The following is a 54,106-nucleotide window of genomic DNA, read 5'->3' as shown; positions in this document are numbered from 1 at the left end:
CTCGGCGAACACTACCAACGGCTGGTAGTACTCGGTGAGGTGCTGCCGGATCAGTTCGCACTGCGCAGCGGTGGGCGGGATCATGTCGTCGGGGTGCTTGGCCGGGGCCGCGCCCACCTCGATGTCGAGGGTGGGGTTGACCGTGATGCGTCGGTCGCGGAGTGCGGCCACCATCATGTGGCGCAGCAGCTCCAACACCTTCTTCTGGGTGGCGTGGCCCTTGACCTCGTTCGTGATCCAGTCCTGCACCTGGATCCACGTGATGGTGTTCAGCTTCCGCTTGCCCCACTTCGGCTGAACGTGGACTGTCCAGGCCGACAGCTTCCGGTTCCTCGTCGTCACCGACTTGACCTTGACCGTCGGCCACCAGACGTCCCACCACTCGTCGATGGTGATGGCCCCACGCTTCGGGTCCTGGTATGTGCCTTCGCGGACCTGCGTGCGCACCTTGTCGAGGTGCGCCACGGCTTCCTTCTGTGTGGGGAACACCGGCCCGCACTGCTTCCCGTCCGGGTCCCGGTACCGGGCCTGCCACGACCCGATGCAGTCCCGCCGGCTCTTCCGGGCCCCATGCTTCTCCTCGGGGTACTTCTCCTTGCACAACGGGCAGCCGCAGCCCTTCTCTCGCAGCTGCCGGGGGTTGTTCAACGCTCTACGCGCCATGGCGGATCACCTGGCCACTCCTCCGCTGGGTAGGTACGCGGGGAAGCAGGTAGATCGCCTCCCCACACCAGCAGATTGCACCGGATTCCGGCTGCTCGATGGCGAGTTCTTCGAGGACTGCCCGAAGGGCGAACAGAGTGACCGGGTGGGGAAGGGCGTCGGGAAGGGTGACCACGTTGCCGGCCGCGTCGTATGGCCGGAGTCCGGCTACCGGGTCGAAGTGCTCGTAGCGGACGCGAATGCACATGGGTCCCCCCAAGAGGCAGGCGACGATTGGACGTCGGCCTCGGGGGAGGGCGCGGCCGAGCTTCGACCGTACTCCCTCTTAGGTGAATATGCGACCACTCTACGTGCCGTAAGTCACCCAACTCTCACTGGGAGTGTTGGAGTCCATTTGGGTTAGACCCGTGAAGGCGACAGACGGTTGTACGGGGCTCGAGACTTCCCGGCTACTGCTTGTTGGCCTCGTTGAGGGCGCTCATCTCGATGAGCTTGGCGCGCTGCTGCTCCTCGGTGAGGCCGCGAAAGAGGCTGACGAGACGCTTCTCAGCCTCGTCGTCGAGCGGGCCCGGGGCCTCGCGGCGCGCGGCCGCGAAAATCTCGGCTTCGGTGAACTTGGGGAACTCGCGCGCCAGGCCCCGGAGCTTGTCAGGGTTGGGGCCGCGCTTGCCGCCGCGCTTGCCGAGGGTCCAGCTGTTGACGGTGGCGGGGGCAACGCCGATACGGCGCGCGATCTCCGATTCCGAGACGTTGTAGGTGTCTCGGATTCGCTTGATCAGCTGCGCCAGGTTCTCGTCGCGCTCCGCAGGGGTTTCCACAGAGGTAACCATGCCCGTGGATCTTCTACTTTTGCAAGTAAAAGTAGAAGCATGGCGGATTCGCACAGCAGCGCGTGACCTCCCCGTCGCGCGCCGTTGCGCATGTCATATGCCGACACATTAGAACAGTCATTCGATCTGCGCCACCGCGCCACGAAACTCACTGACACTCACGCCAACACGCTTGACCTCACTGACACTGACACAGTAGAAATGTGTCAACGGCAGCGGGAAACCCGCAGCCGGCCCACCGACCAGCGCGAGGCGTACATGACCCACCTGCTCCGCAAAGACCACGGCAGGCCAATCCGCAGAGCAATGGAGCTCCGCGGACTGACCGGGGAGAAGCTCGCGAAGGCCACGAAGAAGGCCGACGCGACGGGGCGAGGGATCAGCTTGGCGACGGTCTCGAAGATCACCGGACGCGGCGAGACGGCGGCCGAACACTGCCGACTCCGCACCGCGTGGCTCATTGCCACCGTGGTGCGCGAACCGCTCCAGGACCTCTTCGACATGCCCTCAGTTTCAACTGACACAGTGGAAAGGTCTAGCCCCCATGGCGACTCAGACCCTCGCTGAGCGCACGGAGATCCTCCGTCCCGCCGGTATCAGCCCCCTCCTCACCACGGCACAGCTCATGGCCCTCTACGGGGTCAGCAACTGGACCGTCAACGAGTGGGTGAAGAACGGCTGCCCGCTGGAGCCCACCGCGTTCCGCGGCCGGCGCTTCGACCGGGACCGGGTCCGCGCCTGGATGGCCGAGCAGGACACCGCGCTCGCCGCCTCTGCCTGACCCAAGAAGAACGGGGCCGCCCGGACCGGGCCTGGTCCGTACGCGACCCCTCCGGAATCCCTCAACACCCCAAGGAATCGAGGAACCCGTGAGCATCACCCTACCTACCAACTTCCCTACCGGAGACCGGCGCACGGTCGCCGTGGTCTTCGCCACGGCCCGGCCGACGACCGTCCCCACGGTTCTCCTCGGCGCGGCGCGGATCCTTCAGGCGAACGGCCTGTGGCAGGGCGACTACGTCCCGGACAGCTGCGACCGCGAGATGTGCGTGCCGCACTTCCTGCGCCCGATGAGCATCGTGGCGGCGATCCGCTGCTCGGCGACGGGTGACCCGCATGCGTCGTCGCAGCTGGCGGACATGGCGGTCGGCTTCGTGGCCTTGTCGCTGGACGGCGGCCCGTACTACGGCGACGTGTTCTCGCTGGAGTCGCACGTCGACGCGTGGGGTGATGAGCCCGGCCGGTCGGCGGATGCGGCGGTCGCGCTGCTGGAGATGCTGGCGACGGCTCCGGAGTGTGCGGCATGACGCATTCGCCTACGCCGACGGAGCTGTTGGCGCTGAAGACCGCGAATGCGGCGCTGTTGGAGAGCAACGACTCGTTCTGCGACATGGTCGCGACGGTGGTGTTCGCGCTGGGTTCGGCGCAGCTGCTCCAGTCCCCGGAGACCGCCGCCGAGCTGGCCGCGCTGCGGGCCCGGGTGGCCGAGCTGGAGGCGGAGCGCCACACCACGAACGAGGCGCTGTCCGACGCGGCCGAGGCGCTGCGGGCGAGCCGTGACTCACTGTTCGAGCTGCCGCTGTTCCTCGCCGAGTTCGACAGCGTCGAGCCGGAGCTGCACCTCACCCCCGACGCTGCCCGCGCGGTGTGCGACGACATCGCCAAGGCCGTTGCCGACGGCCAGTCGTGGGACTGGTTGCGGAACGAGGACGGCGTGTGGGTGCAGTTCTGGACGCACGAGGACGATGACCGGCCGACGGGCTTCACCGGCGGTCAGGTGACCGAGCTCCGCGTACAGCGGCCCAGTCCCACGCGCGGCGAACTCGCCAAGCAGCGGCACCTCGTGGACCCGCTCGACCACGTCCTCGAAGCCCTCGCCCCCCGCACCACCGCCACCATCGAGACCGCCGGGAGCACCCTGTGAGCAACGAGAACGAGTCGACCAACCCCCCGCTCTCCTTCCGCTCCCGCGCCGACTGGCTCTCCGGGTTTCTCCGCGCCGACCGGATCCGCCTCGACACCCTCGTGCAGCTCGTTGCCGGATGGGGCGACGACGACACCCGCGACGCAGTGATCGCCGCGCTCGACGAGCTGGCCCACGTGGTGCAGTCCCCGCGGTCCGAGGGCGTCCTCGACGCGGCCGCCGAGGCCGTCGAGGACGTGGCCCGCATGGACTACGCGCAGGTCCCGATCGACAAGAACGCCGCGCTGCGCCTGTCGGCCGAGCTGGCGACGGTGACCGAGCACCTGACCCGGTTCGGGCCCGCCCGCAAGGCCACGGTCCCGACGCAGCAGGACCGGAGGGCGTCGTGACTCCCGAGCAGGAGAGCCGCCGCGAGTGGCTCCTGGCCCAGATCCGCAAGACCAGCGGCTCGTGGACGACGCTCCGCGCCGAGTCGACGCTGCGCCGCTCGCCGTGGCCGACGTCCGGCCGGAACACCGCGCGGAAGGACCTGCGGGCGCTGGCCGCCCGGGGCGAGCTGACCGTGTGGAACGACGCCACGACCGGCCGCCGCACCTACACGTCCAACACCGCCATGAGGAGGGCCGCATGACAACGACCGCGCAGGCTGGGGCCGCTCAGGCCCCGGCCGCCGGCCGCCGGGTCACCCCCACCGGCCGCCTCATCCTCTCCGCCGACGCCGACCGAGCCGACTGGCTCACCGCCCGCCGCTCCGGCATCGGCTCCAGCGACGTCCCCGCGATCCTCGGCCTCATCAATGAGAACCCCCCGCTGAAGGTCTACTTCGACAAGCTCGGCCACGACGTCGACGACGCCGGCGAGGCCGCCTACTGGGGCAACGTCAACGAGGAGCCCGTCGCACGCCGCTGGGCCATGCAGAACCGCAGCGTCATCCGCCGCGTCGGTCTCGTCTCCCACGTCAACCACCCGCACTGGATGACAACCCTCGACCGTCGAGTCACCGAGTGCCCGCTCTCCGCCGACGAGCAGGCGCCCTGCGCCCTGGAGGTCAAAACCCGCTCGGCGTTCAAGTCGACGCAGTGGCACGCCGGAGCCCCGGACGACGTCCTGGCGCAAATGCTGTGGCAGATCGCCGTCAACGGCTACGAGCACATGCATTACGCCGTCCTGATCGGCGGCAACGAGTACCACCAGGGCACCATCCGGCGGGACGCCTACACCGACGTGATGGCCGACATCACCACGGCCATGGACCGCTTCTGGGCCGAACACGTCAAGGCGCAGGTTCCTCCGCCGCCCGTCGGCGACGGCGAGGCTCTCACCCGGCTGTTCCGGCGTCTGCACCCCACCCGCACCGGAACCGTCGACATCGACCGCCAAGCCGACGCCCTCGACGCGCTCCTCGACTACGGCCAGCACCAGCGCACCGAGTCTGCCGCGCGCAAGGCCAAGGCCGCCGCCAAGGCCCGCATGATCGCCGCCCTCGACAGCGCCCAGGCCGCACTCATCGGCGGCGAGCGCGCCTACTCCCTGGAGCCGTCGAACGCTGCACCGCGCGTCGACCTCGAACTCCTTGCCGAACGGTGGCCCGACGCCTACGCGGCGTGCGTGACCCCTAACCCGACCGAACGCATCGACATCGCACCGAAGTACAAGGGGGGCATCTGATGGGCCTGCGCGAGAACGCGGCCGCGGCCGCCGGCCGGACCCTGGCCGCTGACGAGCAGCACGAGTACGAGCAGGACCCGGAGCAGGAGACGTACGTCGACCTGATGGCCGGGTACGAGCCGGGCGACGGCGACCCGGAGATGGTGCCGGTCCACCTGGCGTGGCTGCGTGTCCGCAAGGAGATCCGCGCCATCGCCAAGGGCGAGCAGTACAACGCTGCGGGCACCCGCTACAACTTCCGCGGCGTCGACACGGTCGTCAACACCTTCGGGCCCGTAACGCTGAAGCACGGCATCAACGTCTTCCCCGTCGAGGTGGACGCGACGTACCGCGACACCACGACGTCCAAGGGCAACAAGATGCGTGAGTGCACCGTCACGGTGTCGTGGATGGTGCTGGGCCCGAAGGGCGATGCCCTGCCCATGCTGTTGAAGTCGCAGGGCGAAGCGCTCGACTCGGCCGATAAGGGAACCGCGAAGGCGCAGTCCGTGGCGCTGCGGGTGTTGCTTCTGTCGGCCGGCCTGACGCCGACGCACGACAAGGACCCGGACGCCTCGCACGTGGAGCGCGGCAACGAGGCCCCGGCCCGGTCGGCGGAGTCGTACCGCGACGAGATCCTCGACAAGAAGACCTCACAGGGCCGTCTTCAGCAGATCGGCTACGAGCTGAGCAACCTCCAGATGATGAACCGGCAGGTGCAGAACGAGACCGGTGAGATGGAGACGCTCGGCAGCCTCGGCCGCCGGATTCACGCCGAGCGCTCGGGCGGTGGCCAGTGAGCTGGCACCTGGGCCGCATGTGCGGCTTCGACCTGGAGACCACCGGCGTCGACGCAGAGAACGACCGCATCGTCACCGCCTGCGTCGTCCAGTGCGGCGGCGGACAGCCCACCGTCTCCGCGAACTGGCTCGCCGACCCCGGGATCGAGATCCCCGACGAGGCCGCCAAGGTCCACGGCATCACCACCGACGTCGCCCGCGCGAAGGGCCGCCCGGCTTCCGAGGTCGTCGCCGAACTCCTCGCCGCACTCGGCCAGGTCGTCGCGAGCGGTGTTCCGGTCGTCGCGATGAACGCCCGCTTCGACTTCACCATGCTCGACCGCGAGGCCGCCCGCTACGGCCTCGCCCCGCTGCCCGCCGGACCGGTGGTCGATCCGTTCGTCATCGACAAGGCCATCGACAGGTGCCGCAAGGGCAAGCGGCGCCTGACCGACCTGTGCGCGCACTACGAGGTACCGATCGGCGAGGCCCACACCGCCGACGCCGACGCGATCGCCGCGTGCCGCGTCGCCTGGCGGCAGGGCGCCCGTACCCCGCGCCTGGCCGCCATGTCCCTCACCGAGCTTCACACCGCGCAGGTCGGATGGGCGGCCGAGCAGGCCGCCAGCCTCCAGAAATACCTGCGCAAGAGCGACCCGGCCGCCTACTGCCCGCCCGAGTGGCCCCTCATCCCGCACCACCAGAACGGAGCCGTCCTGTGACGCTCATCGAGACCCCTGCGGCCGAGCTGACCACCCGCTCGGCCGCGGGTATCCACCGGCCCCTTGTCATTGGCCTCGACCTGTCCCTCACCTCCACCGGCATTGCCGGGGTCGACTGGGCCGAAGGACTCCGCAGCCGCCAGAACGGGCACGTGCGTCTGTCGTGGCTGCGGATGGAGATCCTCGACCGCGTCAGGAACGCGGACCTGGTCGTGGTCGAGGGGCCGGCCTACGGGCGCGGCGCCCAGGCCGGACACCACGAGCTCGCGGGGCTGTGGTGGCTCGTGACCCACGATCTGTGGCGCCGCGAACTGCCGTACGCCGTCTGCCCGCCGCAGCAGCGCGCGATCTACGCCACCGGCCGCGGCAACGCGGGCAAGGGCGAGGTCCGCGACGGGGTCCGCCGGCACTTCGGTGTCGAGTGCGACGGGGTGTCCCGGTACGACAAGGCCGACGCCGTGTCGATGGCCGCGCTCGGCGCGCACTGGCTCGGCTACCCAGTCACCGAGCTGCCGCCGACCCACACGCGCGCCCTTGAGGGCGTCCAGTGGCCCGAGCAGATTCCGGCGGTGGCCCGATGAAGATCCGCCAGGACGTCGCCGACATGCTCCGCGCCGGTCACTCCGACCGCGCCATTGCCCGGCAGCTGAACACCGATGCCAAGCGCGTGTCCGCCGCCCGCGCATCACTCGGCCTGCCCACGGTCCGGCCCGGCAAGAACGCCTCCGCGTCACTGGAGGAAGCCTTCCGCTCGCACTCCATCGAGCTCAGCAACGGCCACGTGAAGTGGACTGGGCACATCACGGCAGGACGCGGCACCTTCCGCTGGAACGGCCGCCACTGGACCGCACGCAGAGCCGCGTTCGAGATCCAGCACGGCCGGCCCCCCGAGGGCAACACGGTCATGGTGTGTGACCTGCCGGGGTGTGTCGCGCCCGCCCATGTCCGCGAGATCGGTGGAGCCGCGCAGGTCAAGGACCCGAACCGGCCGACCACGCCCGCCACGGACGAGGACATCGCCCGCATGCTCCTCAACGGCTGCTCTCAGAGCAAGGTCATGCGTGCCCTCCCTGTCAGTGGCAGGCGGGTCCGCGTGATCCGGGAAGGGCTCGGCCTCGAGCGGCACAAGCCGGGCCAGCCGGCCGAACCGCTCGAGGAGACGTTCAAGTGGCGCGCCACGCCCACGGCAGACGGGCATCTGGTGTGGCCCACCGCCGACCTTCACATCAGGACCGTCGACGGCGCATCCATCAGCGCCGCACGGTATGCCTTCCGCCAGAAGTACGGGCGCGCCCCGGTCGGCAAGGTTCTGCCCGGCTGCGGCACGACGCGGTGCGTCCACCCCGACCACGTCGAGGACCGGCCGATGCGCGAGGCCCTCGCCACCCAGCTCGCTTCGATCTTCGGGGGTGTGCGATGAGCGAGACCCGAGGGACCAGCCTGCCCTTCATCCCCAACTGGCGTTCGTTCGCCGTCTGCCGGGACATCGACCCCGACTTGATGTTCCCCGCAACCGGTGACATCAGCGGCATCGAGGCAGCCAAGCGGATCTGTCACCAGTGCCCGGTCGTCACCAGCTGCCTCAACGCAACCCTGGCCGCCGAGCACGGGCTCGGCAAGGACAGCCGACACGGCGTCGCCGGCGGCCTGTCCTCGTCGCAGCGGTACGCCCTGTACTCCCGGCGCCGCAAGGCCGCCGCGTGAGCACCCAGCCCGGCCCGCCGCTCCTGGACTGGCGGGACTCCTCCCACTGGCACCACACACCGAAGCCGTGCCGCTACTGCGGCAAGCCCGCCTACACCCGCGACTCGAAGCGCAGCCCCGCGCACAAGACGTGCGCCGAGGAAGCACTCGCCCAGCAGGCCGCAGACGCGGCCGACGCCTACCGGAAGGACACCCTGTAATGCCGAAGCTCAGCCCCCACCAGGCCCCCGAGGTCAAGCTCGACAGCGCCGCCGCGTCCGTCGAGGCCAGCCTCACCACCGAGCAGCGCCGCGGCCTGTTCGAGAAGCCCGGGACCACCGTCGTCGCGATCGTGGAGCTGACGTCCAAGTCGTACACCGGCCACGCCGACGGCGAGGAGAAGGAGCCCCAGGTCAAGGTCCGCGTCACCGGCTGCGAGGTCGCCCGGTCCGACGGCGAGGCCGCCACGCTCCTGGAGGCCAAGCGCGCGATGTGGAGGGCCCGCCGCATGGACGGAACCCTCGACGAGGTCGGGCCAGGACCGCGTGACCCCGAGCAGGTCATCGGCGACGCGTTCGCCGAGTACCCCTCCGAGGAGGAGTACCGGGCGCACGAGCGGGCCCGCGAGCAGCGGCGCCGCGACGAATACGTCCGCTGACGCAGCCCACCCCGCAACCAGTACGGGGCGGGCCGACTCCCCCGCCCCGTACACCGCACCACGACCACGGAGAGCCCCAGTTGAGCACTGACGAGCAGGCCGCCCGCGCCAGCGGCAGCGTGCCTAACGCCTACGGCAACGCCCTGGCGTGGCGCTGGTCCCGTGAGATGCCCACGGCCCTTCGCCGCGGCTTCCTCACCCTGCTCTACGCCCTCCGTGCCATGGCCAACGCCAGCGGCGAGATCCGGTTCCCCGACGGTCCGATCCGTATCCAGGACATCGCGAAAGCCGCAGGCGCCAGCGAGAAGGACGCCCGCCGCTACCTCAACGCCGCAATCGCCGCCGGGGTGGTCTTCGTGAAGGGCGAGCAGCGCCGAGGAAAGCCCACTCTGTACGTCCTCATGAACGACCCGTCGCCCGACTGGGGAGCCGCCGAGTCGTCGCTCAAGAGCAGCCGCCGGCCTGCCGGCAAGACCCCGGCCCCGTGGCAGGAGCCTGCCGAAAGTTCGGGTCCCCGCGACCCGAACCAGTTCGGGGGACCGCGACCCGAACTTGAGGGCTCGGAGCCGGGAGAAGTTCGGGTCCCCGCGACCCGTATGGGTTCGGGCCCCCGCGACCCGATTGGTTCGGGTCCCCGCGACCCGAACAACCCAGGTAGTACCCAAGAGTCTTCCCATGACGGGGCTGGGGTGGTCTTCAAACCTCAGGTAGTTGGCGCGTCCGGAACCCAACAGATCGACGGCGACCAAGAACAAGACCACGACCACACCCCGCCACTCGGCTTCCTCCGCTGCACGCGCTGCCACGAGCGCCTCGTCCCCGACCCCCGTCGTCCCGGACGCACCACCCACACCCACTGCACCGCGAGGACCGCCTCATGACCTCCCTGGAGCTCCTCTCCCCCGCTGCCCCGTACCTCGCCAACTGGCAGGAACGAGCAGCGTGCGCCGGCGCGGACACGAACCTGTGGTTCGGCCAGCCCCACCAGATCCGCTCCGCCATCGCCGCCTGCTCCAGGTGCCCCGTCCGCGCCGAATGCCTCCACGACGCCCTCGCCTACGAGACCCCTGGCGCAGCCCGCTACGGCATCCGCGGCGGCCTCAACGGCAACGAGCGCAACCAGCTCCCGGACCTCCCCAGCTCCGCAACCGAAGCCGTCGCTGCCCTCCGCGAACTCCTCAACGAAAGGACCCCCGAACCCATGACCACCACACCCGCCCTGCACCCGGCACCCACCGCCGCCGACGCTCCGGTCAAGGCCGGCGCCGACGTCCGCCTGCGGGCCGTCCCCGCAGACACCACGCCACTGCCCGTCGGCAAGCTCCTCACGTGGGGCGACCAGCACACCGACCCCGCAGTCCAAGACCAGGCCGCCCGCGCCCGCGCCGCTCTCTCAGGCCTCCGCAAGCGCCACGCCGCCGACCAGGAACTCACCGCGCTCACCACCGAGCGCGAGCAGCTCGAGCAGCGCCTCGCCGAACTCGCCGCCCGGGAATCCGAACTGGCGCCGTCGAAGGCGAAGAGGAAGCGCACCGCGTACGTCCGCAACTACGACACCCGCACCGTCCGCGCCTGGGCCGACGCCAACGGCATCGAGTGCGCCCGCATCGGCCAGATCCCCAAGCGCGTGCTGGAGGCCTGGCGAGCCGCCAACCCCGCGTCGTGATGGACGCCCGCTGATCCGGTTCCACCACCACACACACAGGAGACCCACCGCCATGACCTTCACCCTTGGCCAGCGAGTCCGCACCACCGTCAACGCCCCCGCCGGATGGGAAGGCGCGTTCTCAGCCCCCGTCGGCACCCTCGGCACGATCGAGAGCGGCCCGGACCAGTTCGGCTCCTACGGCGTGCTCCTCGACGGGGACCCGGCGCAGATGCCCGCGGCCTACCACGCCAACGAGCTGACCGCCTCGTAGCCGTCTGCCGGCCCGCCCCACCCGAACCCGAAGGAGCACCACATGGCCCACCTCTGGGAGATCGACCACCCGTACTACTGCCAGGAAGGCAACTACTTCAGGAACGGGCAGCACACCCTGTTCGCCTCCTGGGCCGAGTTCACCGAGACCCTCTTCCACACCGGCGACCGCGACCAGAACCTCCTCATCCGCTGGGACTGGAAGTCCTACCGCCGCGAGCCGGACCCGTTGCTCCGCGACGACATCGCCGAGGACGAGCTGCTGCTGTTCTTCGTGCTCCAGCGCAAGGCCTGGCTCTGCTCCGTCGGCATCCGCGTCCGGGACGAGGACGAGCCAGCCGTCCGCGAGTTCCTGGCTGAGTGCGCGGTGTCGATGCGTGACACCTGGGAGCCGTTCCTTGACGCGCTCCAGCCGACCCCCTGAGCACGCGACCGCCCGCCCCGAGGCAAGCGGGGCGGGCGTCACCCCCGACCCTACCGACAGGAGCAGCACCATGACCTTCGAGTACCGCGACCACGACGGCGACTTCGTCGAGGTCTCCGTCCCCGTCGACCTCCCGTTCATCGCAATCCGCACCGGAGACAGGGGCTGCTACATCGACCCCGACCGTGTCGAGGAGGTGGTCGCCGGGATCAGGGACGCCGCCCGCCAGGCCGCCAGACAGAAGCTCCCGACGATGGCCTACGGCGACGGCAAGGGCCGCGTCTACTGCCAGAGCTGCGCCCCCACGGTCGGCGCGGACGTACCCCTCACCGTCGACCAGGTGGACCACTGGGAGCTGTGCCCGTCCTGCGGGCGGCCCGTCGTCGACGTGGCCCGCCAGGCCGCCGGACAACCCGCCGCCGCTGTGCCCACCCTCGCCACGCCGTGCGACAACTGCGACCACGCGCTGAACTGGCACGGGAACTCCGCCGCGTGCATCTTCGCCTTCTGCGGCTGCGGCCGGTTCCGAGCGCCGGAGGACCCCGCCGTCGGGGGGCAGGACGCCACACCGCCGGCCGAGTCCCGCGTCACCGTGTACGGGATCGACATCAACGAATGGGACCGCATCCACGAGCAGCTGCGCCGCATCGAGGACGCCGTGACACCGCTCACCGCCGCCGAGCGCCAGTTCCTCACCTTCGCCCTGGAGCTCGCCTCCGACCAGATGGCCAACCGCGGCGACGAGTTCGAGGACGAGGACCACGCCGCGCTCGCCCGCCTCCGCCGCATGGCCGACGAGGCCACCCCGTGAGCGCCCACACCCGCGTCGAGCCCAGCCTCACCCCGCTGCGGGCCATCCTCGCCAGCAAGCGCCATCAGCGCACCGCACGCAAGTGGCCATGGGCGTGGTGGTGCTGCACCTGCGACGACGCATATGGGGCGGGCCGTACCGAGCAGGCGGCCCGTCAGCAGGCCGAGGCACACGAGCAGGCCGCCCACGGCGAGGCCACCCCGTGAGCGGCTGGGCATGGGCCGCCCTCCAAGGCCTCGGCTGGTGGTGCGCCGCCAGCTTCACCCTGTGCGCTCTCCTCGCCGTCATCGGCTGGACCCGCAACACCCTCCGCGAGCGCGCCCGATGATCGCCGTCCTCGCGTTCGTCGCCCTCACCGTCATCACCGCCGGCCTCCCCTGCGGCCACTGGTCCCACCACCCCAGGAGCACCCGATGAGCGAACCCCGCCTGTTCCACCTTCAGCGCCACACCGACGTGTCCGGCGTCTCCGGCACCGGCCGCGTAGCCGACGGCGTCATCTGGCCCGACGGAGCCACCACCGTCCGCTGGCGCGGCGAACGCCCCTCCACCGTCCACTGGGACCACATCGGCCATGCCAAGGCCGTACACGGCCACGGAGGCGCCACCGAGATCGTCCTCGACGACAGCCCCCGCGACCGACTCGCCCGCATCGCCGAGGCGCACCGCAAGGGCGTCGACTCCAACGGGGGCTCGTGGGGCGGCTGCACCGAGTGCGGCCACAACTGGCCCTGCCCCACCTACACCTGGGCCACCACGGACCGCGACCCGCTTGCCACCTGGGACCCGGCCGACGACGAGGACGGAGACGCCCGATGACCGACCCCACACCTGCCGAGCCCGCCCGGCGGCACACCGTCGACACCCTGACCGACCCGGAACTGACCCGGCTGTACAGCGAGCTGGAGGCCGCCAAGTACGACGCCGAGATGCGGCAGCACCGCGAAGTGCGCCACCGCGCCCGCGCCGAGCGGGCCGAGGCCGCCCTCGAACGCGTCCGCAAGGCACTCCACGCCATCAGCATCGACATCGGCCGCCACCGAGGCACCAGCGACCCCGAGATGCTCGCCTACCGCCTCGGGCTCATCGACGCCGACCGGCAACTCCGCGCCGCCCTCGACGAGCAGCAGGAGCAGCAGACGTGAACGCACGCATCACCGTCATGGAGTGCAGCAACGACAGTCGCCTCGACCTGCTCATGTTCGGGCGCTGGTACTGGCAGGCCAGCGTCCCAGGCCGGGGCTCAGCGCGGGGCAACGCCCGCACCGAGGAACGCGCCCGCACAAAGGCCGAGGCCGCCGCCCGGAAGCTATCCGCCAAGCCCACCACCAAGTTCGAGCAGTACAACCTCCCGCTCGACACCTGACCCAGAACGACGGAGGGGCGTGCCACAGACCTCCCCAGGCCAGCACGCCCCACACGGTGCGATCACCGTACCGCCCGCACGCACACCACGGAGCGCACCATGACCGCCACCACCCTCCGCACCATCGCCCAACTCTGGCCCGCACTCAACGACGCCCTCGCCGCACCCACCCAGCACTCCTGGCCCCCCGTCGAACTCCGCGGCTACCTCGACGCCCTGGAGCAGTACGACATCGCCGAGGCCGCCGCCCTCCGCGCCCTGGAGCGCTCCCCTGATCAGCTCGGCACCCGGCCCGTACCGATCAACCTGCGCGTGCACGACACCATGCGCGCCGTCGAAGCCGCGCTCCTCGACACCGCCGACCGCATCGCCTGGTCCGTCCAGCGCACCCCCATGCAGCCCCCGCCGCCGGCCCGCGCCGCGTACGCCCGCTCCCGAGCCGACCGGGTGTACTGGGAGGACCGCGCACGCCGCGCCGAGGCTGCCCGGAAGGACGCGGCCGACGGGCGCCGCTGGCGTCACAACACCGGCCGCACAGCCATCCGGGCCGCTGTGTGGCTGGCCGGACGTGTAGAGGGCGCCAGGGGCCCGTTCAGGCCGCTCTCCGAGCCCGAGCAGCACCACGTCGCCCGCGTCGCCGAGGGGGCACTCGCGCGCATCGAGGCCACGCTCGACCTCGCCGACGGCTGCCGCGAGCTCACGAGCAGCCACCCCTGCCCGTGCGGCGGGACGATCGAGGTGTACGGCGGAGCCGGCGCGCAGCCGGTAGCGCGGTGCAAGAGCTGCGGGGCGATCTGGTCGGAGGCCGGGGTGGTCGCGGCCTGACCCGGACAGCACGAAGGCCCCCGCCGGATACACCCGGACGGGGGCCTCACGCGTGCACGGCTACGGGCGCCACGCCTCGTCATAGTCGGGATGGTCGGCGTACGGCAGCGCAAGGAAGTCCAGCGCTGCGCCGAGGGCGACATGGACGCCGGCGAAATAGTTGGCCGGCTCCTCGTTGTAGTCGCGTTTGCGAGCCTCGGCGAAGGCCGTGACGATCTGCCGCTTGGCGTCGACCTCGGCGAGGACACGAGCCGGATCATGGCGGGCGATGTGCTCGGCAACGCCCGCCCAGTTCGCGGAGGCGCACTCCTCCGCGCGGTCGCCCTCGGTGGCCACGATGACGCCGGTTTCGCCGATCTGGCGGAAACTATCGCCTGCTCTGCGGGCGGTCTGCTCGTCCTCGTCGAGGCGGGCCGTCAGGAACTCCACCAGATCCACGCTCACTCCTCGCTCTTCCTCGGCCGGTGCGTCCCCGACCCGCTATAGCCCCTGAGGATGTCCTGCACCGTGCTCGGCGACGTCCCCACCCGCGCCGCGATTTGCCGCACCGACACCTCAGCCTCTCGTAGCTCCAGCACCAGAGCCCGGCGCTCCTTTACCCACTCCCGGTTCCGCTTCACCTGCGCGGCCATGGTCAGGCTCATCGCCCGGACGCGCTCCTCCCGGTCTGCGATGCGCTCCACGGCGTCCAGGGCATCCGCCACCTGCCGCACCTCCTCCTCGCTCACAGCCGCACCTCTCCACTCGGGCGGGCTACTTGCCAAGAGTGTATGGGTCCCATACGCTCCATGGAAGTAGCCCAGCTACAACGCAAGTTGGCCCCGGCCGGAGTCGCCACTCCATATGGCCGGGGCCTGCCCACCCTGATCACGACAGGAGCAGGCACATGGAGCGTACCCACGCCACACAGCAGGACGAAGCCCTCCGACGCGTCCGGAACGACTGCCCGATCCGCGACGCCCTCCGCACCATGGCCCACGGCCTCAAGAACGAACGCCCCGTCGCCGAGTTCACCCCGGCCGACCGCCTCACCCTCGCCCGCGAGCACGCCGACGGCGACCACGACCGCGAGCACGCCCTGCTCATGCGGATGCCCCACATCACCTGGGGCGCCACCCGCGGCGAGTACGGCCTCATCCTCGACCGCGCCTCCTGGGGTGCCTGATGGACGAGACCACCACCAGCGAGCAGACCCGCGTCACCGAGCTGCACAAGCAGGCCGACGAGGACTACGCCCGCGCGCAGGACGCCCGCGCCTGGCAGACCCACCGCGACGACGCGAACGTCCGCGACGACCTCAGGAGCGCCGCCTGATGCGCATCCCCATCCCCACGCCGCTCCTTGTGCCCGCGGTTGCCCTCTCCGGCGCGAGCCTGGCGTGGACCACCTGGAGCCTCGTCGACCTCCTCGGCGCCGGCCACATCGGCGTTACCGTCGCCGCCGGCGCGGACATCATCTGGGCGTCAGTGATCCTTGCCGAAGCCCGCGGCCTCACCATCCGCGTGAAGAAGGTCAACATCGTTCCGGCGATCGGCTGGGCCGCCCTGATCCTCGTGGGCGCGCTCCTCGCCTGGCACGGCATCGAGCGCAACTCCCGCGCTATGGCCGTCGCCGGCCCGTTCCTGCCTCTCGGCGCGAAGGTCGTATGGCTGCTCGCCATTGCGGACATGCGCGACCCCGCCGCACTCAGGGACGTCGATCGGGCGCAGCTGGCCGACGAGGAGCGCGCCATGCGGGTCGATGAGGCCCGGCACCGGCACGAGCTGCGGCGCCGCGAGATGGCCGCCGAACGCCTCCTCGCCGACGTGTCCGTGGACTTCGAGATCGAGCTTGCCCGACAGGAGAAGGGCCGCGAGCTCGCCCGGCGAGCACCGATCGCGATCGCCCCGATCACGCCCGAGCAGCCCCCGATCACGCTCCCGAGCACCACCGAGCAGCCCACCGCTTCGGGGCGCCCCGAACAGCCCCCGACCAGCCCGATCACGGATCGCGAGCAGCCGAGCATCGCCGACCTCGCCCGCGAACACGTCGCGATCCACCCGACCAACCCCGCAGCCACGAACGCGATCTGCGCGCTCCGCCCCGACGCCGACAGGCCGTCCGTTGGCGCCGCTGTTCGCCGTGCTCGCCGCGAACTCGACGGAGGAACCTACCGATGACCCCCACTCTCGGAGCCGTCCTCATCGGCTTCGCGTTCCTCGTGTGGGAACTGAGCGTCTGGTTCCCCGGCATCAAGGCCCTCCAAGGCAACGCCGTCGCCCAGCTCGGCACCCTGCTCCCCTTCCTCCTCTGCTGGTGCATCGGCGCCCTCACCGTCATGGTCGTCGGCGGCGTCGTCGGATGGGTCGGAGACACCGCCCTCTGGGGCCTCAACACCTTCGGCGACGGCCTCCTCGTCTACGGCGTCGGCGCCACCACCGGCACCGCCCCCGGATCCGCCGCAGCACCCCTCACCCAAGGCGGCCTGTTCATCACCGCTCTCGTCATCGCCGGGTTCCTCGCCCGCCGCAAGCGCGGCGCCACCGGTTCCAAGTGGCGCGGCTGGGGCGCCGGAATCGGCCTCGGCCTGTCCGCCGGCATCGCCCGGTACGCCGCCGTCCCCCTCGCCTCCGGCGTGAACCTGGCCGGCGCATGGCTCACCGGGATCATCACGTGACCGCCGTCGACGCCGCGCCCGAGGCGGAGGAGCAGCCGAGCAAGCTCGCTGGCGGCTGCGTCCTCGCCGTGGGGGTCGCCCTGGCCGCAGGAGCCGTCTACGCGGTGCCCGAGCTCGGCTACACCGTGGCGGGGCTCGGCGCAGCAGCTGGCTGCCGGCGCGCCCGTACGTGGCTCCGCGGGCGTCGGAAGGACACCGCCGACGAGGTGGACGAGGAGCAGCCGGTCGACATCGTGGCCGTGCTCCAGGAGCTCGGCGAGGACGGCGATCACGTGCTCCTGACCCGCCTCCGCGAGGCGGCCGGTGTGGCCGACACGAAGGCGGTCCGCGCGCTCCTCGACGACGCTGACGTCCCCGTCCGCGCAGGCGTGCGCACCCCGGGTGGGAACGGGCCAGGCGTCCACCAGGACGACATCCCCCGCGAGAGCCCGACCCCTTCCGGCGGTTGTTTGTGCAGGTCAGACGCCAACGCCAACGCCAACAACGCGCCCGAGCAGGACCCCGAGAAGGGGTTCCGTGTAGAGGCCATCGGCCAGGGCGGGGCTCTCGTCCACGACCCCGCCGACGCCCACCGACACCACGCCATCGCCAAGAGCTGAGGAGCACCCCATGGACTACTGCCCCAAGTGTGGATGGTGGACCAAGCCCCACTGTGGACACCCCTGAGAGAGGATGACCCTATGGACGACCTGATCGCGTTTCTCCGCGCCCGCCTCGGCAAAGACGAGCAGACCGCACGCGCGCACCGGCAGGCATCGGCCCACTGGTACTACGACCACATGGCTCACGAGGTCCGCGACGAGGACAACGCTGGCACCGTGGCATTCACTCAGGACCGAGACGGCCAGCACATCGCCCGTCACGATCCCGCGCGGGTGCTGGCCGAGGTCGACGCCAAGCGGCGGATCCTGGAGCGGCATGCGCAGTGCGGCTCCGGAATCGGGCGCTGCGACGACGGCGGGCACGTGTCCGAGGGAGAAGCCTGCGCCGAGCAGATCGACCTCGCCGCCCCCTACGCCGACCACCCCGACTACAAGGACAAGTGGCGGCCCTGACTGCCACACTGGAGCCTCACGCCGGGTAGCGCCCGGCCCGCCGGGTAGGCCCGGCACCGGCCCCGCCACGCTCCCCCGTTGTGGCGGGGCTCTTTCGTGTCCCGATCCGGCAGATCCCCCTCCATATCCCCCGCACGCACGGTACGTTCACGCCACCTCCACACCAGGACCACCAGCGAGGGGACCGCCGTGAACAACCAGCCGCCGCCCGGCCAGCAGCCCTACCCGCCCCAACACCCCGGCCAGACCCCCGCCTGGGGACATCCGCAGCAGCCCGGACAGCCCTACGGCCCCTACGGACCCCCGCCCCCGAAGAAGGGCATGAACCCGTGGGCCATCGTCGGCATCACTGTTGGCGGCCTGTTCGCGTTCCTGATCATCGTCGGTCTCCTCGTCGGCGACCCTGAGACCTCCAGCGACGACAAGGCTGGCGGCAAGACCACGCCCACCGCTGAGGCGCCCGCTGCGCAGCCGAGCAAGGCCGCCCCGGCAAGGAAGACTCAGGCCCCTGCCGAAGAGCCGGCGGATGAGGCGCCAGTGACGGTGTCCGCGAAGAAGGCCAAGTTCACGCCGAGCGTTCTGCACGACGGCGGGGACTACACGAGCGTCTCCGTGACGCTCACCAACAACAGCGACAAGCAGATCAGCACCAACCCGCTGTACTTCACGATTACCGACACCGAGGGCGTGAAGCATCACGCCGAGCTCGCGGCCGACGACAATCAGATGGACCTGATGAAGCTCGCGAAGGGCGAGAAGGCCACCGGCATCATCACGGGGAAGGGAAAGTTCACCCCGGCCTACGTGACGTACTCCGAGGGCCTGTTCGGCGAAGGCGTGCGTGGCGACGTGTCCTGACCGGTTCTGCACCTAGTTGCAAAACCAAGGGGCCGTGCCCCATCATGGGGGCGTCTCCGGGGTGCCCGGAAACAGCAGACGCAGGCCCCACCCACCCGGTGGGGCCTTTCGCATGCCCGGAGGTGACCCGTGGGAGGCAACCAGCACAGCCACCCCGTCACCGACCAGACCCGCGACGACGTACGCCGCCTCCACGCACAAGGGCTTGGCCGCAACGAGATCGCCCGCCAACTGAAGCGCGGCCCACGCACCATCAGCGTCCTCGCCGCCGAAATGGGCCTCTCCTTCGACCGCACCGCCACCGAAGAAGCCACCCGCGCCCGCATGGCCGACCTCGCCGAGAAGCGCAGCATCCTCGCCGACGCCCTCGTCGACGACGCACTCCGCCTCTCCGAGCAGCTCTGGCAGCCGGCCGTCGTGTTCAACATCGGCGGCAAGGACAACGAATACACCGAGCAGGCGGTCCCAGAGCCCCCGGCCCTCGACAAGAGGGCCCTCATGGCTGCGGCAACCGCCGCAGCCGCACAGTCGCTCCGCCTCGTCCCGCCGACGGCCGACAGCGGAGTCGAGGACGCCGTCTCGGTGGTCGGGAAGCTCGGCGCAGGGCTGGCCGAGATCGCGGCGCGGATCAGGGCGGAGGAAGCCAGCGGCGAGGAGGCGGAAGGTGGATCTCCTTGACGCCCTGCCCCTCTCCCGCAAGCAGATCCTCAGCATCGTCGACTCCCAGGCCCGCCTCAACGGCTGGGAAGGGTCGGTCCGGTCCGGGAAGACAATCGCGTCCCTGCTCCGCTGGCTGATCTACGTCGCGTCCGCACCCCGCGGCGGCGAACTCGTCATGGTCGGCCGCACCCGGGACTCGATCTTCCGAAACGCGTTCCTGCCGCTGATGAACCCCGAAATCTTCGGCGAGCTCGCCCAGCAGGTGAAGTACACCAACGGCGCAGCCACCGCCCGCATCATGGGCCGGATCGTCCACGTCCTCGGCGCCAACGACGCCCAGGCCGAACCCAAGATCCGAGGCATGACCTGCGCCGGCGCCTACGTGGACGAGGCGACGACGCTGCCGAAGACGTTCTTCGACCAGCTGGACGCCCGTTGCTCGGTGGACGGTGCGAAGATTTTCTTCACGACCAACCCGGACAACCCCGGGCACTGGCTGCGCAAGCAGTACCTCCTCCGCGCGGACGAGGTCGACCTACGGTCTTTCCACTTCGTCCTCGACGACAACCCGTCGCTGACGGAGCACTACAAGAACCACCTCAAGTCGACCCACCAAGGGGTGTTTTACCGGCGCAACGTGCTCGGGCACTGGGTGCAGGCCGAAGGCGCGATCTACGAAGCGTTCGACCCGCAGCGGCACGTCGTCAAGACGCTGCCCACGATCGTCCGCTGGCTGTGCGACGCGGTCGACTACGGCACCACGAACCCCTTCGCCGACCTCCTGATCGGGCTCGGCGCCGACATGAACCTGTACGTCGCCTCCGAGTACCGGTGGGACTCCCGCAAGGAGAAGCGGAAGAAGACCGACGTCGAGTACAGCCAGGCCCGCCGCCGCTGGCTCGCGAGCGTCCCCCACCCGGGCACGAACGTCGTCGGGGTCCAGCCCGAGTGGACAATCGTCGACCCGTCCGCGGCCAGCTTCATCGAGCAGCTGCACCGCGACGGTGTCTCCGGCGTCACGCAGGCCGACAACGCCGTCCTCGACGGCATCCGCACCGTCGGCGCCCTGCTGGCCTCCAACCGACTGTTTGTCCACGAGTCCGCGGCCGGCCTGATCGAGGAACTCCCGGGCTACTCGTGGGACGACGCGAAGTCCGAGAAGGGCGAGGACGCCCCGATCAAGCTCGAAGACCACTCCTGCGACGCCCTCAGGTACGGGGTGCGGACGACAGAGGCCCTGTGGCGGCCGCACATCCCGACCCTGATGGAGGTGGCCGCGTAATGCCCCTGCCCGCGAGCGGCACGACATGGCCGCCCACCGACCCGATCGTCCAGTCCGACCTCGCCGACTGGGACGCCTGGTACTCCGCCGAACCCGACCGCCTAGAGCAGCGCTACGAAGGTCGCGGCACATACGGCAACCCCAACCGCCCCGCCCAGTACGCCGGCGGCATCCGAGGCCGCGTCGCCCGCTGGTTCTGGGGCAACCCGGTCCCGGCCGGCGAGAAGCGCGACAAACTCCACATCCCGTTGGCTGGCGACATCGCCCGCACCTCCTCCGGGCTGCTGTTCTCGGAGCCGCCGAAGCTCATCAGCGACCATGAGGGCACCCAGGCCCGGCTCGACAAGCTCGTCGAAAAGGGCCTACACCCGACGCTGCTGGAGTGCGGCGAGCTGTGCGCGGCCCTTGGCGGCGCCTACTACCGCGTCGTCTGGGACGAGGACGTCTCCGACCGGCCGTGGATCGATACCGTCGCAGCCGACCGGGCGGTCCCCGAGTTCCGCTACGGCAAGCTCGTTGCGGTGACGTTCTGGACCGTCCTCGCGGACCCCGACGACCCGACCGGCCGCCGCGTGTTCCGGCACCTAGAGAAGCACGAGCGCGGCCGGATCTACCACGGCCTCTACGAGGGCACGGCCACGTCGCTCGGCGCGGCCCGGCCGCTTCACGACCACCCGGCCACAGCCCCACTCGCGGGCGAGGTGGACGACCAGGGCGGCCTCGATACCGGCGCGCCTGACCACCTCACCGCCTCCTACATGCCCAACGTGCGCCCCGCGCGCGGCTGGCGCCACATCCCCAGCGCCGCGTACTGGGGGCAGTCCGACTTCCAGGGCATCGAGGGCATCCTCGACGCCCTCGACGAAGCCTGGTCCAGCTGGATGCGGGACATCCAGAACGGCAAGGGCCGCATCGTCGTCGCTGACGCCCTGCTCCAGTCCGCCGGCCCGGGGAAGGGCGCGTACTGGGAGGAGGAGAAGCGGGTCTTCACGGGCCTGAACATGCTTCCGCGCGCTGGCGAATCGAACCCGATCGATGTGGTGCAGTTCGCGATCCGGGTGAAGGAGCACGCCGACACTTGCGCCGCGCTCATCGAGCAGGCCGCCCAGCAGGCCGGCTACTCCGCTGCCACGTTTGGCGAGGTCGACGGCACCGCGGTCACGGCGACAGAGATCCGTGCCCGGCAGCGGCGCACGCTCATGACCCGGTCGCGGAAGGCGCTGTACGCCGACCCCGCGCTGTCGTCCATCGTCGCGGCGCTCCTCGCGGTTGAGGCCGGGCCCCGGTTCGGCGTCCAGGGCCTCGACGTCAGCGAGCCGCCGAAGGTGGAGTTCGAGGACTCCATCAGCGAGAGCGCGGGTGAGCTCGCGGCAACCGCCGAGCTGCTGCGCCGGGCAGAAGCGGCCTCGACGAACACCCTGGTGCGGATGATGCATCCGGACTGGGACGACAAGCAGGTGGCGGCGGAGGTAGGCGCGATCCTCGGCGAGTCCGGGCGCGCCGTTTCCGACCCGACCGAGACCGGAGCCGAGGGCGAGGGGGTGCCGCATGCCGGTGTCCCCAGCCATGGCGGAGGACCTCGCCCGTGAGGTAGGGCTGCTCTACCAGGACGCCGAGGGCGCGCTGCTGGAGCTGCTCGCGAAGGCGCTGGAGGCCGATATCGAGTCGCCGCGGTGGGCCGAGCTGAAGCTCGCGTCCATCGGGAACCTCCGCACCGCCGTGGAGGCCGTCGCCGACGCCCTCCAGCAGGACACCGACGGGGCCGTACGGCGTGCCCTGGTCACCGCCTACAACCGTGGCCGGCAGGCTGCTGTGGCTGAGCTGGGGGCGTTGGACATCGGGCGCGAGCTCGCCGCCCGCGACACCGTCCCGAACGCGCCCGCAATCGACCGGCTCGCCGCCTCCATGGCCGAAGACACCCGGCCGCTGTACCAGCGGATCACGCGGGCCGTCGTCGACACCTACCGGCGGATCATCGGGCGCGCAGCCGGCACCCAGCTGCTCACCGGCATGACCCGCCGCCAAGCCTCGCAGCGCGCCCTCGATGAGTTCGCCAACCGGGGCGTCACTGGGTTCGTCGACTCCGCTGGCCGTAGCTGGAGCTTGCCCGCCTACGCTGAGATGGCGGTGCGATCAGTGACGGCTCGGGCGGCGATCGAGGGGCACGTCGACGTGCTGGCGCAGCTGGGCATGGGCTTGGTGATCGTGTCCGATGCTCCCCTTGAGTGCCCGCTTTGCCGCCCATGGGAGGGCGAGGTTCTTGCGCTCAACGGGCCGCCCGGACCCCGCACCGTGATGGAGCGCAACCCTGCGACCGGTCAGCCAGTCGCCGTGCATGTCGTGGGTACCTTGCTGGAGGCCCGTGCGGCTGGTCTCTATCACCCGAACTGCCGTCATTCTCTCGGTGCGTACATCCCCGGTGTCACGACGCGCCCGCCGCACCATGCGACGCCCGGCACTACATACGAGGACACGCAGCGGCAGCGCGAGATCGAGCGGCACATCCGCCACTGGAAGCGCCGCCAGGCCGCAGCGATGGACGAGCAAGCGCGGCGCCGAGCTGGCACGTTCGTCCGCAAGTGGCAGGCCGAGATGCGCGCCCACGTGGCCGCCCATGACGCCATGCGACGCAAGCCTGCGCGCGAGCAGATCAGCTCCGCGCGCTGAACACCCGCCCCACGGCCGCACGGCCACGGGCACACCCGAAACGGGAGAACACCATGCCCCACCCTTTCCAGCACCCGCACGCCACGCACCCCGCAGGGACCGTGCTCGGCTATCGCCGCAACGGCCAGCCGATCTACGTCATCGCGGGTGGCAGCAGCGAGGGCGCCGCCGGATCCGCATCCGGACAGCCCCCCGCCGGTAACCCGGACACGTCCGGACAGCCCCCGGCCCCGCCCGCTCCGCCCGCCGGAGACCAGGGTGGACAGCCCTCCGGAACCCCGGGAGAGGAGACGGACTGGAAGGCGCGCGCCCGCGAGTGGGAGCGCCGCGCGAAGGACAACAAGACCGCGGCCGACGAACTTGCCGCGCTGAAGGCCTCGCAGATGAGCGAGCAGGAGAAGGCCGTTGCCGCGGCGGAGAAGCAGGGCCGCACGGCTGCTGCCGCCGAGTACGGCGCCAAGCTCGCTGCCGCCCAGTTCGAGACCGCCGTCGCCCGAGCAGGCATCGACCTCGGCGAGGCCGCCGACCTCATCGACACCACCCGGTTCGTCGACAAGGACGGCCAGGTCGACACCGACGGCATCAAGGCTGCGGTGAAGAAGCTCGCCAGGCTCGCCCCGCGCGGGCCCGGCCGCTCCGGCGGCGACATGGGCGGCTCCGGCGGCTCCGGAGACCAGCCCTCCATCGACAAGCAGATCGCCGAAGCCCAAGCCGCAGGCAAGTGGTCAACGGTGATCGCCCTCAAGCGGGCCAAGGCCCGCGGATCCTCATGACCTAAGGAGCAACCATGGCCGGCATCACCGGAATGGGCACCACGTTCAACCTCCCCAACTACGCGGGCGAGCTGTTCGCCCTCACTCCGGCGGACACCCCGCTTCTGTCTGCGATCGGCGGCCTGACCGGCGGCGGCATGACCTCCGGCGTGGAGTTCGAGTGGGAGACGTACGACCTGCGCGACCCGGGCCAGAACACCCAGGTCGAGGGCGCGACCGCGCCGACCGGCGTCGCCCGTGTTCGCGCGAACGTGCGGAACGTCGCTCAGATCCACCAGTCGAAGGTGTCGGTCTCGTACACCAAGCAGGCCGCCACGGGCCAGCTCGCGACCCCCGGTTCCGCGCCGTTCCGCAGCGTCGACGGCTCCAACCCGGTCGGCAGCGAACTGGACTGGCAGGTCGCGCAGGAGCTCAAGAGCATCGCGCTCGACGTGAACTGGTCCTTCGTGAACGGCCAGTTCGCCAACCCGACCACGAACGCGACCGCCCGCAAGACCCGCGGTCTCCTCGCCGCGATCACCACGAACCGGATCTCGAAGGCCACCCTCGTCACCGGCGCGTCGTCGGCGACCGACACGATCACGTCCACGGGCCACGGCCTGACCGACGGCGACAAGATCGTGTTCCGGGACACGTCGACGGCCACCGGCATCGTCGCCGGCCGCACCTATTACGTGGACGCGGTCGACGCGAACACGTTCAAGGTCTCCGCGTCGTCGGGCGGCTCCGCGATCACCCTCGGCACGGCGTCGAGCATCTCCTACGTCGAGCCGACCGGCACCGCGACCACGACCACGGACATCGACAACCTGCTCCAGCTCGCCTACGACAACGGCGGCATCTCGGAGCAGGCGACCGCGACCCTGATCGTGAACTCGTCGCAGAAGCGCGGCATCACGAAGGCCTACGCCGACGCGTACGGCAAGTCCGTGATGATCACCGAGGGGAACCGGAACGTCGGCGGCGTCTCCGTCGACACCATCGAGACCGACTTCGGCCGCCTCGGCATCATGATGGACCGCCACGTCCCCCAGGACACGATCATCGTCTGCTCGCTGGAGCAGCTCCGGCCCGTGTTCCTCAACGTCCCCGGCAAGGGCGTCTTCTTCGAGGAGCCCCTCGCCAAGACCGGCGCGTCGGACGAGGTCCAGCTCTACGGCGAGATCGGCCTGGAGTACGGCAACGAGCGCGCCCACGCCGTCATGAACGGGCTCGCACTGTGACCGAGTACGTGAGGGGCAGCGGCCCCTACGATGCCGAGCGCGTACGGACGGAGGCCGGCAGCACCGAGGACGACGCGTACGCCGCCCTCGCGGCCGATCCGGCGTCCGGCTGGCGTGTGGTGGCCGAGGAGCCGCCCGCGCCCGCTGGCCCGCCGGCCAAGTCGGCGTCCAAGGGCGACTGGGTGGCCTACGCGGTCAGCCAGGGCGCGGACCAGGCTGAGGCCGAGAAGGCCACGAAGGACGATCTCATCAGCGCGTACGGAGGTGACTCCTGATGCCGCTCACTGCTGATTTCGGGATCCGGGCCAGCGTCCGGAACACCAAGGCCCTGGACCTGACCACTGCCACGGATCCGCTGGACTTCGTCCGTGGCGTGCACCTGGAGAACGGGACCACGGCGGGGAAGGCTGACCGGGTCTTCCACGACCAGCGCACGCTGGCCGCCTCGGCGAACGAAACCCTGGACCTGGCGGGCGTACTCACCGACGCCTACGGGGTGGCGATCACGTTCGCCAAGGTCAAGTTCATCGCGATCAGCGCGGCCGCTGGCAACGCGAACAACGTGATCGTTGGGGCCAACGCGTCGAACGACTGGGTGGGGCTGCTCAATGCGGCCGGCACCCTGACGCTGCGGCCTGGCGCCACGTTCTGCGCGATGTCCGGCAGCGCCGACGCTACCGGCATGGCGGTCACGGCTGGCACCGGGGACCTGATCAAGGTCGCCAACTCGGGCGCGGGCACGTCGGTCACGTACGACGTCGTCATCGTCGGCACGTCCGCGTAAGGGGGTGGCTCGTGGCCCGGGTCTACGCGACCAGCGTGCAGTACGCCACGTACACCGGGCAGGCCGCCCCGGCGGACATCGATGTACGGCTCCGGCGCGCCTCCGCGTTCCTCGACGCGAAGGTGCTGCGGCTGTGCTGGTACGAGGTCGACGAGGACGGCCTGCCCACCAACGCGCTTGTGGCCGCTGCTTTCGCGGACGCCACGTGCGCGCAGGTGGAGTGGGGTGTCGACATCGGGGACATCAACGGGTCGGCCGCCGTCGGCTGGAGCGAGGTCGAGATCGGCACTGCCAAGCTCGGGCGCTCCGAGACCGTGAAGACGGGCGAGGAGTCACCAGCTCGGCAGATCGCCCCAGCGGTCTGGGACGCGCTGTACTCCCCGGACCTGACGCCGGACGTTTTCCGGCTGGGGCTGGTGAAGTCGTGAGGACCACGCTGCCGGGCTATCTGCTCGGCCACACAGTCACCGTGGAGCCGTTCGAGGGCCACAGTGCGTACGGGCCGCTGTACGGCGACCCGGTGGCCGTCAGGTGCTTCCTCGACGACCAGACACGGACGGTGCGGGACCGGACCGGCCGGGAGGTGACGTCGTCCGCGACGTTCTACGCCCGGCCGGGCCTGGTCTGCCCTGCCGAGTCGCGCGTGTCGCTGCCGTCCGGCCGGCAGACCACCGTGATCGCGGTCCTCGACCGGGACGGCGGCGGGATGCCGACGCCGGACCACGTGGAGGTGCAACTGCTGTGACGCAGTACACGCGCTTCCGCCCGGGCAACGCGCAACGCCTGTGGACGTCACGTGGGCGCAGGCTCGCGGGCGAAGGCCTCGACAAGGGCCTGCACCACGTCCTGTTCGAGGCGAACAAGATTGTGCCCCTCGACGAGGGCACCCTCGAACGGTCCGGGCGGGTCATCCGCGACGGCCTGAACGGCGCGATCAGCTACGACACCGTCTATGCCCGGATCCAGCATGAGCGGCTGGACTTCAAGCACCTCCCGGGCCGGACCGCGAAGTACCTGGAAATCCCGATGAACCGGGAGCGGGACGTTGTCCTCGACCTGATGGCCGTCAACGTCCGGAGGTGGATCCGTGGACGATGAGCCGGACCTGCTCGACGGTCTCGCCCGCTACCTGGCCGAGCGCGGCCTCGTCACCTACGACCCGGCCGGCGCCGCCGGTGACTGCTTCCTGGAGTTCATGCCGTCGGACCCAGGCGAGGCCGTTGTCTTGACGGTCTATGACGACCGGGTGGAGCCGGACAGCCTGCTTCCGTACGCCGAGCCTAAGGTTCAGGTTCGGGTGCGGGGGACCACCGACCCGCGCGTCTCCCGGCGGCGCTGTCAGGCCATCTGGGGCGCGCTCCACGGCCTGGGCTCGGTCATCCTGCCGGATGGCACGAATCTGATCCTGTCCGTCGCCATCCAGGCCGCGCCCGCTTCCCTGGGCGTCGACGAGAACCGCAGGCACGAGCACGTCGCGAACTTCCGCATGGAGGTCCGCCAGCCCTCGACGCACCGCCCCTGACCCACCCCCATTCCACGGGCCCGCAGCCACCTCGGCGCGGGCTCTTCGTCATGCCCTGGAGGAGACATGGCCGCCCAGAAGGTCAACGCGCGCGAAATCCGGATGCAGATCGAGGACTCCCTCAACCCCGGTACCTGGACCGAGTTCCGCACCGCCAACTTTGGCTCCGGCGAAGGCGGCATCAACAGCGTCACCATCACCCCGGAGTACGAGACGACCGACACCACCACCTTCGGCTCCCAGGGCCGCGCGGAGTCACAGGTCATGCAGGAAGGACGCACCTTCGTCATGGAGGGCTTCCTCCTGAAGGACCCCAGCAGCGGCGCCCTCGACCCTGCCATGGCCCTGGTGGAACTCCAGGCGGCGCGCCTGGGGGGCGACTCCCTGACCGGGTTCCGATTCGCCTTCCCTGGCGACACCACATGGGAGGTGTGGGCGGATGCCCACTTCCAGCTGGGCGACAAGGGTGGCGGCAACAACGACAAGGTGACGTGGAGCTGCACTGTGACCCGTTCCGGCCCGGCGACGACGGCGGCCATCGCGTGACCGCGCGCAAGGCCGAGTCGTGGGACGCGTTCTGGGCTGAGGTCCAGGGCGCGGACACGGAGACGATCCGCGGCGTCGAGGTCCCGATCCCGACGGACGTCCCACTCGCTCTGGAGCAGCGCCTGAAGGCCCTGGAGTCCGAGGATTCCGAGGAAGCCATCCGCGAAATGGTCACCCTCCTGTTCGGCGAAGACGTCCTCGACCAGTGGATCGCCAACGGCATGGGCCTGATGGAGTTCAAGACCGTTCTCGCCTGGGGCATGGCCCACGCCACCGGCACGAAGGTCACCTTCCGTGAGGCGTACGACACCGTCGTGGCTGCGGAGGCGGAAGAGGGAAAAGCCCCGAACCGCGCCGCCCGCCGAGCCGCCTCGACACCGCGATCCGTAAGTACTGGTGGGCGGTCGAAGCCGACTTCACGCGCGAGTACCACCTCGGCCCGCAAGACATCGCGAGCCTGACCCGCCGACGCTTCAACACGCTTCTCGCTGGCCTCTCCCCCGAGGCCATGTTCCGACGGCTGGCGGGCGATGAGCTGTCGATCATCGACGACGTCGACACGATCCGTGCGCTCATGCGCTCCACCTAAAAGGGGGATCCATGTCTGCTCTGAACGTTGGCGAGCTCGTCGGCCTGATCCGCGCGGACGACTCCGGCATGCGCCGCGGCCTCAACGACGCCGACCTGCGCATGCGGGGCTTCCAGCGCGACATGGAGGGCCGCCTGCGGCACCTCGACGGCCGGTTCGCCACGGTCGGCGAGCAGATCGCCGCAGGGCTACGGACCGGCACCGACGAGGGCCGGCGCTTCGGGGTGAGCCTGCGTGGGCTGGCGGGCATGGCGGGGAAGCTCGGCGGCCTGGCTTCGTCGATCGGGGGGATCGCGGCGAAGCTGGGTGCGGCGGTGCCCCTGGCGGCCGGTCTGGCGGCGGCCGTGGGCAACATTGCACCGGCGGCCGGTGTGGCGGTCACTGGTCTCATCGCGGTGCAGCTGGCGACGAAGGCGCTGAAGCTGGGCATGATCGGCGTCGGTGACGCGATGTCCGCGGCCCTAGATCCGTCGAAGGCGGCCGAGTTCGAGGAAGCCCTCAAGAAGCTGTCGCCGAATGCGCGCGAGTTCGCCCGCGAGGTCAAGAAGCTAGCGCCCGCATTCAAGGATCTTCAGCAGGGTGTCCAGGACGCCCTTTTCGAGGACTTCGATCAGGTCGTTCGCGACCTGGGCGAGCACACGCTGCCGATCTTCAAGAAGCAGCTCACGGAAGCGGCGACAACGCTCAACTTCATGGGAAAGAGCGCGGCAGATGCTGCCCTTGATCTCAGCCTGAACGGCACCCTTGGCAAGGCCCTCACGGGCGCCAATAAGGGGCTGTCGAATCTCACCCAGGTTCCCGGTCAATTGGTGACCGCACTGACCCAGGTTGGTGCCGCTGCGGCCCCGTCCTTCGACAGGCTGACCAAGGCCGCCGCGAAGGCGTTCGACTCGCTATCCGAAAAGATGACGAAGGCCTTCGAGTCGGGCGCGATGCAAGACGCCATCGAGCGGGCCATTGCCCTCATCGGCGACCTTGCGGACGTGGCCGGGAACGTCCTCCGCATCGTCGGCAACGTCTTCGGCGCGGCCGAGGTCTCGGGCGGGGGATTCCTCGGCGTCCTGAAGGAGATCACCGGCCAGATGGCCGACGCCTTCGCCTCGCCTGAGGTGCAGGCTGGGCTGAAGGCCATCTTCGGCGTGATGGCGCAGATCGGGAAGAGCGTCGGCCCGATCCTCGTCTCGCTCCTGAAGACGCTGGGCAGGGTCTTCGAGGTACTCGGGCCGCCCGTCGAGGAGCTGGTGAAGCACCTCGGCGACGGCCTCCTGAAGATCGCCGACGCGCTCGGCCCGGTGCTCGTCGAACTGGCCAAGGTCGTCGGGGAGATCGTCGAGGCCGCACTGCCCTTCGTCGACCTCGCGGCCGACCTGGTCGCCGCGATCCTGCCCGCCCTCGTCCCGCTCTTCGCCAGCTTCGGCGAGGTCGTGAAGGCGGCGGCTCCTTTCCTGGCGCAGCTCGCGAAGACGGCCGGCGAGGTGCTGCTGCCGATCCTCGACACCCTCGCCCGCGAGGTCCTGCCGAAGCTCTTGCCCGCCTTCACCGACATGTCGACGCGGATTTTCCCGCTCCTGACGGACGTCCTGGTCGACCTGACGCCGAGCCTGACCGAGCTCGGGCTCGCGCTGGCTGATCTCCTCGTCGAGGCGACGCCGCTGATCGTGAAGATCCTCGAACTGTCGACGGCGCTCCTCGACAAGCTCCTCCCAGTCATCGCCCCGCTCATCGCCCTGATGACGCGGCTTACGTCGATGGCCCTGTCCTCGCTGGCGGGGTTCATCACGCGGTACGTCATTCCTGCCGTGAAGGCGCTGGCGGCGCTGCTGCGTGGTGATTTCTCCGGAGCGCTGAACCACGTCAAGAACCTCGCTCGCAACCTGAGCACCGACATGTTCGCGAGCTTCAACAGGATTCGGGACAAGGGCAGCGCCGCTTTCCGGCAGCTCCGCGACGCGGTTACGCAGCGGGTCGGCGAGGCCGTGTCCACGATCCGGGGCCTCCCGGGCCGAGCGCGGGCGGCGCTCGGGGACCTCGGCTCGCGCCTGTACGCCTCCGGCCGGGCCCTGGTGCGCGGCTTCGTCCAGGGCATCAAGTCGATGCTCGGGGAGGTCGCAGACGCGGCCTCGTCGGTCGTCAACCGGGCGCGGAACTTCTTCCCGTTCTCACCCGCGAAGGAAGGTGCGTTCTCCGGGAAGGGCTGGACGCTGTACTCCGGCCGCAGCCTGGCGGAGGGCTTCGCCGACGGCATCGGCTCCCGCGCAGGTCTCGTCCAGACGGCGATCGGCAACTTGACCCGCAACGCGCAGGCGTCCATGGGCGGCCTGGGCGCGGGTCTGCCGGGCGCGGCACTGCCCGGCATGGGCCCAGGCGGCGTGCCGTACGCAGGCGCCCAGGCGGGCACGCAGCGGGTCGTCATCGAACTGTCCGGCCCGCGCGAGATGCGGGAACTCATCCGCGGCATCGTCCAGCGCGACGGCCGCGGAGACGTACAACTCGCCTTCGGGCAGTACTGAGTGAGGAGGCACCATGCCGGTCCCCGACGCCCGCGTAGAACTCCAGATCGCCGGAACCTGGACCGACGTCACGGACTACGTCGTCCAGAGCGACGGGATCCAGCTCGCGCGCGGACGGTCGGACGAGGGCCGTGTCGTCGACCCGGGGGCCGGCAGTCTCACGCTGCTGTCCCCGGGTGGTCTGTTCTCCAACCGGAACCCTGCCAGCCCGTACTACGGTCTGCTGCCCCGCAACACACCGATCCGGATCAGCACTGTTGCCGGTGAGAACGTCTTGGAAACCGCGGCCTCCTTGGGTCGGGCCGCTACCCCGGACCATGCGTCCCTGGACATCACCGGCGACATCGACATCCGTATCGACATGGCCCCGTCCCTCGTGGCCGGGTCGGCGATCGGCTACGAGCTGTGTGGCAAGTTCGGCGCCGTGGGGCAGCGCTCGTGGCTCCTGTTCATCACCGGATCTGGCCGACTGGCCTTGGGCTGGTCGACGGACGGCACCGCGTACAACGAGGTCCAGAGTTCCGTCACCATCCCGTCCCGGCCCGGGAAGCGCATGGCGCTGCGGACCACCCTGGACGTCAACAACGGCTCCGGTGGCTACACGGTGACCATGTACACCGCCGACTCCCTCGCGGGCCCCTGGACACAGTTCCACCAGACCGTCACCACCGGCGGCACCACGAGCCTGTTCAACTCCACTGCGCCGCTCGAAGTTGGCGACGTGTCGGCCACGGGGTTCACCCACGTCAGCCGCCGAATCTACGCCGCTGAGCTACGGTCTGGCATCGGCGGCAGCGTCGTTGCGAACCCCGACTTTGCCGCACAGGCCGCGGGCGCCACGGCCTTCGTCGACGCGGCCGGGCGGACGTGGACTCTCGCAGGCAGCGCCACGATCACCGATCGTCGTACCCGGCTCGCGCTGGCAGTGCCGCACTGGCCCTCGCACTGGCACACCAGCGGCCACGATGTCCGCGCCCCGATCCAGGCCGCAGGCATCCTCGGGCGCCTCGGCCAGGGCAAGAAGGAACTCCAGTCGACACTGCGGCGTCGGATCCCGGCCTACGGCCCGCTGGCGTACTGGCCGCTGGAGGAAGCCAACGGCGCAACGCGCGCGTACTCGCCGATCGACGGCGTGTCTCCCATGCGCGTGAGCGGCTTTACCTTCGCTCAGGACGACAGCCTTGCAGGCTCCAGCCCTCTGCCGGCCGTCGATGCGGGCGGGGTGATGACTGGCGTGGTCCCAGCCCCGGCCACCCCTCCCGGCGCGATCGGTACGGGCTGGTCGGTCGAGCTGGTCTACAGCGTGTCCGCGGCGCCTGGCTCTGATCAGCAGATGATGTTGTTCCGGACCAACGGCACGGTGAAGCTGTGGCGGGTCTTCATGCGGTCAGGCAACGCCGTCATCCAGGGCCTGGACTTCGAGAACATCGGCCAGGTCAACCAGACGATCGCGATCGGATCAGACCTCTTCCAGGGCTGGAATCGCCTGCAACTGCGCGCCTTCCAGGAGAGCTTCGGCGTCGTCCGCTGGACAGTGACCTGGTACAACATCGGTGGCGTGGCAGGCCAGTTCAGCGACACCACCCTCGCTGACATCGGTTCGGTCACTCAGGTCGACACGACCTTCGGCACCCTGTCCGACCTGCGGGTTGGGCACGTCAGCGTCATTCCCCACGAGGATGGCGACGACGCGGCGGCACCGTACAACGGCGCCGACGACGGCTTCACCGGCGAGACCACGGTGGAGCGCTTGCAGCGCTTGGCCTCGGAGGAAGCCGCCACCCTCACGCTCGCGACCTACGAGAGCGACACAGCCCGGGTCTCGGAACTGGTCGGCCCCCAGCGGTCCAAAAAGCTCCTCGACCTTCTTCAGGAGGCCGCAGACGTCGACGGCGGCATCCTCTACGAGGACCCGAACCGCCTGGCGCTGATCTACCGGGACCGCAAGAGCCTGGAGAACCAGACCCCGGCGCTCGTCCTCGACTACGCGGACGGCGACGTTGCGCCACCCTTTGCGCCGACTGAGGACGACACCCGGCTCCGCAACGACGAAACCGTCACCCGGGACGGCGGCTCGTCTGCGCGCGTGGTGCTCGCCGAGGGGCCGCTCTCTGTCGATGAGGTCGGGCTCTACGACGAGGCCGTCACGCTCAATCTGTTCGACGATGACCAGCCCGTCCAGCACGCCTCGTGGCGGCTGCATATCGCCACGTGGGACGAGGCCCGCTACCCGGTGGTGCGGGTCATGCTGCACCACCGGCCGGACCTGATTCCGGCCGTGACGGCGCTCCAGGTCGGCGACCTGATCCGCATCGAGAACACGCCGCCGTCGATGCCTCCCGGCCCGGTCGACCTGATCGTCCAGCACATCGGGGACGAGATGCAGACCCACCGCTGGGACGTCCTCTTCACCTGCTCTCCGGGCGGACCGTGGACGGTGGGCGTCCTCGACGATCCGGTTCTTGGCCGGGCAGACACGGACGGCTCGGAACTGGTCAACGCCGTCAGCAGCTCGGCCACGGTGCTACCGGTGAAGGCCACGGCGGGCCCCGCGTGGATCCAGGACCCGGTGGAGATGCCTTTCGACATCAAGCTCGGCGGAGAGGAGGCCACCGTCACCGCCGTCACCGGGGTGGCGCAGGACACCTTCACGCGGAGCGTGGCCAGCGGGTGGGGCACGGCGGACTCCGGGCAGGCGTGGGCGGCAGCCGGCGGGTCAGCCGCCAACTTCAGCGTGAACGGCTCCGTCGGCCAGCACTCGATCACGACGCTCAACGCACCGCGCGCCACGACGCTGACCGTCGTCTCGGCGGACGTCGACGTGACGTTCGACTTCGCCCTGTCCGTCGTGCCGACCGGCGACAACGTGTTCGTGCAGTCCCTCGCCCGCCGCGTGGACAGCTCGAACTTCTACAACGCGCGCGTGCAGATCGCGGCGGGCGGCGCGATGACGCTCACCCTCCGCAAGACCGTGGCCGGTGTCGACTCGCAGCTCGCCACGCTCGCGACGGGCCTCACGTACGTCGCGACCACGCTGTACCGGCTGCGCCTCACGGTGGCCGGAGACGCCCTGTCGGCGAGCCTGTGGCTGGCCAGCGGGACACCTCCGCCGACCCCGCACGTGAGCGCCACGGACTCCTCGTTCACCGCTGCCGGTGGCATCGGGCTGCGGACGCAGGCGGGCGCCTCGCTGAGCAACGGCCTGCCCGTGACGGTGTCCATGGACAACCTCACCAGCACTCCGCAGCTGATGACGGTCACCCGCTCCGTGAACGGGATCGTCAAGGCCCACTCAGCCGGGATAGGCGTCCGCCTGGCCCACCCCATGATCGTCGCCCTGTAGAGGAGGCACCGCATGCCCTACGTCCCCTTCTTCGCGGGCGAGACGGTCACCGCCGGGAAGCTGAACTCCCGCCTCATCGAAGAGGTCATGGAGTGGACCCCTTGGGCGTCGATCGGCTCCTTCGCGACCAACTTCACGGCCAACTCGGGCAACCCGCCGATGATGCGCAAGATCAAGGTTCTCGGCGTGGAGCGGTGGGAGTACACCGGCCGCATCCAGGTCGCCGCGCTGACCGCCAACACGGACACTCTCGCCTTCACCTTCAACGCCAACTACCGGCCGGTGGCTGAGCGGGGCTGGCCCAACGTGGGGGCCGTGTCCGCGTTCTACAGCGTCCGCGTCACCCTCCAGACCACGGGACAGGTCCGGGTCGGTGTCCCCACCGCGGCGGGCGCCGGCACGAACGCGATCATCCTCGACGGTCTGTGCATCGACGACCCTCTCTGATCCACCCCAGCTTCTCCCTCACGCCCCGCGCCTGTCGGCCGGGGCCTTCGCCTTTCCTGGAGGTCTCATGGCCATCATCCGGCGCTCCCAGTGGGGCGCGCCCGCGACCAGCCCCGCCAGCTACATCGGCTCCACCCGCGGCGTGAAGATCCACTACCTCGGCACCGCGTACCCCTCCCGCGAGCACTCCGAGTGCGCGGCGTACGTCCGGCAGATCCGCGCATCGCACCTCGCGAACAAGACCGAGAACTACGTCGACATCGCCTACAACCACCTCGTGTGCGAGCACGGCCCGGTGTTCGAGGGCCGGGGCGTCCACAAGCGGACCGGCGCCAACGGCGACGCCGAGCTCAACAGCCAGGACTACGCAGTCTGCGCGCTCCTCGGCTCGTCCGGCCTGACGAAGCCGACGGACGCCATGCTCCACGGCCTGCGGGACGCGATCGAGGATCTCCGCGACAACGGCCGCGCCGGGCTATGGATCGGCGGCCACCGCGACGGCTACTCCACCAAGTGCCCCGGCGACCCGCTGTACGACTGGGTGCAGCGCGGCGCGCCCCGGCCGGCGGGTGCGGCCGAGCCGAAGCCGGCGCCGGGGCCGAAGCCGTCCGTGGACCTGTCGAAGCTCGTGGCGGCAGCGAAGGCGGATCCGCCGAAGCACGGTGCGCCGGTGTCGTACTACGGCGTGAAGACCGTGGAGTCCGCCCTCGTCGCCGAGGGGCTGCTTTCTCGAGACGTCGCCGACGGGCACTACGGCACAGCCACGGTGCGGGCGTACGCCGCGTGGCAGCGCCGGTGCGGCTACTCCGGCAAGGACGCCGACGGCATCCCCGGGGCCGAGTCCCTGAAGAAGCTCGGCGCCCGCCGTGGCTTCACCATCACCCCCTGAAGGAGAACCCCGTGCGTGTTCTTGGCAGAGAGCCCGTCTACATCCTGGCCTTCGTGGCCATCGCCCTGAAGCTCGGCTCGGCGTACGGCCTGGACGTGTCGGCGGAGCAGCAGGGCTACATCATGGCCGTCCTGTCGCTGATCGTCGCGGCCGTCAACGCGATCGTTCTCCGCACCGGCGCGGCGGCGGCCGCCATCGTGAACCTCGCGCAGGGCCTGTTGGCGCTCTTCCTCGCCTTCGGTCTGAACATGTCGGCTGAGCAGCAGGCCCTGTGGATGCTGATCGTCGAGGCCGCGGTCGCTCTCGCGATCCGCCGCGAGGTGACCGCCCCGGTGTCCGCGCTGCCGATCGAGCAGGGCAGCCCCGTCAAGACGGCCGTCTGATCGGAGTTGCACGTGAGCACTGACCCGACTCTCGGCGAGGTGATGCGTCGCCTCGAAGACGTCCGCCAGGACTTGAAGGAGGACGTACGAGAGCTGGGCACCCGCCTGGACAGCAAGGTGTCGATGGAGCGCTACCAGCTGGAGCAGCTGGCCCGCGACGAGGCGCTGCGGCTGCTGGCGGAGAGGGTCACGTCGATCGAGAGTGACCGCGAACAGGAGAAGGAACGGAAGCGGCAGCAGGACCAGAAGGACGCTGACCGGCGAGCAGCCGACCGGCGCCTGATCCTCAGCGCCCTGGTCGTGCCCGTGCTCCTGCTCCTCCTCAACGTCTACATGAACGCCCAGGGGGCCGGAGCGTGAGGCGACACAAGAGCACCACGACCGGCCCCCGAGTGCGGCGCGGGGATCTGGCGTTCTGGCTGACGGCCGCAACGATGCTGGCAGGGTTCGCGTTCGTCATCCTCACGATGCAGGGCATGGCCAGAGACCTGCGCGCCGCGAATACTGCGCGGGACCAGCTGGCGGCGCAGGTGGAGGAGCTCGGCGGCCAACCGGTCGCCGGGCCCCCCGGCTCGCGCGGGCAGCCGGGTCAGCCGGGTCGCACAGTCGTAGGACCGCCGGGGCCGATCGGCCCGCAGGGGCCCACGGGCGAGACCGGCCCTGCCGGGACGCCGGGCAGTCCCGGACCGACGGGCCCGCCCGGGCCGTCAGGCAGCCCGGGGACGTCCGGCACGGACGGTGTGGGCGTGGTGGGGCCGTCCGGACCGCCGGGGTCGACCGGTCCCGCTGGCCCGGCCGGACCGCAGGGCGAGCAGGGCCCAGCTGGGCGGGATGGGACCGACGGCCGGGACGGAGCCGACGGCACCAACGGACAGACCTGCCCCGACGGATACAGCCTCCAGCCGCCGAAGGACGACCCTGACGCGCTGGTCTGCCGCCGGGACTCGGCGCCCGCCCCTGACCCGGTGAAGCGCGCGGCCGAGGCTGCGCTCGATCCGACCCGACGGCAGTACCCGTGAACGGCAACGCCCCCTCTCGCGCTACGTGCGCGGGAGGGGGCGATTGTTGCGTTCTGGATCACACGACAAGGGCCTTGCCCCATACCCTGTTCAGTGTCGAGCTGTTCAGAGAGGGGCAAGGCCGTGTCATCTGATGCTACCCCGGACCCGTACGCAGACCCCATGCGCTTCGGGCAACGAATGCAGATCCTCCGCGAACGCCGCGGCATGTCCCGCACAGTCCTCGCCGGCCTCATCGGCATGTCGCCAGAGTGGGTGAAGGGCGTTGAGAACGGGCGCATTCAAGCCCCCGGCATCGACACCGTGCTGCGTGCCGCCGAAGCTCTGCGGGTCCGGGATCTCTCCGACCTCACAGGACGAAGCGACATGCCCGCCCCGCTGTTCCAAGGCCCCGGACACCCGCGGCTCGCCGCCGTCCGCGCGGCGGTCGATGCTCTGCCGATCGGCGCCCCCACCGCTGCGCCTCCCCGCGCCGAGCACCTCGCGGCCCGCCTCGCCCTCGCGTGGAAGGCGCGACACGAGGCGCCGAACCACCGCGAGATCGTCGGCTCGCTCCTCCCCGATCTCATCCGCGACGCCCACCTCGCGGTGCAGCACGCCGAAGCCCCTGCCGACTGGCGCGCCGCGCAAGCCGTGCTGAGCGAGGTCTACAGCCTGAGCCAGTTCTTCCTGGCCTACCAGCCGGACCCCTCACTGCTTTGGCGAGTGGCCGAGCGCAGCATGGTCGCCGCCGCCCAGTCCGCAGACCCGCACGCCATCGGCGTCTCCGCGTGGCTCATGGCGCAGGCGCACCGGGACTCCGGCCCGCAGCATTACGACGCGGCTGACGCCGTCACCATGCGGGCGCTGGAGCACCTCGACCCGCTGCTCCCCGACGCCGGCGATGACGTACTCGCCATCGCCGGGGCGCTGCGCTTCGAGGCCGGGTACACAGCCGCCCGCCGCGGCAGCAAGGGCACCGCGTGGGGTCACTGGAGCCAGGCCCGGAAGATGGCGAAGACCCTGCCTGCGGACTACTTCCACCCCGTCACCTCCTTCTCGCAGGCCATCATCGGCGCCCACGCACTCACCGTGGCCGTCGAGCTGCACGCCGGACCCGAGTCCGTGCGGCAGGCGGCGCGCGCGGACGCAACAACCATCCCGTCCCGGCCGCGCCGGGCCCGCCACCGGATCGAGGAAGCCCGCGGCTACCAGCTCGACGGGCAGCCGGATGTCGCGATCGCCACCCTGGAGAAGGCGCACGAGGCCGCGCCCGAGACGATCCGCTACAACGGTTACGCGAAGAGCCTGATCCTGGAGGAGTGCTCCGCGCGCGCAGCCAGCCGACGACGCCGCGCTTCTGAACTGGCCGTGAAGGTGGGCCTTCTGGCTGCCTGAGGCAGGGGGTACTTTCCTACCCATCCGCTCACCGGGGCGCTCTTACTGTCGAGGCACAGACTTTGATGGGAGGAGCGTCCCGTGCCGTTACCGAAGGCTGGGCAGGCCGCGCGCCAGCCCCGCAGGAACCGCTCCTGCACGTACTGCCCCAAACCGCTGCCGGACTGCTGTGTCCGCGTCCAGGAGGACGGCAGCCATGTGTACGCCCACCGCATCTGCGCGGCAGTGCGGGGCGTACAGCCGATGTACGTGTTCATCAACGACGTGCCGCGCATCGGGGCCGGCCAGTGACGGCCGCCGCGCGGGGCCGCGATGTTCGCCCTGAGTGCAAGCTCGACGCGCACGGCCTGTGCCGCCCGGGCCCCGTCGTCACCTCGCACGGGGACGTTGCTCTTACGATCCGCTGTGACTGCCCCTGCCACAAGAAGACGGAGCGCCGCCGTGCCACGTAACCGCAGCTGTAAGAAGTGCCGCCGCTCAACCGTCCCGACCGTCGTCGTCGCGGTGGAGGCCGGCAGAGATGTGTACGCGTGCGCCGACCACCGCGCCGAACTGGCGGCCCCAGCGGGCGACCTGCTCGTGACAATCGCCCAGTACCAGGACATGGCCCGCCGTCGGCTGCACCCCTGAACTCCTGCTCGTGGGCGATGCGCCGGCCGTCCACGAGCAGGGCACGACAGCCCCGGCCGGCCCGTCCCCCGGCCGGGGCTTCGTTAGCTCTGCTGCGTGGCGGCTTTACGGCATGATCGGGGCGGACAGCACCATGCGCCCAGTGTGCGCCTTACGCTCCCGCCTTGTGCTACTTCACGAGCTCGGCAAGCGGCCTGTCGACCGCATGGGCGATCTGGATAAGGAGTCCGAGGCCGGGGTCACTGATGCCGTACTCGATGCGGTGAATGGTCTTGTGGTCGACGCCTACGCGGGTCCCGAGCTCGAGCTGAGACAGGTTGGCGTACAGACGCGCTTCCCGGATGCGGGCGCCGATCATCTCGCGGCGGGTGAGGACCCATGCGGGCTGGTCGGAGGGCATCCGTCCAACGTCAGCCGATCATGATCATTCTGTCTTTACCTGACGGGGTAAAACGTGTGATCTTGATTGATGGCGGGTAATCGCCCGAGACATTTCCCCCATACGTCCGCCCCTCGGTTCGCCGAGCGGTGCGGGCCGGGCACCGGGTGGCGTACATGCGTCCGCCACTCGGTCGCCTACTGCTCTGATTCGGTCAGAGCAGAGCTGCCCCGCCCCTTTCGGGGGCGGGGCAGTGTCGTGTGGCCTACCGTGTACGAGAAGACCCCCGCCGACGAGTACGGCGGGGGTCTCTGCCTGTGGCGCCGGCCTCCCCGCACAGCAGCCACAGAATGTCGAGCAGCATGCGTCTGACGCGCGCGGGGAGACGCGTCGGCCTGCTCAGTGCTCAGCACTCTACGCACTGTCGACGATCTGTACATCACTCTTTCGAGGGACGCTCCTGCGCAGGTTCCGATGGGGATGTGGCATCCATGTGGCATCCGGGACGAGAACGGCCCCCCAACCGTGATCGGTTGAGGGGCCGCAACAGGCTTTCACCTGCCGTTTCCTACAGTGGGCGCGGACGGTTTCGAACCGCCGACATCTGCTTTGTAAGAGCAGCGCTCTACCCCTGAGCTACGCACCCGTGGAGTGAGGCAACAGCGTACATGGACCATGGGTGGGTCCCGCAAACCGGTGGTTGCGGGGGATAGCCCCACCATCCGTGGGTGGGTCGCCGGATCGTGCGGGTGGGGCGGGGGTCCGTAGGTTGGGGGGTCAGTCAGCGTGTCACCTGGGGGTTTCGTCGTCATGGTCGGTCGTCTTCGCGTTCGTACGCTTCTTGTCGCCGGTGGCGTTCTCGTCGGGGGGCTCAGCCTTGTCGGGTGTGGGAGTGCCGAGGTGGAGGGGGCTCCCGTGGAGAAGAAGACCTTCGCCTTCTCCGGGGACTCCCTCGTCGTCGATGCCGAGAACTCCGAGATCGAGATCGTTCCCGCCGACATCGAGGACGTGCGCGTCAGTCGGCAGGTCGACGGGTGGGTGTTCATGGGGAGCGGGCCCGAGGCCGTCTGGGGGCTTCGGGACGGGCGGCTCACCCTGCGCGTCGAGTGCGATGCCGTCGCCAGCAACTGCGGCTCCCTCCACCGTGTCCAGGTGCCCCGCGGTGTGGCCGTCACCGTGGAGGACGACAACGGGCAGGTGACCGCCGACGGGTTCGACACCGACCTCCGGATCCGGTCAGACAACGGCGCCGTCATCGTCCGGGGCTCCTCCGGAGCCCTTGATCTGACCAGCGACAACGGGGAGGTCGTCGTGGAGGGCGGCACCCGGTCCGAGCGGGTCGTCGCGCGGTCCGACAACGGGGCCGTGCGGATCGCGCTGAGCGCCGTCCCCCGGCATGTGGAGGCCGTCAGCAACAACGGGGAGGTCGACATCGCCCTGCCCGACGCCACCTACGACGTCGACGGGCGCAGCGACAACGGCGACGTCCGGATCGACGTGCCCACGCAGAAGGGCAGCGCCCATGTCGTGGCCGCCCGCAGTGACAACGGGGAAGTCGTCGTCCGCACCGCGAACTGACAGGCCCGTGTGTTCGTCCTTACCTGGTGGGAGAATGAACCGGACCGGGCAGGGCGGACACAGCACGGGAGAGGGACGTGGCGGCGACTCACGCGAGGGGTACTTCTACGAGCGCCGTGACGGGGGCGAAGACGGGATCCGGTACAGGAGCCGGTGCCGGTACAGGAGCCGGAGCCGGTACGGGAGCGGGGATCCGGGGGGTGCTGCGGCTCGGGCTGCTGCTGCCGCTGCTCGCCGTCACCCTTCTTCCCTCCGCCTTCGCCTCCGGCGGCAACCGGCGCTGGTTCGGCGGCCGCGGCGAGAGCCAGCGGGCCGAGGCGCAGGCCGCGAAGGACGACGCCGCCGCCGCGTTCTACGAGCTCGACACCGCCCAGCGCGACCTGCGGATCTCCATCGAGACGATCACCGCCGTGGACGACTCCCCCGGCGCCCGCCGCGCGGTCGACGGCTTCGCGGCCCTCGGGCAGCGGATCGACGAGGTCAGCCACGCCTACATCACCGCCGTCGACGCGCACGACCTCGACCGGGACGAGCTGGACGCGGCCACCGCCAACCGGGCCCGCACCGAGCTGACCCGGGCCAAGGACGAGCTCGTACGTGTCAAGGGGGAGCTGGACCGGTTCACCCAGGGGCTCGGGCCGCTCCTCGACACGGCCGAGACCCAGCTCGCCCGGCTCGCGCCTGCCGTCGAGCGGGCGCGACAGGCGCTCCGGAACGCGAGCACTGCTCTCGACACCGCCCGCGCCGCCGGGCTCCGCGCCGACGACCTCGCCGCCCGGCTCGCCGCCCTCGGGCCCGACCTCACCCGGCTCAACGAGGGAGCGGGCCGCCACGGCGTCGCCGACACCCTCCAGCGCGCCGACAAGGTCCTCCGCGACGCCGAGGCCGTCCGCACCGAGGCCGAGCGCCTCCCCGAGCGGGCCGCCGAGACGAACAAGCGCCTCGTCTCCCTCCGTACCCGCGCCGAGGCGCTCACCACCCGGGCCGGAACCGTCGAGCCGGTCCTCTCCGAACTCCGCCGCCGTTTCTCCGCCGCTTGCTGGCAGGACCTCCAGTACGTCCCCTCCCAGGCCGCCGACAACGTCCACAAGGCCGAGGAGAGGCTCGCGGAGGCGGCCAAGGCCCGCGACGAACAGCGCTGGCCCGACGCGACCAGTCTCCTCGCCACCGCACGCGCCCTGCTCAACGCCACCGACGAGGCCGTCTCCGCCGCCGGCGACCGGCTGCGCCGCCTCGACGCCGTCGCCAAGGACCCGCAGCACGAGATCGACCGTGCCCGCTTCGCCGTCCGCGACGCCCAGCGCCTCGCCATGGCCGGGCGCAACACCCCCGACCCCCGGCACGCCCGCCCCCTCGACGACGCCGTGGGGCGCCTCGACCGGGCCGTCGGCACGCTGGAGGGCCGCCACCCCGACTACTGGCACTTCCTGACCGAGCTCGAAGCCGTCCGCGCCACCGCCGCCCGCGTCGTCGAGCAGATCCGGGAGGAGCGAGGCGCCGGGCACCACTCCGGCTAGCCTGTGCGCATGCCTCGATACGAGTACCGCTGCCGCACCTGCGGCGACACCTTCGAACTCAGCCGCCCCATGGCCGAGTCCTCCGCCCCCGCGGCCTGCCCCGCGGGCCACGACGACACCGTCAAGCTGCTCTCGGTCGGCGGCGTGGGCGGCTCCGCCGCACCCGCCCCGTCCGGTGGCGGTGGCGGTGGCGGCGGGTGCTGCGGCGGGGGCTGCTGCGGCTGAACCGCCGGCCCCGCCCCTTTACGTGCCCAGGTAGCGGAGCACCGCGAGGACCCTTCTGCTGTAGCCCTCGCCGCGCCCCGTCAGTTCGAGTTTGTCGAAGAGCGCGTTGATGTGTTTCTCCACGGCGCTCTGCGACACGTGCAGCCGCCCGGCGATCGCCGCGTTCGTGTGCCCCTGCGCCATCGCCGCGAGCACCTCGCTCTCGCGGGGTGTCAGCCGTGCCAGCGGATCGGTGTGGGTGGTACGGACGAGCAGTCGGCGGACGACCTCCGGGTCGAACGCCGTCCGCCCGTCCCCCACCCGTTCCAGCGCGTCCAGGAACTCGTCCACCTGCGCCACCCGGTCCTTGAGCAGATAGCCCACCGCCCCCGACTCGCCGGTCAGCAGCTCGGTGGCGTACCGCCTCTCCACGTACTGCGAGAGGACGAGCACCCCGACGTCCGGCCACTCGCGGCGGATCTCCAGGGCCGCCCGCAGCCCTTCGTCCGTGTGCGTCGGCGGCATCCGTACGTCGGCCACGACCACGTCCGGCGGGTCCGTCCGTACCGCCGCGAGCAGTTCGACCGCGTTGCCGACCGCCGCCGTCACCTCGTGGCCCTCCTCGGCCAGGAGCCGTACGAGCCCCTCCCGTAGAAGCGTCGAGTCCTCCGCCAGGATCACGCGCACGGCAGGACCGCCCGTACGACCGTCGGACCGCCCGCGGGACTCTCCACCGCGAACCGTCCGTCCAGCGCCGCGGTCCGGCTCGCGAGCCCGCTCAGTCCGCTGCCGGAGGCGTCCGCGCCACCCGCCCCGTCGTCCGCCACCCGCACGCTCAACTCCTCTCCCACCAGGGTTACTTGTACGTCGATACGGCTCGCGTCCGCATGCTTGAGCACATTGGTGACCGCTTCCGAGACGAGGAAGTACACGACCGTCTCCACGGGCCTGGGAAGCGGCCGCTCCACCGTGTACGAGAGCCCCACGGGCAGCGTGCTCCGTTCCGCGACCGTCTCCAGGGCCGCGCGCAGACCGCCCTCGTCGAGCACGGCGGGGTAGACCCGCCAGGCCACCTCGCGCAGTTCGGCCAGTGCGCGCCGGCTCTCCTCGTGGGCCTGGAGCAGCAGGGCGTCGGCGCCCTCCGGGTCCCGGGCCCGGATCCGGCGCGACCGGCCGATCAGCATGCCGAGGGCGACGAGCCGCTGCTGGACGCCGTCGTGGAGGTCGCGCTCGATCCGGCGCCGCTCGTCGTGGACGACGTCCATGACCTCGGCGCGGCTGGTGGCCAGTTCGGCGATCCTGGCCTCCAGGGCGTCGGCGTGGCTGGGCCCGAAGCGGCGGGCGAGTCCGTCCTCCAGGGCGATGACGCCGAGGGCGCCCTGCGCGGCGAGGAAGAGCAGGAAGAACCCGCCGACACTGCTGGCCCCGACGAGCCAGGGGTGCTGGATGTCGGTGATCAGCCAGCCGTAGAAGGCGAAGGTGCCGAGCCCGAGTCCGTACGCGCCGCAGCCGAGGACGACGGCGCCGAGCACGCCGAGCGGCCAGCGGGCCGCGAGGTAGCGCAGGGCGGCCGCGTGGTGGACCCCGGGGAGCCGGACACCGAGGAGGCGGTCGAGGCGGGCCCGCTCCAGGCGGGTGAGGGCGTGCGCGGCGGCTGTCAGCGGGCGCAGCACGGCGGCGCGGCCACGGGGCGAGGCGAGCACGGGAAGCAGCGCGAGGGCGCCGAGGAGGGTGCCGAGGAGCTCCAGGACGGCGGTCCCCGCCCCGAGTGCGAGGCCGAGGGACAGGCGGATCCAGCGGGCGAGGTACCGGACGAGCGGACGCCCGGGCGTCCGGAGAAGCGCGCTCCCTTGCCCCGCGTCGGACGGCCGGACGAGCGGACGCCCGGGCGGCGCGTCGGACGGCCGGAGGAACGTGCTCCCCCGCGCTGCGTCAGCCGGCCGGCGGGACATGCTCCCCAGCCCCGCGTCGGACGGCCGGACAAGCGGACGCCCCGGCCGCCCGACGGGCGGGCGGAGGACCGGTCGTCCCGACGCCGGGGCCGGTACCGGGCCCGGCTTCAGGCCCGGCGGCGGGCCCAGTGGTGTGCGCTCGGGCTCCGCGCGATCCGGCCGACCACCGGCCCGCCGACTGCCGTCGTCCCGGGGCGTGTTCGTCATGATCCGACACGCTAACGGGGCCGTGCCCCCGCCCACACTGCGGAAAACCGCACCGCCGCTCAGGCCGGGTCGGGGAGCGCCGCCGGGGAGCCGTTGAGGAGCTGCGACGGGATGACGGTCGACCGGTGGTCGGCCACGGCCGCCAGGAAACGGCGGAGGATCTCCTCGCCCGCCGCCACGCCCCGCTCCGCGAGGACGTCGAGGTGCGGGGCCGCCCAGGCGGTGTCCGCGAGTTCGCCGTGGCCGGGGCGCCAGGCGCGGTCGGCGGCCGTCAGGAGGTCCGCGTCGAGCAGCGAGTCTCCGGCGGCCAGGACGAGGTCCGCGCCGCAGCGGCGGGCCACCTCACGCATCGCCGCGCTCTTCGTGAGCGGCTTCGGCACCGCGTACACCTTGCGGCCCTGCAGCGAGACCGTCCAGCCGCGGTCCTCCGCCCAGTCGCCGAAGCGCTTCAGCCACTCCTCCGGCATCCGCTCCCGCTCCACGACGAGGTACGCGAACAGGTCCTCGGCGACCCGGTGCTTGCGCACCCAGGACAGGTCGGTGGTGGCGGTGAAGTACGCGCGGATCTCGCCCAGCGGCGCGCACTCCTCGGCGAGCCTGCGCACCACGGACCCGTGCCAGTCGCGGTCCGCGGCTCCGTCGACGAGGATGTGCCCGCCGTTGGCGCAGATCGCGTACTTCGGTGCGGGGCCGGGGAGTTGGATGCGCTGGTACTGCTTGCGCGTACGGGTCGTGGTGGGTACGAAGACCGCCTCGGCGCCCAGCCGTTCGAGCAGCGCGGCCGCGTCCTCGGTCATGTACGACAGCGGCTTGGACTCGTGCACCTCCACGCTCAGCAGCCGGGGCGCCTGCGCGTCGGGCATGCCGAGCGCGAGGGCCGCGGAGGAGTAGATCAGCGTACGGTCGAGGTCGCTGGCGACCATCACGGGGCTGCTTGGGCTGCTCACCGAGGTCACTGGGAGACCACCGCCTTTCCGTCGGCGCCTGTGGCGCCTCTCGTGAACTGAGGGTGGATCAATCCCACACAGGTGTACGGGAGTCCGTCGACCTCCTCGACGGGAACACCGCGCTGGTCCGCGAGGAGGCGTACGTGGGCGAGGTCGGCGCCGGCGCCGCGCCGGGCGAGGATCTTCCAGGGGACGCGGCGCAGCAGGACCCGGGTGGTCTCGCCGACACCGGGCTTGACCAGGTTGACGTCGTGGATGCCGTACTCCTCGCTGATCCGCTCGACGGCCGCCCAGCCCTCCCAGGTGGGGGTCCGGTCGGCGGCGAGCAGCTCCTTCACTCCCGTCGCCACGTCCTCGGCCACCTCGTCGAAGCGGGCGGCGATGGCGTCGAGGAAGGCGTTCGAGACGTCGGCGCCGGCCAGTTCGCGGTAGAACTTGCCGCCGTGGAAGTCGTCCGGGCCGACGAGGTCGGCGCGCAGGACCGTCCGCGATATCAGGCCGGAGACGGTCGAGTTGAGGCAGGCGGAGGGGATGAGGAAGTCCTCGCGCGTGCCGTACGTGCGCACGCAGGAGCCGGGGTCGGCGAGGACCGCGATCTCCGGGTCGAAGCCGGTGATCCCCTCGGCGCGCTCGAACTCCTGGATCGCCTCGGCGAGTTCGCGGGTGATGGCGCCCTTGCCGGTCCAGCCGTCGACGAAGACGACATCGGCCGGGTCGTGGTGGGCGGCGAGCCAGCGCAGCGCGTTGGCGTCGATGCCGCGGCCACGGACGATGGAGACGGCGTAGTGGGGCAGTTCGAGGCCGTGGCGGGCCTGCGCCCAGCGGCGCATGAGGACGCCGACGGGGGTGCCGGCCCGGGCGAGGGAGACGAGCACCGGTGTGCCGGTCTTCTCGGCGAGGACGGTCTCGGTGACGGTGCCGACGGCGCGGGCGATCCGGGAGGCCGAGGTCTCCAGGGCGGCGTGGAAGAGCTCCTGGTACTGGGCGCTCGGCTGGTACTCGACCGGCAGCGACTCCGCGTAGTGGGCGCCTCCGCTCTGGATCGCCTCCTCGCGCTCCTCGGTCGGCGCCTCCAGTTCGACGTCCGAGAGGTCCTGGAGCAGCCAGCCGACCTCCTCGGGGGCGTACGAGGAGAAGGCGGGGCCGCGGAGGGGCTCGGGCAGCATGGAGCTCCTTTCGGGAGCTTGGGTGGCATCGGGAGCGGGGACGGCCCCGCCGGTCTCGTGAGCGGGTACGGCTCGGGCTCGGAAGGCCTCCGGGGCCTCCGGGGCCCTTGCGGCGTCAGTCGCCTCCGCGGCCCGCTCGCCGGCCGACGGCGTCCGCGTCACGGTCTCCGCTCCGTGCGCCGGGACGTACGACGGGACGTACGACGGGACGACCGCGAGCACCACGTGCGGGATGTGGGCCGCGAGCTGGGCCAGCAGGCCGTCCGGGGCGTGCAGCTCCGGCGTGTCGGCCACGGAGTCGACGACCGCCACGACCGCGTCGAACCCGGCGCCCGCGACGTTGTACGCGTACCGCTCGCCGGGGCCGTCGGCGGGCTCGTCGTGGGCGGGGAAGACGAGCCGGGTCCTTATGGCGTAGCCGGGGTCGTCGACGGCGAGAACGGGCGAACGGGTGGTCGTGGAGTACAGGACGTCCCGGCCGGCGCGCTCCAGGGCGACGGCCAGCCGCAGCGGCGCGTACATCAGCTCCTCGAAGCCGAGGACCAGGATCCGCCGCGCCCCGCCGAGAGCGGTGCCGAGGCGCTCGGTCATGGCCGGGAGGGCGTCGTTCAGCGCGGCCGCGTGGGGCGCGCCGAAGCCGTGGCGGCCGCCGTCCGGTATCGAGGACGGCCAGCCCAGATCGACCCGTACGGGGGCCGTCAGGGGCTCCCTGGGCGCCGGTACGGGCGCGCCGGGCGCCCCGGGTGCCTCCTGCGCCCCGAGGGCCCCCTGGGCGTCCTGAGCCGTCTCGTGTGCGGCGACCAGCGCCTGGCCCTTCTCCAGGACCCCCTCCGGCAGCCGTACGGTGCCTGCCGCGCCGGTCACCAGGTCGACGCGGGCGCCGATCTCCCGGGCGAAGGTCTCCAGCCGCCCGAGGTCCTCGGCCGAGCGCATGTCGACCAGGGCCACGACCACGTACCGCTCACGCGGGAAGCGCTCGTGCAGGTCCCGGACGGTGTTCAGGACGGTGTTGCCGGTGGAGAACTCGTCGTCGACGAGGACCAGCGGGCCGTCGCCGGCGAGCAGCTTCGGGTCCTCGGGCAGCAGCAGGTGCGAGGTGGCGTGCGAGTGGGACTCCTCGAACCCGCCCGCGCTCGCCACTCCGTCGACGGGCCGCCGGGTCGAGTGCAGATAGGGCGCGAAGCCGAGCCCGTCGGCCACCGAGTGGCCGAGGCCGGTGGCCGTCTCCGCGTAGCCGACGACGACGCTGCGCGCCGCCTCGTCGGGACCGAGCAGGTCACGGACGCGCAGGCCGAGCGAGAAGCCGGAGTCGTAGACGACGGCCGGCCGCTGCGGCACATGCTTGCCGAGCACGTTGGAGACCAGCAGATGCGCGCGCTTCGGGTTGCGGCGCAGTGCGAGGCCCAACAGGCCCGGGAGCTCCTCGCCGCCGATCAGTTCGACGCCCAGTCGCTCCGCGACCCACGTTCCCGACCACACCACGTCGTCCATCACCTTCCGTCAGCCGGCCAGTCCGGCGGTGAGCAGATCCACGAAGCCGACGTCCTCCTTGGCGACGCCGAAGACCTCGGCGCGCAGGAGGGTCCGCTCGGCCCACGCGCGATGCGGCTTCACCTCGTTCATCTTGTTCGTGTACGCGGAACGCATCACGCCGCCCCCGCCGCGTTCGGGCCGCAGGATGTCCTGCGCGTCGCTGTACTCCTCGTGGCTGACCACGGACAGCGCGTGCACGGGCACCACGTGTGTGGGGTGGATGCAGGTCTTGCCGAGCAGGCCGTTGGCGCGGTCGAGTTCGATCTCGCGCAGCAGCCCGTCGAGGTCGTGCTCGATGAGGGCGGTGCGCAGGTCCTCGGCGCGGCCCTCCAGGAAGGGGCTGCGGCGCAGCTGGGGCTTGAACATGCGCTCGCCGAGCCGGAAGTACTCCCAGACCGGTCCGGTGATCGTGAAGCCGGTGCCGTCGGAGCGGCCGAGGACGTTGACGACGTCGGCGATGACATGGGCGACGAGCTGGACGTCGTACGCCGTCATGTCGGGCGAGCGGCGCAGCCCGTAGGCCGAGCAGAAGTCGGTGACCCCGAGGCGCAGGGCGAGGACCCGCTGGCGGTACTTGTCGACGGTCGTGGCGATCCCCGCGAGGGTCTCGGCGCGGGTCTCCAGGTGCAGCAGTTCGGGGGACTCCAGGACGGGCATGGCGAAGAGTCGCCGTCCACACGCCCTCTCGGCGGCGGTGAGGGCCTCTAGGAAGGCGTGCCCGCGGGTCTCGGTGAACTTCGGCAGCACGAATCCGGTCAGCAGGCGGACGTCGTCGCCGAGGCGGGCGACCAGATCGGTGATCTGGTGGGGTTCACGGACCCGGATGAAGAGCAGGGGCACGTCCTGGACGGCACGGTCGTCCTCCGTGAGGCCGTGCGCGAGGTCGGCGAACTGGTTCACCAGGTTCGTCTCGGCGGCCTCCACGTCGGCGTCGGCGATGGAGTCCTCCAGGCACAGCACCATGGAGACGACGCCGCGTGCGGCCTGTTTGCGCACGTCGTCGGCGAGTCGCGGCCGGGTGGCAGGGCTGTAGAGGGTGGCGCCCAGAGCCACGGCGAGCGTGCTCGCTGGGGAGTCCGCCGTGAACTCGGCCGGCTCCTGGTGGAACAGCCCGGCCCGTGTGGCGGACGGGATGTGCCCGAAATGACGCAATGTAACTCCCCCGACTGCCTCTGTAGCCGTGACGACATGTGGCCGGTAATAGTACGTAGGTGCGGGTGTCCGCAGTTCCCTTCGAGTATGAAATCCAGGTAACTCGTCCGCATCCGTCGCATGCCGCGCACTTCGCGAGCTGGCACGACGCGCGGATCGGTACGGCCCCCGCGTTGTCCGGCGGACGGCAGGGAAGGCAGGATGACGGTCATGACGCACGCGATGCTGAAGGGCTCCAACGTCCCTCTCGACACCGCGGCCGTACGGGCCGTGCTCCGCTGGACCCCGGGACCCGGGGTCCCCGACGTCGACGCCTCCGCGCTGCTGCTGGGCGCCGACGGCCGGGTGCGCTCCGACGAGGACTTCGTCTTCTACAACCAGCCCCGGCACCCCTCCGGCCTGGTGCGCCGGCTGCCCAAGAAGCGGGTGACGGAGGGACTGACCGACACGGTCGAGGCCGATCTCGGCGGGCTCGACCGGACGGTCGACCAGGTCGTGATCGCGGCCTCCTCGGATGGCGACACCTTCCGGTCGGTCTCCGACCTGCGGATTCTGCTGTACGACGCGAGTGCGCCGGACCGGGAGCCGCTCGCCCTCTTCGATGTGAAGGCGGAGACGGGCGAGGAGACGGCGATCATCTGCGGCGAGCTGTACCGGCGTGGGGACGGCTGGAAGTTCCGGGCGGTGGGGCAGGGCTACCCGACCGGGCTGGTCGGGCTCGCCACCGACTTCGGGATCTCGGTCGACGAGGGCTCCGAGGAGTCCGACGGCTCCGCGCCCGCCGACGGCGCGGGCGGTCCCGGCGGTCCCGGCTCCGGCGCTCGGGAGGGACAGGATCCGGCCACTCGGACCGCTCCGCCCGCGGCGCCCGTCACGGACGCCGACGCGACCGTCGTCCATCCGCACGTGGCCGTGCCGCCCCAGCCGACCAGCCCCCCGGCGCCCGTGCCGGCCTACGGCTACCCGCAGCCGGTCGCGTCCGACCGGCCGGCGTACGGCTACCCCCAGCCGGCGGCGGCCGCCGCGCCCGCCCCGGACCCGAACTTCCGGATGCCGCCGATGGGCCCGCAGTTCGTCCGCCCGTAAGCGCATCTGCTACGCCTTGGTCTTGTAGCCGCGCCCCCACTGCAGGCCCCATCCGTACAGCCGGTCCAGCTCCGCCTGGAAGCCGTACACGAACTTCACCTGACGGCGGACGATCAGCTCGTCCTTGACCTTCTCGACGGTGAACACCGCGCAGGAGCGGGCCTGCGGTGCGCGCTCGTCGAGTTCGATCTCGATCCGCGGCCCGTTGCTGGGGTAGAGCGTCACCTTGGCGTGCGTCCGGTCGAAGGCCGGGGTCTGGTCGTAGATGTAGACGAAGAAGAGCAGGCGCTTGATCTCGTCCCGGTGGTCGAGGTTGACGAAGATCGTCTCGCCGGACGAGCCGCCGAACCGGTCGTCGCCGCTCAGGTTCACGTACGGCGCCGCGTTCAGGGCCCCGAAGAAGCCGCCGAGCGGCTGCACCACGCCCTTGCTGCCGTCCGCGAGCTCGTACATGCACCCGAGGTCCAGGTCGACGTTGACCATGCTCTGGGTGTGCGCCTGGACGACCTCGGGCTTGAAGAGCTTCGAGGGGTGGCGGAGCAGCTGGCCGCTCTGTCGTGAGCGGCCCTCGATGTCGGAGGTGCGCATCCGCCAGGAGAGGTTGACGCGCAGATTGCCGGTGGCGGCGCCCTGTTTGGTCAGGGAGACCGTCGGGCGCCGTTTGGTGAGGTCGATGGTGTTGCTGGAGGCGCTGCCGGAATCGAACTGCGCGGCCCTCCCCGGAAACAGGCCGTCGAAGAAGCCCATGTGCCCCCACCCCCCACTCGAAACCCCGTCAGACGCCGCGGGGCGGCCGGGTGCACCGGCCGCCCCGCAGTGAAGCGTTCCTCATTGCCCGGGGTGTCACACCCCGGACGACACCTCGGTCTTGCCCGAGGAGTCAGCTTTTCCCTCGGCGGCCGCGAGTGCCCTGTTGCGCCGGACGGAGGACCAGAAGGACCAGCCGATCAGGGCGACGCCGATGAGGCCGGTGACGACCTCGGGGATCTGGTAGCGGATGGAGATCATGAGGATCACGGCGAGCGCGCCGATGGCGTAGTGGGCGCCGTGCTCCAGGTAGACGTAGTCGTCGAGGGTGCCCTGGCGGACCAGGTAGACCGTCAGCGAACGGACGTACATCGCGCCGACGCCGAGGCCGAGCGCCATGAGGACGATGTCGTTGGTGATGGCGAAGGCGCCGATGACACCGTCGAACGAGAACGACGCGTCGAGGACTTCGAGGTAGAGGAACATGAAGAAGGCGGCCTTGCCGGCCAGCTGGACGACGCCGACCTTCTTGCCGCTGCGCTTGGCCTCCTCCTCTGCCTCGTGCTCGCGCTCCTCTTCCTCCTCCAGCTTGTTCTCGAAGTAGCCCGAGAGACCGCCGACGACGAGGTAGGTGATGAGACCGAAGACGCCGGAGAGCAGGACGGTCGCCGCCTTGTCGGCGTGCGTACCGCCGTGCTGGTGCGCCTGGGTCGCGAAGGTCATGGCGCTGATCGCCAGGACGATCAGGGCGATGCAGACCGACAGCATGTCGATCTTGCCGAGCTTGGCCAGCGGGCGCTCCAGCCAGCCGAGCCACTTGATGTCACGGTCCTCGAAGATGAAGTCGAGGAAGATCATCAGAAGGAACATGCCGCCGAACGCCGCGATCGACGGGTGCGCGTCGGTCACGAGCTGCTCGTAGCGCTCGGCATCGTTGAGAGCGAGGTCGACGGCCTCGATGGGGCCGATCTTGGCGCTGATCGCGACGATCACGACGGGGAAGACCAGCCGCATGCCGAAGACGGCGATGAGCACACCGATGGTGAGGAAGATCTTCTGCCAGAAGGCATTCATCTTCTTCAGGATTCCGGCGTTGACCACCGCATTGTCGAAGGACAGCGAGATCTCGAGGATGCACAGGATCGCGACGATCCCGAACGCTTCCCACCCCCCGTAGAGCACCGCTGCGACCAGTCCGAGCGCCGTGATGGCGAACGACCAGCCGAAGGTTTTCAGTACCACTGTCTACCCCATCGTGTAAGTACGCGGCTTTACGAAACGTTGACCCCGAAGTCTAGAGCGATGCCCCGGAGTCCGGACGCGTACCCCTGTCCCACGGCCCGGAACTTCCATTCGCCCCCGTACCGGTACAGCTCGCCGAAGATCATTGCGGTCTCGGTGGAGGCGTCCTCGGAGAGGTCGTAGCGGGCGAGCTCCTGGCCGTCGGCCTGGTTCACGACGCGAATGAAGGCGTTGCTGACCTGGCCGAAGGTCTGGCCGCGGTTGTCGGCCTCATGGATCGAGACCGGGAAGACGATCTTGTCGCAGTGGACCGGGACCTTGACCAGGTCCACGATCAGCGACTCGTCGTCGCCGTCACCCTCGCCGGTGAGGTTGTCGCCCGTGTGTTCGACGGAGCCTTCGGGGCTCTTGAGGTTGTTGTAGAAGACGAAGTACTCGTCGCCGAGCACCCGTCCCGACTGGCACAGCAGGGCGCTGGCGTCGAGGTCGAAGGGCGCTCCGGTGGTGGAGCGCGCGTCCCATCCGAGGCCGACCAGCACCTGGGTGAGGTTGGGTGCGGCCTTGGAGAGGGAGACGTTGCCTCCCTTGGCGAGCGTGACGCCCATGTGTGTTCCTCCCCGGTGATACTGCGGTGGTCGTGCTGATGAGGCACGTCCGGCGCCGCACGGAACGTGCGGCGCCGGACGGATCGGACTGTCGGTCAGACGTTGACGCCGAAGTCCTGGGCGATACCGCGCAGGCCCGAGGCGTAGCCCTGGCCGACGGCGCGGAACTTCCACTCCTCGCCGTTGCGGTACAGCTCGCCGAAGACCATGGCCGTCTCGGTCGAGGCGTCCTCGGAGAGGTCGTACCGGGCGATCTCGGCACCGCCGGCCTGGTTCACGACGCGGATGAACGCGTTGCGCACCTGGCCGAAGGACTGCTGGCGGTTCTC

Annotated in this window: 72 protein-coding genes and 1 tRNA gene (2 of these 73 only partly in view); 58 read left to right on the top strand and 15 right to left on the bottom strand. The window is 70.6% G+C overall.

What is annotated here, in order from left to right; genetic code table 11:
- On the bottom strand, positions 1-663 hold the 5' portion of the coding sequence (locus tag ACF1G2_RS08800; protein ID WP_391797561.1) for a tyrosine-type recombinase/integrase. The gene continues 594 nt to the left of window position 1, outside the view; 663 of the gene's 1,257 nt are visible here — the first part of the coding sequence; the start codon lies at positions 661-663; its stop codon lies beyond the left edge, outside the window.
- 449 nt (positions 664-1,112) lie between these two features.
- Positions 1,113-1,481, bottom strand: a complete 369-nt coding sequence (locus tag ACF1G2_RS08795) for a helix-turn-helix domain-containing protein (protein WP_391797560.1) — start codon at positions 1,479-1,481, stop codon at positions 1,113-1,115.
- Positions 1,482-2,037: 556 nt separating this feature from the next.
- On the opposite strand from ACF1G2_RS08795, the gene ACF1G2_RS08790 reads away from it, so the two are divergent.
- The 24 genes from ACF1G2_RS08790 (at position 2,038) to ACF1G2_RS08675 (ending at position 14,249) form a co-directional block, all read left to right on the top strand.
- The gene (locus ACF1G2_RS08790) at positions 2,038-2,274 is read left to right on the top strand and encodes a helix-turn-helix domain-containing protein (RefSeq protein ID WP_391797559.1); all 237 of its coding nucleotides are present in this window, start codon (positions 2,038-2,040) and stop codon (positions 2,272-2,274) included.
- 88 nt (positions 2,275-2,362) lie between these two features.
- On the top strand, positions 2,363-2,800 hold the full coding sequence (locus tag ACF1G2_RS08785; protein ID WP_391797558.1) for a hypothetical protein: 438 nt from the start codon (positions 2,363-2,365) through the stop codon (positions 2,798-2,800).
- Complete coding sequence (locus tag ACF1G2_RS08780) at positions 2,797-3,417, top strand: hypothetical protein (RefSeq protein ID WP_391797557.1); 621 nt, start codon at positions 2,797-2,799, stop codon at positions 3,415-3,417. The genes ACF1G2_RS08785 and ACF1G2_RS08780 overlap by 4 nt, the downstream gene beginning before the upstream one ends.
- The gene (locus ACF1G2_RS08775; RefSeq protein WP_391797556.1) at positions 3,414-3,806 is read left to right on the top strand and encodes a hypothetical protein; all 393 of its coding nucleotides are present in this window, start codon (positions 3,414-3,416) and stop codon (positions 3,804-3,806) included. Before ACF1G2_RS08780 ends, ACF1G2_RS08775 begins: the two co-directional genes overlap by 4 nt.
- A complete protein-coding gene (locus ACF1G2_RS08770; RefSeq protein ID WP_391797555.1) occupies positions 3,803-4,048 on the top strand; it encodes a hypothetical protein in 246 nt (81 codons plus the stop codon). Before ACF1G2_RS08775 ends, ACF1G2_RS08770 begins: the two co-directional genes overlap by 4 nt.
- The gene (locus ACF1G2_RS08765; RefSeq protein WP_391797554.1) at positions 4,045-5,085 is read left to right on the top strand and encodes a YqaJ viral recombinase family protein; all 1,041 of its coding nucleotides are present in this window, start codon (positions 4,045-4,047) and stop codon (positions 5,083-5,085) included. The genes ACF1G2_RS08770 and ACF1G2_RS08765 overlap by 4 nt, the downstream gene beginning before the upstream one ends.
- Positions 5,085-5,864, top strand: a complete 780-nt coding sequence (locus ACF1G2_RS08760) for an ERF family protein (protein WP_391797553.1) — start codon at positions 5,085-5,087, stop codon at positions 5,862-5,864. The genes ACF1G2_RS08765 and ACF1G2_RS08760 overlap by 1 nt, the downstream gene beginning before the upstream one ends.
- Entirely contained in the window at positions 5,861-6,565 is a 705-nt protein-coding gene (locus ACF1G2_RS08755) for a 3'-5' exonuclease (protein ID WP_391797552.1), read from the top strand. The genes ACF1G2_RS08760 and ACF1G2_RS08755 overlap by 4 nt, the downstream gene beginning before the upstream one ends.
- Positions 6,562-7,146, top strand: a complete 585-nt coding sequence (locus ACF1G2_RS08750; RefSeq protein WP_391797551.1) for a hypothetical protein — start codon at positions 6,562-6,564, stop codon at positions 7,144-7,146. Before ACF1G2_RS08755 ends, ACF1G2_RS08750 begins: the two co-directional genes overlap by 4 nt.
- Positions 7,143-7,985 carry a hypothetical protein gene (locus tag ACF1G2_RS08745; RefSeq protein ID WP_391797550.1) on the top strand — a complete coding sequence of 281 codons (843 nt, stop codon included), beginning with the start codon at positions 7,143-7,145 and terminating at the stop codon, positions 7,983-7,985. Before ACF1G2_RS08750 ends, ACF1G2_RS08745 begins: the two co-directional genes overlap by 4 nt.
- Entirely contained in the window at positions 7,982-8,269 is a 288-nt protein-coding gene (locus ACF1G2_RS08740) for a WhiB family transcriptional regulator (RefSeq protein ID WP_391797549.1), read from the top strand. The genes ACF1G2_RS08745 and ACF1G2_RS08740 overlap by 4 nt, the downstream gene beginning before the upstream one ends.
- Positions 8,266-8,469 (top strand): hypothetical protein, encoded by a 204-nt coding sequence (locus tag ACF1G2_RS08735; protein ID WP_391797548.1) that lies wholly within the window; start codon positions 8,266-8,268, stop codon positions 8,467-8,469. The genes ACF1G2_RS08740 and ACF1G2_RS08735 overlap by 4 nt, the downstream gene beginning before the upstream one ends.
- On the top strand, positions 8,469-8,906 hold the full coding sequence (locus ACF1G2_RS08730) for a hypothetical protein (protein ID WP_391797547.1): 438 nt from the start codon (positions 8,469-8,471) through the stop codon (positions 8,904-8,906). Before ACF1G2_RS08735 ends, ACF1G2_RS08730 begins: the two co-directional genes overlap by 1 nt.
- Before the next feature lie 80 nt (positions 8,907-8,986).
- Positions 8,987-9,787, top strand: coding sequence for a hypothetical protein (locus ACF1G2_RS08725; RefSeq protein WP_391797546.1), 801 nt, complete (start codon positions 8,987-8,989; stop codon positions 9,785-9,787).
- Positions 9,784-10,572 carry a histone-like nucleoid-structuring protein Lsr2 gene (locus ACF1G2_RS08720; RefSeq protein ID WP_391797545.1) on the top strand — a complete coding sequence of 263 codons (789 nt, stop codon included), beginning with the start codon at positions 9,784-9,786 and terminating at the stop codon, positions 10,570-10,572. The genes ACF1G2_RS08725 and ACF1G2_RS08720 overlap by 4 nt, the downstream gene beginning before the upstream one ends.
- A gap of 52 nt (positions 10,573-10,624) precedes the next feature.
- Positions 10,625-10,825 (top strand): hypothetical protein, encoded by a 201-nt coding sequence (locus ACF1G2_RS08715; RefSeq protein WP_391797544.1) that lies wholly within the window; start codon positions 10,625-10,627, stop codon positions 10,823-10,825.
- Between the two features lie 42 nt (positions 10,826-10,867).
- Positions 10,868-11,248, top strand: a complete 381-nt coding sequence (locus ACF1G2_RS08710; protein ID WP_391797543.1) for a hypothetical protein — start codon at positions 10,868-10,870, stop codon at positions 11,246-11,248.
- A gap of 70 nt (positions 11,249-11,318) precedes the next feature.
- Positions 11,319-12,059: a hypothetical protein gene (locus tag ACF1G2_RS08705; protein ID WP_391797542.1), complete on the top strand. Its 741-nt coding sequence runs from the start codon at positions 11,319-11,321 to the stop codon at positions 12,057-12,059.
- Positions 12,056-12,265 (top strand): hypothetical protein, encoded by a 210-nt coding sequence (locus tag ACF1G2_RS08700; protein ID WP_391797541.1) that lies wholly within the window; start codon positions 12,056-12,058, stop codon positions 12,263-12,265. Before ACF1G2_RS08705 ends, ACF1G2_RS08700 begins: the two co-directional genes overlap by 4 nt.
- On the top strand, positions 12,262-12,387 hold the full coding sequence (locus ACF1G2_RS08695) for a hypothetical protein (RefSeq protein WP_391797540.1): 126 nt from the start codon (positions 12,262-12,264) through the stop codon (positions 12,385-12,387). Before ACF1G2_RS08700 ends, ACF1G2_RS08695 begins: the two co-directional genes overlap by 4 nt.
- An 85-nt stretch (positions 12,388-12,472) precedes the next feature.
- Positions 12,473-12,877, top strand: a complete 405-nt coding sequence (locus tag ACF1G2_RS08690; protein WP_391797539.1) for a hypothetical protein — start codon at positions 12,473-12,475, stop codon at positions 12,875-12,877.
- Entirely contained in the window at positions 12,874-13,203 is a 330-nt protein-coding gene (locus ACF1G2_RS08685) for a hypothetical protein (protein WP_391797538.1), read from the top strand. Before ACF1G2_RS08690 ends, ACF1G2_RS08685 begins: the two co-directional genes overlap by 4 nt.
- Complete coding sequence (locus tag ACF1G2_RS08680) at positions 13,200-13,424, top strand: hypothetical protein (protein ID WP_391797537.1); 225 nt, start codon at positions 13,200-13,202, stop codon at positions 13,422-13,424. The genes ACF1G2_RS08685 and ACF1G2_RS08680 overlap by 4 nt, the downstream gene beginning before the upstream one ends.
- Positions 13,425-13,523: 99 nt before the next feature.
- Entirely contained in the window at positions 13,524-14,249 is a 726-nt protein-coding gene (locus ACF1G2_RS08675) for a hypothetical protein (protein ID WP_391797536.1), read from the top strand.
- Positions 14,250-14,309: 60 nt separating this feature from the next.
- Here the strand turns inward: ACF1G2_RS08675 and ACF1G2_RS08670 are convergent, their stop codons facing one another.
- Both ACF1G2_RS08670 and ACF1G2_RS08665 read right to left on the bottom strand, forming a co-directional pair.
- Positions 14,310-14,693 (bottom strand): DUF6221 family protein, encoded by a 384-nt coding sequence (locus ACF1G2_RS08670; RefSeq protein WP_391797535.1) that lies wholly within the window; start codon positions 14,691-14,693, stop codon positions 14,310-14,312.
- Positions 14,690-14,977, bottom strand: coding sequence for a helix-turn-helix domain-containing protein (locus ACF1G2_RS08665; RefSeq protein WP_391797534.1), 288 nt, complete (start codon positions 14,975-14,977; stop codon positions 14,690-14,692). Before ACF1G2_RS08665 ends, ACF1G2_RS08670 begins: the two co-directional genes overlap by 4 nt.
- Before the next feature lie 158 nt (positions 14,978-15,135).
- Here ACF1G2_RS08665 and ACF1G2_RS08660 point away from each other — a divergent pair, with 158 nt between their 5' ends.
- The 30 genes from ACF1G2_RS08660 (at position 15,136) to ACF1G2_RS08515 (ending at position 39,462) form a co-directional block, all read left to right on the top strand.
- Positions 15,136-15,414, top strand: coding sequence for a hypothetical protein (locus ACF1G2_RS08660; protein WP_391797533.1), 279 nt, complete (start codon positions 15,136-15,138; stop codon positions 15,412-15,414).
- The gene (locus tag ACF1G2_RS08655; protein WP_391797532.1) at positions 15,414-15,563 is read left to right on the top strand and encodes a hypothetical protein; all 150 of its coding nucleotides are present in this window, start codon (positions 15,414-15,416) and stop codon (positions 15,561-15,563) included. The genes ACF1G2_RS08660 and ACF1G2_RS08655 overlap by 1 nt, the downstream gene beginning before the upstream one ends.
- Entirely contained in the window at positions 15,563-16,408 is an 846-nt protein-coding gene (locus ACF1G2_RS08650; protein WP_391797531.1) for a hypothetical protein, read from the top strand. The genes ACF1G2_RS08655 and ACF1G2_RS08650 overlap by 1 nt, the downstream gene beginning before the upstream one ends.
- The gene (locus tag ACF1G2_RS08645) at positions 16,405-16,905 is read left to right on the top strand and encodes a hypothetical protein (protein ID WP_391797530.1); all 501 of its coding nucleotides are present in this window, start codon (positions 16,405-16,407) and stop codon (positions 16,903-16,905) included. Before ACF1G2_RS08650 ends, ACF1G2_RS08645 begins: the two co-directional genes overlap by 4 nt.
- The gene (locus ACF1G2_RS08640; RefSeq protein ID WP_391797529.1) at positions 16,902-17,504 is read left to right on the top strand and encodes a hypothetical protein; all 603 of its coding nucleotides are present in this window, start codon (positions 16,902-16,904) and stop codon (positions 17,502-17,504) included. Before ACF1G2_RS08645 ends, ACF1G2_RS08640 begins: the two co-directional genes overlap by 4 nt.
- 81 nt (positions 17,505-17,585) lie before the next feature.
- Positions 17,586-17,960 carry a DUF6221 family protein gene (locus ACF1G2_RS08635; protein WP_391797528.1) on the top strand — a complete coding sequence of 125 codons (375 nt, stop codon included), beginning with the start codon at positions 17,586-17,588 and terminating at the stop codon, positions 17,958-17,960.
- A 189-nt stretch (positions 17,961-18,149) separates the two neighbouring features.
- Positions 18,150-18,818 carry a DUF4352 domain-containing protein gene (locus ACF1G2_RS08630; RefSeq protein ID WP_391797527.1) on the top strand — a complete coding sequence of 223 codons (669 nt, stop codon included), beginning with the start codon at positions 18,150-18,152 and terminating at the stop codon, positions 18,816-18,818.
- A gap of 129 nt (positions 18,819-18,947) precedes the next feature.
- Positions 18,948-19,496, top strand: a complete 549-nt coding sequence (locus ACF1G2_RS08625) for a helix-turn-helix domain-containing protein (RefSeq protein ID WP_391797526.1) — start codon at positions 18,948-18,950, stop codon at positions 19,494-19,496.
- On the top strand, positions 19,483-20,760 hold the full coding sequence (locus ACF1G2_RS08620; RefSeq protein WP_391797525.1) for a PBSX family phage terminase large subunit: 1,278 nt from the start codon (positions 19,483-19,485) through the stop codon (positions 20,758-20,760). Before ACF1G2_RS08625 ends, ACF1G2_RS08620 begins: the two co-directional genes overlap by 14 nt.
- Entirely contained in the window at positions 20,760-22,349 is a 1,590-nt protein-coding gene (locus tag ACF1G2_RS08615) for a phage portal protein (RefSeq protein WP_391797524.1), read from the top strand. Before ACF1G2_RS08620 ends, ACF1G2_RS08615 begins: the two co-directional genes overlap by 1 nt.
- Positions 22,327-23,427: a phage minor capsid protein gene (locus tag ACF1G2_RS08610; RefSeq protein WP_391797523.1), complete on the top strand. Its 1,101-nt coding sequence runs from the start codon at positions 22,327-22,329 to the stop codon at positions 23,425-23,427. The genes ACF1G2_RS08615 and ACF1G2_RS08610 overlap by 23 nt, the downstream gene beginning before the upstream one ends.
- 53 nt (positions 23,428-23,480) lie before the next feature.
- On the top strand, positions 23,481-24,200 hold the full coding sequence (locus ACF1G2_RS08605) for a hypothetical protein (RefSeq protein WP_391797522.1): 720 nt from the start codon (positions 23,481-23,483) through the stop codon (positions 24,198-24,200).
- A gap of 14 nt (positions 24,201-24,214) precedes the next feature.
- The gene (locus tag ACF1G2_RS08600) at positions 24,215-25,423 is read left to right on the top strand and encodes a DUF5309 family protein (RefSeq protein WP_391797521.1); all 1,209 of its coding nucleotides are present in this window, start codon (positions 24,215-24,217) and stop codon (positions 25,421-25,423) included.
- Positions 25,420-25,698 (top strand): hypothetical protein, encoded by a 279-nt coding sequence (locus tag ACF1G2_RS08595; RefSeq protein WP_391797520.1) that lies wholly within the window; start codon positions 25,420-25,422, stop codon positions 25,696-25,698. Before ACF1G2_RS08600 ends, ACF1G2_RS08595 begins: the two co-directional genes overlap by 4 nt.
- Positions 25,698-26,207 carry a hypothetical protein gene (locus tag ACF1G2_RS08590; RefSeq protein ID WP_391797519.1) on the top strand — a complete coding sequence of 170 codons (510 nt, stop codon included), beginning with the start codon at positions 25,698-25,700 and terminating at the stop codon, positions 26,205-26,207. Before ACF1G2_RS08595 ends, ACF1G2_RS08590 begins: the two co-directional genes overlap by 1 nt.
- Before the next feature lie 11 nt (positions 26,208-26,218).
- Positions 26,219-26,635 (top strand): hypothetical protein, encoded by a 417-nt coding sequence (locus ACF1G2_RS08585; RefSeq protein WP_391797518.1) that lies wholly within the window; start codon positions 26,219-26,221, stop codon positions 26,633-26,635.
- Positions 26,632-26,952, top strand: a complete 321-nt coding sequence (locus ACF1G2_RS08580; RefSeq protein ID WP_391797517.1) for a hypothetical protein — start codon at positions 26,632-26,634, stop codon at positions 26,950-26,952. The genes ACF1G2_RS08585 and ACF1G2_RS08580 overlap by 4 nt, the downstream gene beginning before the upstream one ends.
- Positions 26,949-27,305: a hypothetical protein gene (locus tag ACF1G2_RS08575; protein WP_391797516.1), complete on the top strand. Its 357-nt coding sequence runs from the start codon at positions 26,949-26,951 to the stop codon at positions 27,303-27,305. The genes ACF1G2_RS08580 and ACF1G2_RS08575 overlap by 4 nt, the downstream gene beginning before the upstream one ends.
- Positions 27,295-27,729, top strand: a complete 435-nt coding sequence (locus ACF1G2_RS08570) for a minor capsid protein (protein ID WP_391797515.1) — start codon at positions 27,295-27,297, stop codon at positions 27,727-27,729. The genes ACF1G2_RS08575 and ACF1G2_RS08570 overlap by 11 nt, the downstream gene beginning before the upstream one ends.
- A gap of 66 nt (positions 27,730-27,795) precedes the next feature.
- Positions 27,796-28,275, top strand: coding sequence for a phage tail tube protein (locus ACF1G2_RS08565; RefSeq protein WP_391797514.1), 480 nt, complete (start codon positions 27,796-27,798; stop codon positions 28,273-28,275).
- On the top strand, positions 28,221-28,736 hold the full coding sequence (locus ACF1G2_RS08560; RefSeq protein ID WP_391797513.1) for a hypothetical protein: 516 nt from the start codon (positions 28,221-28,223) through the stop codon (positions 28,734-28,736). The genes ACF1G2_RS08565 and ACF1G2_RS08560 overlap by 55 nt, the downstream gene beginning before the upstream one ends.
- A 139-nt stretch (positions 28,737-28,875) precedes the next feature.
- Complete coding sequence (locus ACF1G2_RS08555; RefSeq protein WP_391797512.1) at positions 28,876-31,374, top strand: hypothetical protein; 2,499 nt, start codon at positions 28,876-28,878, stop codon at positions 31,372-31,374.
- 13 nt (positions 31,375-31,387) lie between these two features.
- Positions 31,388-34,717: a hypothetical protein gene (locus tag ACF1G2_RS08550; RefSeq protein WP_391797511.1), complete on the top strand. Its 3,330-nt coding sequence runs from the start codon at positions 31,388-31,390 to the stop codon at positions 34,715-34,717.
- A 12-nt stretch (positions 34,718-34,729) separates the two neighbouring features.
- Positions 34,730-35,164: a hypothetical protein gene (locus tag ACF1G2_RS08545; RefSeq protein ID WP_391797510.1), complete on the top strand. Its 435-nt coding sequence runs from the start codon at positions 34,730-34,732 to the stop codon at positions 35,162-35,164.
- Between the two features lie 67 nt (positions 35,165-35,231).
- Positions 35,232-36,053, top strand: a complete 822-nt coding sequence (locus ACF1G2_RS08540; protein ID WP_391797509.1) for an N-acetylmuramoyl-L-alanine amidase — start codon at positions 35,232-35,234, stop codon at positions 36,051-36,053.
- An 11-nt stretch (positions 36,054-36,064) separates the two neighbouring features.
- The gene (locus ACF1G2_RS08535; RefSeq protein WP_391797508.1) at positions 36,065-36,436 is read left to right on the top strand and encodes a hypothetical protein; all 372 of its coding nucleotides are present in this window, start codon (positions 36,065-36,067) and stop codon (positions 36,434-36,436) included.
- Between the two features lie 12 nt (positions 36,437-36,448).
- Entirely contained in the window at positions 36,449-36,796 is a 348-nt protein-coding gene (locus tag ACF1G2_RS08530) for a hypothetical protein (RefSeq protein ID WP_391797507.1), read from the top strand.
- A 782-nt stretch (positions 36,797-37,578) separates the two neighbouring features.
- Positions 37,579-38,832, top strand: a complete 1,254-nt coding sequence (locus tag ACF1G2_RS08525) for a helix-turn-helix domain-containing protein (RefSeq protein WP_391797506.1) — start codon at positions 37,579-37,581, stop codon at positions 38,830-38,832.
- An 81-nt stretch (positions 38,833-38,913) separates the two neighbouring features.
- On the top strand, positions 38,914-39,123 hold the full coding sequence (locus tag ACF1G2_RS08520; RefSeq protein ID WP_391797505.1) for a hypothetical protein: 210 nt from the start codon (positions 38,914-38,916) through the stop codon (positions 39,121-39,123).
- Between the two features lie 150 nt (positions 39,124-39,273).
- Positions 39,274-39,462: a hypothetical protein gene (locus tag ACF1G2_RS08515; protein ID WP_391797504.1), complete on the top strand. Its 189-nt coding sequence runs from the start codon at positions 39,274-39,276 to the stop codon at positions 39,460-39,462.
- 169 nt (positions 39,463-39,631) lie between these two features.
- Here the strand turns inward: ACF1G2_RS08515 and ACF1G2_RS08510 are convergent, their stop codons facing one another.
- Positions 39,632-39,862: a helix-turn-helix transcriptional regulator gene (locus tag ACF1G2_RS08510; RefSeq protein ID WP_391797503.1), complete on the bottom strand. Its 231-nt coding sequence runs from the start codon at positions 39,860-39,862 to the stop codon at positions 39,632-39,634.
- A gap of 553 nt (positions 39,863-40,415) precedes the next feature.
- Positions 40,416-40,487 (bottom strand) — tRNA-Val (locus ACF1G2_RS08505).
- A 269-nt stretch (positions 40,488-40,756) separates the two neighbouring features.
- Between ACF1G2_RS08505 and ACF1G2_RS08500 the strand changes: the two genes are divergently transcribed.
- The 3 genes from ACF1G2_RS08500 (at position 40,757) to ACF1G2_RS08490 (ending at position 43,161) form a co-directional block, all read left to right on the top strand.
- On the top strand, positions 40,757-41,419 hold the full coding sequence (locus ACF1G2_RS08500) for a DUF4097 family beta strand repeat-containing protein (RefSeq protein ID WP_391797502.1): 663 nt from the start codon (positions 40,757-40,759) through the stop codon (positions 41,417-41,419).
- A 191-nt stretch (positions 41,420-41,610) separates the two neighbouring features.
- Positions 41,611-42,936: a hypothetical protein gene (locus tag ACF1G2_RS08495; protein WP_391797599.1), complete on the top strand. Its 1,326-nt coding sequence runs from the start codon at positions 41,611-41,613 to the stop codon at positions 42,934-42,936.
- Between the two features lie 9 nt (positions 42,937-42,945).
- Complete coding sequence (locus tag ACF1G2_RS08490; protein ID WP_391797501.1) at positions 42,946-43,161, top strand: zinc ribbon domain-containing protein; 216 nt, start codon at positions 42,946-42,948, stop codon at positions 43,159-43,161.
- Positions 43,162-43,179: 18 nt separating this feature from the next.
- Here the strand turns inward: ACF1G2_RS08490 and ACF1G2_RS08485 are convergent, their stop codons facing one another.
- The 5 genes from ACF1G2_RS08485 to ACF1G2_RS08465 form a co-directional block, all read right to left on the bottom strand.
- Positions 43,180-43,827 carry a response regulator gene (locus ACF1G2_RS08485; RefSeq protein WP_391797500.1) on the bottom strand — a complete coding sequence of 216 codons (648 nt, stop codon included), beginning with the start codon at positions 43,825-43,827 and terminating at the stop codon, positions 43,180-43,182.
- Positions 43,818-45,092, bottom strand: coding sequence for a sensor histidine kinase (locus ACF1G2_RS08480; RefSeq protein ID WP_391797499.1), 1,275 nt, complete (start codon positions 45,090-45,092; stop codon positions 43,818-43,820). Before ACF1G2_RS08480 ends, ACF1G2_RS08485 begins: the two co-directional genes overlap by 10 nt.
- Before the next feature lie 266 nt (positions 45,093-45,358).
- Positions 45,359-46,222 (bottom strand): HAD family hydrolase, encoded by an 864-nt coding sequence (locus ACF1G2_RS08475; RefSeq protein ID WP_391797498.1) that lies wholly within the window; start codon positions 46,220-46,222, stop codon positions 45,359-45,361.
- Between the two features lie 29 nt (positions 46,223-46,251).
- On the bottom strand, positions 46,252-48,903 hold the full coding sequence (locus ACF1G2_RS08470) for a phosphoribosyltransferase (RefSeq protein WP_391797497.1): 2,652 nt from the start codon (positions 48,901-48,903) through the stop codon (positions 46,252-46,254).
- A 9-nt stretch (positions 48,904-48,912) separates the two neighbouring features.
- The gene (locus ACF1G2_RS08465) at positions 48,913-50,097 is read right to left on the bottom strand and encodes an HpcH/HpaI aldolase/citrate lyase family protein (RefSeq protein ID WP_391797496.1); all 1,185 of its coding nucleotides are present in this window, start codon (positions 50,095-50,097) and stop codon (positions 48,913-48,915) included.
- A 201-nt stretch (positions 50,098-50,298) separates the two neighbouring features.
- Between ACF1G2_RS08465 and ACF1G2_RS08460 the strand changes: the two genes are divergently transcribed.
- Positions 50,299-51,183, top strand: coding sequence for a TerD family protein (locus ACF1G2_RS08460; RefSeq protein WP_391797495.1), 885 nt, complete (start codon positions 50,299-50,301; stop codon positions 51,181-51,183).
- A 9-nt stretch (positions 51,184-51,192) separates the two neighbouring features.
- On the opposite strand, the gene ACF1G2_RS08455 is transcribed toward ACF1G2_RS08460, so the two are convergent.
- The 4 genes from ACF1G2_RS08455 to ACF1G2_RS08440 form a co-directional block, all read right to left on the bottom strand.
- Positions 51,193-51,930: a Tellurium resistance gene (locus tag ACF1G2_RS08455; protein ID WP_391797494.1), complete on the bottom strand. Its 738-nt coding sequence runs from the start codon at positions 51,928-51,930 to the stop codon at positions 51,193-51,195.
- A 96-nt stretch (positions 51,931-52,026) separates the two neighbouring features.
- Positions 52,027-53,172, bottom strand: a complete 1,146-nt coding sequence (locus tag ACF1G2_RS08450) for a DUF475 domain-containing protein (RefSeq protein ID WP_391797493.1) — start codon at positions 53,170-53,172, stop codon at positions 52,027-52,029.
- A 29-nt stretch (positions 53,173-53,201) separates the two neighbouring features.
- On the bottom strand, positions 53,202-53,777 hold the full coding sequence (locus ACF1G2_RS08445) for a TerD family protein (RefSeq protein WP_391797492.1): 576 nt from the start codon (positions 53,775-53,777) through the stop codon (positions 53,202-53,204).
- A gap of 95 nt (positions 53,778-53,872) precedes the next feature.
- Positions 53,873-54,106 carry the final stretch of a TerD family protein gene (locus ACF1G2_RS08440; protein ID WP_352192241.1) on the bottom strand. Its footprint extends 342 nt past the window's final position, so only the last 234 of its 576 coding nucleotides appear in the window; its start codon lies beyond the right edge, outside the window; its stop codon occupies positions 53,873-53,875.

Origin of the sequence: Streptomyces sp. NPDC013457 (genome assembly GCF_043089925.1) — a bacterium.
Classification (GTDB): Bacteria; Actinomycetota; Actinomycetes; order Streptomycetales; family Streptomycetaceae; genus Streptomyces.
This window is presented reverse-complemented; position numbering and strand designations above follow the sequence as displayed.

Coding starts and splice junctions, on each gene's coding strand:
- ACF1G2_RS08705 (WP_391797542.1), top strand. CDS start 11,319: ATGACCTTCGAGTACCGCGACCACGACGGCGACTTCGTCGAGGTCTCC.
- ACF1G2_RS08690 (WP_391797539.1), top strand. CDS start 12,473: ATGAGCGAACCCCGCCTGTTCCACCTTCAGCGCCACACCGACGTGTCC.
- ACF1G2_RS08540 (WP_391797509.1), top strand. CDS start 35,232: ATGGCCATCATCCGGCGCTCCCAGTGGGGCGCGCCCGCGACCAGCCCC.
- ACF1G2_RS08590 (WP_391797519.1), top strand. CDS start 25,698: ATGCCGCTCACTGCTGATTTCGGGATCCGGGCCAGCGTCCGGAACACC.
- ACF1G2_RS08715 (WP_391797544.1), top strand. CDS start 10,625: ATGACCTTCACCCTTGGCCAGCGAGTCCGCACCACCGTCAACGCCCCC.
- ACF1G2_RS08455 (WP_391797494.1), bottom strand. CDS start 51,930: ATGGGCTTCTTCGACGGCCTGTTTCCGGGGAGGGCCGCGCAGTTCGAT.
- ACF1G2_RS08545 (WP_391797510.1), top strand. CDS start 34,730: ATGCCCTACGTCCCCTTCTTCGCGGGCGAGACGGTCACCGCCGGGAAG.
- ACF1G2_RS08600 (WP_391797521.1), top strand. CDS start 24,215: ATGGCCGGCATCACCGGAATGGGCACCACGTTCAACCTCCCCAACTAC.
- ACF1G2_RS08490 (WP_391797501.1), top strand. CDS start 42,946: ATGCCTCGATACGAGTACCGCTGCCGCACCTGCGGCGACACCTTCGAA.
- ACF1G2_RS08635 (WP_391797528.1), top strand. CDS start 17,586: ATGGACGACCTGATCGCGTTTCTCCGCGCCCGCCTCGGCAAAGACGAG.
- ACF1G2_RS08605 (WP_391797522.1), top strand. CDS start 23,481: ATGCCCCACCCTTTCCAGCACCCGCACGCCACGCACCCCGCAGGGACC.
- ACF1G2_RS08470 (WP_391797497.1), bottom strand. CDS start 48,903: ATGGACGACGTGGTGTGGTCGGGAACGTGGGTCGCGGAGCGACTGGGC.
- ACF1G2_RS08645 (WP_391797530.1), top strand. CDS start 16,405: ATGACCCCCACTCTCGGAGCCGTCCTCATCGGCTTCGCGTTCCTCGTG.
- ACF1G2_RS08650 (WP_391797531.1), top strand. CDS start 15,563: ATGCGCATCCCCATCCCCACGCCGCTCCTTGTGCCCGCGGTTGCCCTC.
- ACF1G2_RS08730 (WP_391797547.1), top strand. CDS start 8,469: ATGCCGAAGCTCAGCCCCCACCAGGCCCCCGAGGTCAAGCTCGACAGC.
- ACF1G2_RS08790 (WP_391797559.1), top strand. CDS start 2,038: ATGGCGACTCAGACCCTCGCTGAGCGCACGGAGATCCTCCGTCCCGCC.
- ACF1G2_RS08675 (WP_391797536.1), top strand. CDS start 13,524: ATGACCGCCACCACCCTCCGCACCATCGCCCAACTCTGGCCCGCACTC.
- ACF1G2_RS08710 (WP_391797543.1), top strand. CDS start 10,868: ATGGCCCACCTCTGGGAGATCGACCACCCGTACTACTGCCAGGAAGGC.
- ACF1G2_RS08480 (WP_391797499.1), bottom strand. CDS start 45,092: ATGTCCCGCCGGCCGGCTGACGCAGCGCGGGGGAGCACGTTCCTCCGG.
- ACF1G2_RS08565 (WP_391797514.1), top strand. CDS start 27,796: ATGGCCGCCCAGAAGGTCAACGCGCGCGAAATCCGGATGCAGATCGAG.
- ACF1G2_RS08555 (WP_391797512.1), top strand. CDS start 28,876: ATGTCTGCTCTGAACGTTGGCGAGCTCGTCGGCCTGATCCGCGCGGAC.
- ACF1G2_RS08475 (WP_391797498.1), bottom strand. CDS start 46,222: ATGGTCGCCAGCGACCTCGACCGTACGCTGATCTACTCCTCCGCGGCC.
- ACF1G2_RS08610 (WP_391797523.1), top strand. CDS start 22,327: ATGGCGGAGGACCTCGCCCGTGAGGTAGGGCTGCTCTACCAGGACGCC.
- ACF1G2_RS08660 (WP_391797533.1), top strand. CDS start 15,136: ATGGAGCGTACCCACGCCACACAGCAGGACGAAGCCCTCCGACGCGTC.
- ACF1G2_RS08460 (WP_391797495.1), top strand. CDS start 50,299: ATGACGGTCATGACGCACGCGATGCTGAAGGGCTCCAACGTCCCTCTC.
- ACF1G2_RS08780 (WP_391797557.1), top strand. CDS start 2,797: ATGACGCATTCGCCTACGCCGACGGAGCTGTTGGCGCTGAAGACCGCG.
- ACF1G2_RS08510 (WP_391797503.1), bottom strand. CDS start 39,862: ATGCCCTCCGACCAGCCCGCATGGGTCCTCACCCGCCGCGAGATGATC.
- ACF1G2_RS08685 (WP_391797538.1), top strand. CDS start 12,874: ATGACCGACCCCACACCTGCCGAGCCCGCCCGGCGGCACACCGTCGAC.
- ACF1G2_RS08550 (WP_391797511.1), top strand. CDS start 31,388: ATGCCGGTCCCCGACGCCCGCGTAGAACTCCAGATCGCCGGAACCTGG.
- ACF1G2_RS08655 (WP_391797532.1), top strand. CDS start 15,414: ATGGACGAGACCACCACCAGCGAGCAGACCCGCGTCACCGAGCTGCAC.
- ACF1G2_RS08445 (WP_391797492.1), bottom strand. CDS start 53,777: ATGGGCGTCACGCTCGCCAAGGGAGGCAACGTCTCCCTCTCCAAGGCC.
- ACF1G2_RS08765 (WP_391797554.1), top strand. CDS start 4,045: ATGACAACGACCGCGCAGGCTGGGGCCGCTCAGGCCCCGGCCGCCGGC.
- ACF1G2_RS08760 (WP_391797553.1), top strand. CDS start 5,085: ATGGGCCTGCGCGAGAACGCGGCCGCGGCCGCCGGCCGGACCCTGGCC.
- ACF1G2_RS08720 (WP_391797545.1), top strand. CDS start 9,784: ATGACCTCCCTGGAGCTCCTCTCCCCCGCTGCCCCGTACCTCGCCAAC.
- ACF1G2_RS08740 (WP_391797549.1), top strand. CDS start 7,982: ATGAGCGAGACCCGAGGGACCAGCCTGCCCTTCATCCCCAACTGGCGT.
- ACF1G2_RS08745 (WP_391797550.1), top strand. CDS start 7,143: ATGAAGATCCGCCAGGACGTCGCCGACATGCTCCGCGCCGGTCACTCC.
- ACF1G2_RS08615 (WP_391797524.1), top strand. CDS start 20,760: ATGCCCCTGCCCGCGAGCGGCACGACATGGCCGCCCACCGACCCGATC.